Annotated in this window: 52 protein-coding genes (2 of these 52 only partly in view); 20 read left to right on the top strand and 32 right to left on the bottom strand. The window is 61.6% G+C overall.

The genetic code is table 11. From position 1 onward, the window contains the following. On the bottom strand, nt 1-1270 hold the 5' portion of the coding sequence (locus tag BFP93_RS23575; RefSeq protein WP_065895124.1) for an AmpG family muropeptide MFS transporter. It extends 263 nt beyond the left edge of the window; only the first 1270 of its 1533 coding nucleotides appear in the window; its start codon is at nt 1268-1270; the stop codon falls past the left edge of the window. 43 nt (nt 1271-1313) lie between these two features. Then, on the bottom strand, nt 1314-1628 hold the full coding sequence (locus tag BFP93_RS23570) for an MGMT family protein (RefSeq protein ID WP_256095237.1): 315 nt from the start codon (nt 1626-1628) through the stop codon (nt 1314-1316). A 192-nt stretch (nt 1629-1820) separates the two neighbouring features. Between BFP93_RS23570 and BFP93_RS23565 the strand changes: the two genes are divergently transcribed. The 5 genes from BFP93_RS23565 to groL all read left to right on the top strand — a co-directional run bounded on the left by BFP93_RS23565 (nt 1821) and on the right by groL (nt 6446). Continuing rightward, a complete protein-coding gene (locus tag BFP93_RS23565) occupies nt 1821-2828 on the top strand; it encodes a DUF481 domain-containing protein (RefSeq protein WP_065895122.1) in 1008 nt (335 codons plus the stop codon). A gap of 102 nt (nt 2829-2930) precedes the next feature. Further along, the gene (locus tag BFP93_RS23560) at nt 2931-3662 is read left to right on the top strand and encodes a HugZ family pyridoxamine 5'-phosphate oxidase (RefSeq protein ID WP_065895121.1); all 732 of its coding nucleotides are present in this window, start codon (nt 2931-2933) and stop codon (nt 3660-3662) included. Nucleotides 3663-3728: 66 nt separating this feature from the next. Beyond that, on the top strand, nt 3729-4205 hold the full coding sequence (locus tag BFP93_RS23555; protein ID WP_065895120.1) for an FxsA family protein: 477 nt from the start codon (nt 3729-3731) through the stop codon (nt 4203-4205). A gap of 248 nt (nt 4206-4453) precedes the next feature. Further along, nucleotides 4454-4750 (top strand): co-chaperone GroES, encoded by a 297-nt coding sequence (gene groES / locus BFP93_RS23550; protein WP_017846112.1) that lies wholly within the window; start codon nt 4454-4456, stop codon nt 4748-4750. A gap of 49 nt (nt 4751-4799) precedes the next feature. Beyond that, complete coding sequence (groL, locus tag BFP93_RS23545; protein ID WP_065887544.1) at nt 4800-6446, top strand: chaperonin GroEL; 1647 nt, start codon at nt 4800-4802, stop codon at nt 6444-6446. Nucleotides 6447-6523: 77 nt separating this feature from the next. Here groL and BFP93_RS23540 read toward each other — a convergent pair whose 3' ends face one another. The 4 genes from BFP93_RS23540 to BFP93_RS23525 all read right to left on the bottom strand — a co-directional run bounded on the left by BFP93_RS23540 (nt 6524) and on the right by BFP93_RS23525 (nt 11117). After that, nucleotides 6524-7024, bottom strand: coding sequence for a hypothetical protein (locus BFP93_RS23540; protein ID WP_122582700.1), 501 nt, complete (start codon nt 7022-7024; stop codon nt 6524-6526). Between the two features lie 81 nt (nt 7025-7105). Beyond that, nucleotides 7106-8404, bottom strand: coding sequence for a sensor histidine kinase (locus tag BFP93_RS23535; protein WP_065895118.1), 1299 nt, complete (start codon nt 8402-8404; stop codon nt 7106-7108). Next, the gene (locus BFP93_RS23530; protein WP_065887547.1) at nt 8394-9092 is read right to left on the bottom strand and encodes a response regulator transcription factor; all 699 of its coding nucleotides are present in this window, start codon (nt 9090-9092) and stop codon (nt 8394-8396) included. The genes BFP93_RS23535 and BFP93_RS23530 overlap by 11 nt, the downstream gene beginning before the upstream one ends. 75 nt (nt 9093-9167) lie before the next feature. Next, nucleotides 9168-11117, bottom strand: coding sequence for an LTA synthase family protein (locus tag BFP93_RS23525; RefSeq protein WP_065895117.1), 1950 nt, complete (start codon nt 11115-11117; stop codon nt 9168-9170). A gap of 199 nt (nt 11118-11316) precedes the next feature. Here BFP93_RS23525 and colR point away from each other — a divergent pair, with 199 nt between their 5' ends. The 5 genes from colR (at nt 11317) to BFP93_RS23500 (ending at nt 15086) form a co-directional block, all read left to right on the top strand. Further along, nucleotides 11317-12000, top strand: coding sequence for a two-component system response regulator ColR (colR, locus tag BFP93_RS23520; RefSeq protein ID WP_003208587.1), 684 nt, complete (start codon nt 11317-11319; stop codon nt 11998-12000). Continuing rightward, nucleotides 11990-13270 (top strand): sensor histidine kinase, encoded by a 1281-nt coding sequence (locus tag BFP93_RS23515; protein ID WP_065895116.1) that lies wholly within the window; start codon nt 11990-11992, stop codon nt 13268-13270. The genes colR and BFP93_RS23515 overlap by 11 nt, the downstream gene beginning before the upstream one ends. A gap of 187 nt (nt 13271-13457) precedes the next feature. Beyond that, nucleotides 13458-14138 (top strand): class I SAM-dependent methyltransferase, encoded by a 681-nt coding sequence (locus BFP93_RS23510; protein ID WP_065887550.1) that lies wholly within the window; start codon nt 13458-13460, stop codon nt 14136-14138. A gap of 4 nt (nt 14139-14142) precedes the next feature. Next, a complete protein-coding gene (locus tag BFP93_RS23505; RefSeq protein WP_065895115.1) occupies nt 14143-14862 on the top strand; it encodes a lipopolysaccharide kinase InaA family protein in 720 nt (239 codons plus the stop codon). After that, entirely contained in the window at nt 14859-15086 is a 228-nt protein-coding gene (locus BFP93_RS23500) for a hypothetical protein (RefSeq protein WP_065887552.1), read from the top strand. Before BFP93_RS23505 ends, BFP93_RS23500 begins: the two co-directional genes overlap by 4 nt. 231 nt (nt 15087-15317) lie before the next feature. Here BFP93_RS23500 and BFP93_RS23495 read toward each other — a convergent pair whose 3' ends face one another. The 5 genes from BFP93_RS23495 to BFP93_RS23475 form a co-directional block, all read right to left on the bottom strand. Further along, entirely contained in the window at nt 15318-18365 is a 3048-nt protein-coding gene (locus tag BFP93_RS23495; protein WP_065895114.1) for a multidrug efflux RND transporter permease subunit, read from the bottom strand. Then, nucleotides 18362-19519: an efflux RND transporter periplasmic adaptor subunit gene (locus BFP93_RS23490; RefSeq protein ID WP_065895146.1), complete on the bottom strand. Its 1158-nt coding sequence runs from the start codon at nt 19517-19519 to the stop codon at nt 18362-18364. The genes BFP93_RS23495 and BFP93_RS23490 overlap by 4 nt, the downstream gene beginning before the upstream one ends. 258 nt (nt 19520-19777) lie before the next feature. Continuing rightward, nucleotides 19778-20878, bottom strand: coding sequence for a DUF1513 domain-containing protein (locus BFP93_RS23485; RefSeq protein WP_065895113.1), 1101 nt, complete (start codon nt 20876-20878; stop codon nt 19778-19780). A gap of 2 nt (nt 20879-20880) precedes the next feature. Continuing rightward, nucleotides 20881-21945: an imelysin family protein gene (locus BFP93_RS23480; RefSeq protein ID WP_065895112.1), complete on the bottom strand. Its 1065-nt coding sequence runs from the start codon at nt 21943-21945 to the stop codon at nt 20881-20883. 31 nt (nt 21946-21976) lie between these two features. Continuing rightward, entirely contained in the window at nt 21977-23416 is a 1440-nt protein-coding gene (locus tag BFP93_RS23475; protein WP_065895111.1) for a di-heme oxidoreductase family protein, read from the bottom strand. Nucleotides 23417-23555: 139 nt separating this feature from the next. On the opposite strand from BFP93_RS23475, the gene BFP93_RS23470 reads away from it, so the two are divergent. After that, nucleotides 23556-24119 (top strand): NAD(P)H nitroreductase, encoded by a 564-nt coding sequence (locus tag BFP93_RS23470; RefSeq protein WP_065887556.1) that lies wholly within the window; start codon nt 23556-23558, stop codon nt 24117-24119. A gap of 123 nt (nt 24120-24242) precedes the next feature. On the opposite strand, the gene BFP93_RS29770 is transcribed toward BFP93_RS23470, so the two are convergent. From BFP93_RS29770 to gap, 9 genes are all read right to left on the bottom strand, one after another. Next, complete coding sequence (locus tag BFP93_RS29770) at nt 24243-24947, bottom strand: methyl-accepting chemotaxis protein (protein WP_370737813.1); 705 nt, start codon at nt 24945-24947, stop codon at nt 24243-24245. Nucleotides 24948-25025: 78 nt separating this feature from the next. Further along, a complete protein-coding gene (locus BFP93_RS29765) occupies nt 25026-25496 on the bottom strand; it encodes a HAMP domain-containing protein (protein WP_370737811.1) in 471 nt (156 codons plus the stop codon). Between the two features lie 39 nt (nt 25497-25535). Further along, nucleotides 25536-26372, bottom strand: a complete 837-nt coding sequence (locus BFP93_RS29760) for a cache domain-containing protein (RefSeq protein WP_370737810.1) — start codon at nt 26370-26372, stop codon at nt 25536-25538. Between the two features lie 144 nt (nt 26373-26516). Further along, entirely contained in the window at nt 26517-26921 is a 405-nt protein-coding gene (locus tag BFP93_RS23460; protein WP_065895110.1) for a YbaN family protein, read from the bottom strand. A 95-nt stretch (nt 26922-27016) separates the two neighbouring features. Continuing rightward, nucleotides 27017-27625: a biliverdin-producing heme oxygenase gene (locus tag BFP93_RS23455; protein WP_065895109.1), complete on the bottom strand. Its 609-nt coding sequence runs from the start codon at nt 27623-27625 to the stop codon at nt 27017-27019. A 136-nt stretch (nt 27626-27761) separates the two neighbouring features. Next, nucleotides 27762-30326, bottom strand: coding sequence for a TonB-dependent receptor (locus BFP93_RS23450; RefSeq protein WP_065895108.1), 2565 nt, complete (start codon nt 30324-30326; stop codon nt 27762-27764). Nucleotides 30327-30443: 117 nt separating this feature from the next. After that, a complete protein-coding gene (locus tag BFP93_RS23445; RefSeq protein WP_065895107.1) occupies nt 30444-31412 on the bottom strand; it encodes a FecR family protein in 969 nt (322 codons plus the stop codon). 75 nt (nt 31413-31487) lie between these two features. After that, complete coding sequence (locus BFP93_RS23440) at nt 31488-32006, bottom strand: RNA polymerase sigma factor (RefSeq protein WP_065895106.1); 519 nt, start codon at nt 32004-32006, stop codon at nt 31488-31490. 213 nt (nt 32007-32219) lie between these two features. Beyond that, nucleotides 32220-33221 (bottom strand): type I glyceraldehyde-3-phosphate dehydrogenase, encoded by a 1002-nt coding sequence (gene gap / locus BFP93_RS23435; protein WP_057723881.1) that lies wholly within the window; start codon nt 33219-33221, stop codon nt 32220-32222. Nucleotides 33222-33443: 222 nt separating this feature from the next. On the opposite strand from gap, the gene edd reads away from it, so the two are divergent. The 4 genes from edd (at nt 33444) to BFP93_RS23415 (ending at nt 38539) form a co-directional block, all read left to right on the top strand. Beyond that, nucleotides 33444-35270 (top strand): phosphogluconate dehydratase, encoded by a 1827-nt coding sequence (edd, locus tag BFP93_RS23430; protein ID WP_065887564.1) that lies wholly within the window; start codon nt 33444-33446, stop codon nt 35268-35270. Continuing rightward, on the top strand, nt 35267-36223 hold the full coding sequence (locus BFP93_RS23425; protein WP_065887565.1) for a glucokinase: 957 nt from the start codon (nt 35267-35269) through the stop codon (nt 36221-36223). The genes edd and BFP93_RS23425 overlap by 4 nt, the downstream gene beginning before the upstream one ends. A 122-nt stretch (nt 36224-36345) precedes the next feature. After that, nucleotides 36346-37080, top strand: coding sequence for a response regulator (locus BFP93_RS23420; protein ID WP_065895105.1), 735 nt, complete (start codon nt 36346-36348; stop codon nt 37078-37080). Continuing rightward, nucleotides 37070-38539, top strand: coding sequence for an ATP-binding protein (locus BFP93_RS23415; RefSeq protein ID WP_065895104.1), 1470 nt, complete (start codon nt 37070-37072; stop codon nt 38537-38539). Before BFP93_RS23420 ends, BFP93_RS23415 begins: the two co-directional genes overlap by 11 nt. A 121-nt stretch (nt 38540-38660) precedes the next feature. Here the strand turns inward: BFP93_RS23415 and BFP93_RS23410 are convergent, their stop codons facing one another. Next, a complete protein-coding gene (locus BFP93_RS23410) occupies nt 38661-39590 on the bottom strand; it encodes an AraC family transcriptional regulator (RefSeq protein WP_065895103.1) in 930 nt (309 codons plus the stop codon). A 327-nt stretch (nt 39591-39917) separates the two neighbouring features. Here BFP93_RS23410 and BFP93_RS23405 point away from each other — a divergent pair, with 327 nt between their 5' ends. Continuing rightward, nucleotides 39918-40259, top strand: coding sequence for a putative quinol monooxygenase (locus BFP93_RS23405; RefSeq protein ID WP_065887569.1), 342 nt, complete (start codon nt 39918-39920; stop codon nt 40257-40259). Between the two features lie 41 nt (nt 40260-40300). Beyond that, the gene (locus BFP93_RS23400) at nt 40301-40534 is read left to right on the top strand and encodes a hypothetical protein (protein ID WP_065895102.1); all 234 of its coding nucleotides are present in this window, start codon (nt 40301-40303) and stop codon (nt 40532-40534) included. A gap of 107 nt (nt 40535-40641) precedes the next feature. On the opposite strand, the gene BFP93_RS23395 is transcribed toward BFP93_RS23400, so the two are convergent. From BFP93_RS23395 to BFP93_RS23375, 5 genes are all read right to left on the bottom strand, one after another. Beyond that, the gene (locus BFP93_RS23395; protein ID WP_065895101.1) at nt 40642-41274 is read right to left on the bottom strand and encodes a flavin reductase family protein; all 633 of its coding nucleotides are present in this window, start codon (nt 41272-41274) and stop codon (nt 40642-40644) included. A gap of 150 nt (nt 41275-41424) precedes the next feature. After that, nucleotides 41425-42744: an MFS transporter gene (locus BFP93_RS23390; RefSeq protein ID WP_065895100.1), complete on the bottom strand. Its 1320-nt coding sequence runs from the start codon at nt 42742-42744 to the stop codon at nt 41425-41427. Nucleotides 42745-43016: 272 nt separating this feature from the next. Beyond that, nucleotides 43017-44342, bottom strand: coding sequence for a sigma-54-dependent transcriptional regulator (locus BFP93_RS23385; RefSeq protein ID WP_065895099.1), 1326 nt, complete (start codon nt 44340-44342; stop codon nt 43017-43019). Continuing rightward, nucleotides 44336-46102, bottom strand: coding sequence for an ATP-binding protein (locus tag BFP93_RS23380; RefSeq protein ID WP_065895098.1), 1767 nt, complete (start codon nt 46100-46102; stop codon nt 44336-44338). Before BFP93_RS23380 ends, BFP93_RS23385 begins: the two co-directional genes overlap by 7 nt. 176 nt (nt 46103-46278) lie before the next feature. Beyond that, entirely contained in the window at nt 46279-47802 is a 1524-nt protein-coding gene (locus tag BFP93_RS23375) for a fumarate hydratase (RefSeq protein WP_065887574.1), read from the bottom strand. 214 nt (nt 47803-48016) lie between these two features. Here BFP93_RS23375 and BFP93_RS23370 point away from each other — a divergent pair, with 214 nt between their 5' ends. Then, complete coding sequence (locus BFP93_RS23370) at nt 48017-48949, top strand: iron-sulfur-binding ferredoxin reductase (protein ID WP_065895097.1); 933 nt, start codon at nt 48017-48019, stop codon at nt 48947-48949. A 538-nt stretch (nt 48950-49487) separates the two neighbouring features. On the opposite strand, the gene pyk is transcribed toward BFP93_RS23370, so the two are convergent. Next, on the bottom strand, nt 49488-50939 hold the full coding sequence (gene pyk / locus BFP93_RS23365; RefSeq protein ID WP_065887576.1) for a pyruvate kinase: 1452 nt from the start codon (nt 50937-50939) through the stop codon (nt 49488-49490). Between the two features lie 175 nt (nt 50940-51114). Between pyk and BFP93_RS23360 the strand changes: the two genes are divergently transcribed. Together BFP93_RS23360 and BFP93_RS23355 are read left to right on the top strand one after the other, a co-directional pair. Continuing rightward, the gene (locus BFP93_RS23360) at nt 51115-51489 is read left to right on the top strand and encodes a tetratricopeptide repeat protein (RefSeq protein WP_065887577.1); all 375 of its coding nucleotides are present in this window, start codon (nt 51115-51117) and stop codon (nt 51487-51489) included. A 216-nt stretch (nt 51490-51705) separates the two neighbouring features. Continuing rightward, nucleotides 51706-52065: a PilZ domain-containing protein gene (locus BFP93_RS23355; RefSeq protein WP_065895096.1), complete on the top strand. Its 360-nt coding sequence runs from the start codon at nt 51706-51708 to the stop codon at nt 52063-52065. 55 nt (nt 52066-52120) lie between these two features. On the opposite strand, the gene BFP93_RS23350 is transcribed toward BFP93_RS23355, so the two are convergent. The 5 genes in view from BFP93_RS23350 to BFP93_RS23330 are tightly spaced (at most 7 nt apart) and all read right to left on the bottom strand, a layout consistent with a single transcriptional unit that may run on beyond the window. Then, the gene (locus tag BFP93_RS23350) at nt 52121-53452 is read right to left on the bottom strand and encodes a DUF58 domain-containing protein (RefSeq protein WP_065887579.1); all 1332 of its coding nucleotides are present in this window, start codon (nt 53450-53452) and stop codon (nt 52121-52123) included. A gap of 7 nt (nt 53453-53459) precedes the next feature. After that, the gene (locus BFP93_RS23345) at nt 53460-54458 is read right to left on the bottom strand and encodes an AAA family ATPase (RefSeq protein WP_065887580.1); all 999 of its coding nucleotides are present in this window, start codon (nt 54456-54458) and stop codon (nt 53460-53462) included. After that, complete coding sequence (locus BFP93_RS23340) at nt 54455-55612, bottom strand: DUF4350 domain-containing protein (protein WP_065895095.1); 1158 nt, start codon at nt 55610-55612, stop codon at nt 54455-54457. Before BFP93_RS23340 ends, BFP93_RS23345 begins: the two co-directional genes overlap by 4 nt. Next, nucleotides 55609-57138, bottom strand: a complete 1530-nt coding sequence (locus BFP93_RS23335; RefSeq protein WP_065895094.1) for a DUF4129 domain-containing protein — start codon at nt 57136-57138, stop codon at nt 55609-55611. Before BFP93_RS23335 ends, BFP93_RS23340 begins: the two co-directional genes overlap by 4 nt. After that, a protein-coding gene (locus BFP93_RS23330) for a stage II sporulation protein M (protein ID WP_065895093.1) crosses the window boundary here: on the bottom strand, nt 57125-57364 show its 3' portion. It continues 735 nt past the right edge of the window; the window shows 240 of its 975 coding nt (coding positions 736-975); the start codon falls outside the window, past its right edge; the stop codon is at nt 57125-57127. Before BFP93_RS23330 ends, BFP93_RS23335 begins: the two co-directional genes overlap by 14 nt.

Below are 57364 nucleotides of genomic sequence, written 5' to 3'. Positions count from 1 at the left end.
GGCCCGAGCTGAAGTTATCCAGGGAAATGGTGACGATCAGCATCTGCAGGTCGGGGCCCATGTCGGCGAGCATCACGAACAACAGATTGGTGCCGGCCGAGGCCACGCCGCCGATGAACAGGATCGGCAGGATCCCGAACCGTACGATCAACAGGCCACCCATGCCGGCGCCGACCAGGGTCATGATCAGGCCGAAGATCTTGCTGACTCCGGCGATCTGGTCCTTGGTAAAACCCTGGTCGATATAGAACACGTTGGCCATCACGCCCATGACCGTATCGGACATGCGGTAGGTGGCGATCAAGCCGAGCAGCAGCAACGCTTGCCAGCGGTAGCGCAGGATGAAGTCGTTGACCGGCGTCAGCACCGGCGCCAGGCCACGTCGGCCCATGGCCGAGAGACACATTGCAGTCAGCAGGATATAGAGGATGGCGCGCAGGAACGCGCGGTCTTCCATCAGTAATTCCCACAGGCTCACGCCCTGGAACAGCACGCTGGCGAAGTCAGTGTTGTAGAGCTGGGTAAACATCGCCGGCACCGACACCAGCAGCACGATCAGCACGAACACCGACACCAGCTGATGCGCGAAGCTGTAGCGCCCGGCCTGCAACTGGGTGCGCAGCGGCACGTTGGGTTCGCGCATGAACAGCGTGGTGAGCAGCGCCGGGACCATCAGCACGCCGAACAGCACATAGGTGCCGGTCCAGGCCGAATGTTTATAGTTGAAACCGGTGGAACCGAAGCCCTCGGCGAAGAACAGCGCACCGGCCGTGGCGAGCAGGGCGGCGATGCGATAACCGGACATATAACTGGCGGCCAGGGCCGCCTGGCGGCTGTCGTCGGCGATTTCCAGGCGATAGGCATCGACGGCGATGTCCTGGGTGGCCGACGCGAAGGCCACGACGACGGCAATGGCGATCAGCCAGGACAAGTGTTTTTGCGGGTCACAAAAGCCCATGCCGATCAATCCGAGGATCACCAGCGATTGGGCGAGCACCAGCCAGGAACGACGGCGCCCGAGTTTTCCGAGCAATGGCAGGCGCCATTGGTCGAGCAGCGGCGACCAGACCCATTTGAAGGCGTAGGCCAGCCCGATCAGGCTTGCATAACCGATGGTCTCGCGGGCAACGCCGGCTTCGCGCAGCCACACCGACAGCGTCGAGAACACCAACATATAAGGCAGGCCGGCAGCGAAACCGAGCAACAACAGCACTAACGTCGAGGGGCTGGCATAGGCGGCGAGCGCGGCGCGCCAGGTTTTACGGGGCATGGGCTGGAGTCTGCCTCAGATTTGCGGAAACAAAGCGCGCACTCTAACCGCTGTGCTCTACCGGACGCCAGCCATGGCGCTGAATATCAACACGATTGTTCAGGATAGTGACGCCTTCGCTGCGTAAACGCGCACGTTGCTCGTCACCGGATGCACTGCCCGGCGGCAGGCTTATCCGACCACCGGCGCCCAGCACACGGTGCCAGGGCAATCGGGTATCGGCGGGAAGCTGGCTCAAGGTGCGCCCGACCCAGCGCGCGGCGCGGCCCAGGCCTGCCAGGTGCGCCAACTCGCCATAACTGACCACGCAACCTGACGGTACTTGCGCCAGCGTCAGGTAAAGCGCGGTGCGGCGCATTTCGGCGGGGCTTTGCGGGGTGTCGGCGGGTTCATTCACTGTGAGGCTATCCGTTTGGAACGTCGGTGTTTTGTAAGAAACGTCTGTAAACTTGCCGTTGAGAATTGAACTCAATATAAATAGTTGAGTCAGTTCAGGCTATCTAACACGATAGCGTCTTCTTTTCGCCAACCCCGAGCCCCGTATCCGCTTATGTTGTCCAGAACCCTGCTGTGCCTTGCTGTCCTCAGTGCTTCCACGCCCTTGCTCGCCGATACCGTCTGGTTGAAGAACGGTGACCGCCTGACCGGCAAGATCAAAGTCTTCGACGGCGGCAAGCTGCTGATCCAGACCAGCTACGGCGGGGCGATCCCGGTGGACTGGAAGCAGGTGAAAACCCTGGAGAGTGATCAGGAGTTGCTGGTCAAGCAGGACGCCTATGACGGTGAAAAGGCCAAGTCCCTCAAGCCTGCAGAGGATGGCAAAGTCGTGCTGGCCAATGGCGAAGCGCCCAAGACCGTGGAGTTGGCCAGCATTCAGCAGATCCTCAAGCCCAAGCCTGTGATCGAAGACCTGGTCTGGAAGGGCAACGTCGACCTGGCGCTGGACTACAAGCGCGCCGACAAAGACACCAACGACTACGACATCGACTTCAAGACCTCGGCCCGTCACGGCCAGTGGCGCCACACGGGCAAGGGCGAATATAACCGCGAGTTCCAGGACGACGTCACCACCACCGACAACTGGGCCCTGGAATACGACCTCGACCGCTTCTTCACCGAGCACTGGTTCTGGCAGGGCCGCCTGACCTACAAGCGCGACAAGGTCGAAGACCTGGCACGCCAACGCACCGTCGGTACGGGCCCTGGTTATCAGTTCTGGGACGATGAACTGGGCGCGTTCTCCCTGGGCTCGCTGGTCAACCGCACCGATTACGAATATGCCGATGGCGGCAAGGACAACTTCTACTCCCTGGCCATGAAGTGGAACTACAACCGCTACCTGGTGGGCAAGACCGTCGAGTTCTTCACCAACGGCGAGGTGGGCAAGCCGCTGGACGGTCCGGCCGAGTATTCCCTGGATGCCGAGATGGGCCTGCGCTACAAAGTCACCGAATGGGCGTCGCTCAATCTCAAGGCTGAGCGCGATGTCATCAGCGGCGACTCCGACAGCAGCTTGAGCAAGACCCGCTACACCGCAGGCTTTGGCGTGGCCTGGTAAAGCGGCATCGAGCACTCTGGCAACCTGCGCGGATATTGATTACCTTGTGTTGAGATCCATTCCCATATGCCATGGGCGGCGGGACAACCCAGGAGTCATACATTGAGCGCGCACGTTGCCAGGAACGCCCGAGAGCTGTTGCTCAAGGAATACCGTGGGGCCTTGGCCACACTGTCCAAAGCCATGCCCGGTTTTCCCTTCGGTTCGGTCGTGCCGTACTGCCTCGACGCACACGGCCAGCCGCTGATCCTGATCAGTCGCATCGCCCAGCACACGCACAATTTGCAGAAGGACCCCAAGTGTTCGTTGCTGGTCGGGGAGCGCGAAGCCGACGATGTGCAGGCCGTCGGGCGCCTGACCTACCTGGCTGAAGCCCAGAAGCTGGAAGACGCCGCCGCCATCGAAGCCGCCGCCGAGCGCTACTACCGCTACTTCCCTGACTCGGCCAATTACCACCAGGCTCACGATTTCGATTTCTGGGTGCTCAAGCCGGTGCGTCACCGTTATATCGGTGGGTTTGGCGCGATCCACTGGGTCGATCAACTGACCCTGGCCAATCCGTTCGCGGGCAAGGCTGAACGCAGCATGATCGAACACATGAACAGCGATCACGCCAAGGCCATCGCCCACTACGTCGACCTCGCCGGTTTACCGACGACCGAGCCTGCGCAATTGGCCGGTATCGACAGCGAAGGCATGCACCTGCGCATTGGCCAGTCCCTGCACTGGCTGCCGTTTGCCGAGTCTTGCAACACGCCGACACAAGTACGCGAAGCCCTGGTTTCATTGGCTCACGCGCAGACCTGGCCGAAAAAATCAGACATTAGCGCTTGAATTCACGAAAAGGCGACGTCATCTAGGGTGAACTAGCAAGGCATTCTTGCGTTGAGGAACCATTTGATGCGCCCTTTTTTGTTGCTTTTTCTATTGTTCCCGGTGCTGGAGCTGTTCGTATTCGTTCAAGTCAGCGGTGCGATCGGATTTTTCCCGGCACTGTTACTGATCATTCTCGGCTCGATGCTCGGCGTCCTGGTGCTGCGCGTCGCCGGCCTGGCGACCGCCCTGCGCGCCCGTGAAAGCCTGAACCGCGGTGAGCTGCCCACCCAGACCATGCTCGAAGGCCTGATGATGGCCCTGGCCGGTGGCCTGTTGATCCTGCCGGGCTTTATCAGCGACGTGGTCGGTCTGGTGATGCTGCTGCCGGTTACGCGCAAACTGCTGGCCGGCAAGATGCGCCAGCGTGCCGAAGAAGCGGCCGTGCGCCAGCGCGCATTTGCCGACGACCTGCAACCCCGTGGCGGCCCGGCCCCGCGCCAGCCTCTGGGGCGAGAAGGTGATGTGATCGAAGGCGAGTTCGAACACCGCGACAGTAAATAACCGCTTCACCGGCACGGCATCTTCGGGTGCCGTGTTGCCTTCTTCCCTGAGCAAAACACAAAAAAATTCATTCGCTGCCCCTTGTAATAAGCCTGGCCGCCCTTATGTAACGGTCACCGCAAGGTTTCTGGTGGTGACACTAGACAGACTTCCGCGGTTCGCCCTGCGAGCCGCGACCGGCACCGCCGGAATTTAACCCGCCGGAATTGATACCGGCCGATGAAACATACAATTAGGAGAGATCGACAATGAGCAAGCTTCGTCCTCTGCACGACCGCGTCGTCATCCGTCGCAGCGAAGAAGAAAAGAAAACCGCCGGTGGGATCGTCCTGCCAGGTTCGGCTGCTGAAAAAGCCAACCACGGCGTGATCGTCGCTGCTGGCCCAGGCAAGACCCTGGAAAACGGTGAAGTACGTGCGCTGGCCGTGAAAGTGGGTGACAAGGTTGTTTTCGGCCCTTACTCCGGCAGCAACACTGTGAAAGTCGACGGCGAAGACCTGCTGGTAATGGCTGAGAACGAAATTCTCGCTGTACTGGAAGGCTGATTCCCCGCTCATTTTCCCGTTACTACAAAGTATTTAAGGAATATCGATCATGGCTGCTAAAGAAGTTAAATTCGGCGATTCCGCCCGCAAGAAAATGCTCACCGGTGTCAACGTCCTGGCTGATGCAGTAAAAGCGACCCTGGGCCCGAAAGGCCGTAACGTGATCATCGAGAAGAGCTTCGGCGCTCCGACCATCACCAAGGACGGCGTTTCCGTAGCCAAGGAAATCGAGCTCGAAGATCGTTTCGAAAACATGGGCGCGCAGCTGGTCAAAGACGTTGCCTCCCGTGCCAACGATGACGCCGGCGACGGCACCACCACCGCGACCGTGCTGGCCCAGGCCATCGTCAACGAAGGCTACAAAGCCGTCGCTGCCGGCATGAACCCGATGGACCTCAAGCGCGGCATCGACAAGGCGACCATCGCCATCGTTGCCGAGCTGAAAAACCTGTCCAAGCCATGCGCTGACACCAAGGCTATCGCTCAGGTAGGCACCATCTCCGCCAACTCCGACAGCTCCATCGGCGACATCATTGCCGAAGCCATGGAAAAAGTCGGTAAAGAAGGCGTGATCACCGTTGAAGAAGGCTCGGGCCTGGAAAACGAACTGTCGGTTGTAGAAGGCATGCAGTTCGACCGTGGCTACCTGTCCCCGTACTTCGTCAACAAGCCGGACACCATGGTTGCCGAGCTGGACAGCCCGCTGATCCTGCTGGTCGACAAAAAGATCTCCAACATCCGCGAAATGCTGCCAGTGCTGGAAGCCGTCGCCAAAGCCGGCCGCCCACTTCTGATCGTTTCCGAAGACGTTGAAGGCGAAGCCCTGGCGACCCTGGTTGTGAACAACATGCGTGGCATCGTCAAAGTCGCAGCCGTCAAGGCTCCAGGCTTCGGCGACCGTCGCAAGGCCATGCTGCAGGACATCGCCGTATTGACCGGCGGTACCGTTATCTCCGAAGAGATCGGCCTGAGCCTGGAAAGCGCCACCCTGGAAAACCTGGGTAGCGCCAAGCGCGTGACCATCTCCAAGGAAAACACCATCATCGTTGACGGTGCTGGCGTTGAAGGCGACATCGAATCGCGTATCGCCCAGATCCGTGCCCAGGTGGCCGAGACGTCCTCGGACTACGACCGTGAAAAACTGCAAGAGCGTCTGGCCAAGCTGTCCGGCGGCGTTGCAGTGATCAAGGTTGGCGCCGGTTCCGAAGTTGAAATGAAAGAGAAGAAGGCCCGCGTTGAAGACGCCCTGCACGCAACCCGTGCAGCCGTTGAAGAAGGCGTGGTACCTGGCGGTGGCGTTGCGCTGATCCGTGCTCTGGAAGCCCTGACCAATCTGACCGGCGACAACGCTGACCAGAACGTCGGTATCGCTGTACTGCGCCGTGCCGTTGAAGCACCGCTGCGCCAGATCGCTGCCAACTCCGGCGACGAGCCAAGCGTTGTGGTCAACGAAGTCAAGAACGGCAAGGGTAACTACGGTTACAACGCTGCGACTGGCGTCTACGGCGACATGATCGAAATGGGCATCCTGGATCCAACCAAGGTGACTCGTTCCGCGCTGCAGGCAGCTGCTTCCATCGGCGGTCTGATCCTGACCACCGAAGCGGCCATCGCCGACAAGCCAAAGGCTGAAGGCGCAGGTGGCGGCGGTATGCCAGACATGGGCGGTATGGGTGGCATGGGCGGCATGATGTAAGCCAGCCTTACCCGGCTACTGAAAAACCCCGCCAGCAGTGATGCTGGCGGGGTTTTTTATGGCGCCGGTTTTATCATTCAGCCCATGGCACGCCGTCGCAGCAGCTTCTTGAGTATCATCCCCCGCGCGAACATAAACGGCGCGCGCAGCACATAGGCCATGGTGCCCTGCGCAGCAGCTTCAGACAGTGGCTGATATTCAGACAGGTGCGTGGGCTTTTTCTGAAGCGCCGGGCTGGGCCGCTCCCAATGCCCGGACATGACGACCATGCCCGGCAGCTTGAGGGTATTGGCATAATAATCATGGGACCTCAACGAGCGGCGTTGCAGGTTGTCCCAGATGTTATTCAACCAAGGCGGATTATCAGGGCTGATCATCGCGCTGACGCCCGGTGCGGCGATGAACACTGGATCGTCAGGGGCTTCGTCAAGCGGTCTGCCATCTACCCGGTAGCCGCTGTTGAACGCCGCCGGTGGCGTCACCGCAGTCATGGCAGGAGAGCAACGGGGTAAAACCGCGCCCGTCACGAGGCACAGCGACAGCATCAGGGCAAGCGCGGATTTCTTGGTGAAACACATGAAAGGGCTCTCCGACCTGGTTCAGGCGCAGAGGTTACAAGCTATCGCAAAGCTCTACTGTCACCGGCTGTAACGCCCCGGTCATTGCGGGCGCAGCGGCAGGACCAGGCTCACGCGTGCGCCGCCCAGCGGGCTGCGAGTCACTGACAGTTCACCACGCAGCCACTGGGTGGCGCGTTTTGCCAGCGCAAGACCGAGGCCGAAGCCGCCGGGTTCATCGCCGCCCATGGCCAGCCGGACAAAGGGTTCGAAGATTTTTTCGCGGTTCTCCGCGACCACGCCCGGGCCGTCATCGTCGACATGCAGTACCAGATGATGCGGGTCATGGTACGCCGCACTGACACGCACCTGATCGCGAGCGTAGGTGACGGCATTGCTCAACAGGTTGCGCACAATCAGATGCAACAAGGCGCGGTCACCGATCAGCTCCAGGTGCAATGGCTCGATTTCCAGGCTCAGCCGACGATGGTGCCCGTCAAGCAGGGCAAACTCCTGATGCAACCAGTCACGGATGGGGATCGGCTCATAGTGCAGGTCGCTCGGCGCGCCGGCCATCCGCGCAAAGGCGAGGCTGGCGCGAACCAGGGCTTCGAGTTCCTCGACATCAATTTGCAGGCGTTTCTCCAGGCGGTTGCGTGTGGCGGCGTCTTCACTCTTGCCGAGCAACGTCAAGGCGAAGCGCATGCGCGCCAGTGGCGTGCGCAGTTCGTGGGACACGGCCTGGGAGACTTCGCGATGGCGCTCGCCCATGGCGGTAATGTGTTGCGCATGTTGTTGCAGGGTGTGCAGCAACGGCGTCCATTCCTTGCCCATGGCCGGCAGCAGGGCATTGGGTGTATGGGCCAGTTCACTCAGGCAGCCATTGAGCGTATCAAGGTCGAGGCTGCGCTGGCGGCGTGTGCGCAGGCTGATCCAGAGCAGCAACACTAAAGGCAGGGCGGCGACGCAGGCCGTCACCCAATATACCGGAAATGTCAGCAGGTCCTTGACCTCGGCGGTGCCCCATAGCGGGCCGAATTGGATGGCTGTTTCGTCGTCGAAGGGGAAGTAAGTCATGTCTTCATCGCTGTTTTGCGCGGGTTGCTGATGCTTCAACATGATCAACGCTTCCGGTGGCATCTCGACATCCTTCAGCTTTATCAGGGCCACCGGGTATTGGAAGCGTTCGCGCAGCGTCTGCATGCGCGCCTCGCGTTGATCGGCAGGCAAGGTTTTGAGTTGTTCCGCCACCAGGTAGCCTGGCCCCGCCATCAAGCGCAAAAAGCTGTACTCACCCACATACACGGCGGTATTGGCACACAGCCATAACAGATAAAAGGTCAAGCCGGCCCAGCCTGCTCCGGCCACCAGTGCCATCCAGGGTTTGAATTTACTCGACATGTCGACCGCCCTGAGGAATTTCGACAAACAGATAGCCTTGTGCGGTGATGGTTTGGATAGTCACGGGGCACGCCAGGCTCATGAGCTTTTTACGCAAGCGCGAAACGCGCATATCGACAGAGCGATTGAGCCCGTCGTACTCCAGGCCGCGCAGGCTTTGAAGCAGTTTCTCCCGTGTGAGCAACACGCCGCTGTGCCGGGCGAAAATCGCGAGCAGTTCGAACTCGGCGACCGAGAACTGCAAGGGCTGCTCGTCGAGCCAGGCGAAATGGCTATTGAGCTCCAGCCGAAAGCTGTGCCACTGGTAAAACGCCCGTGGCGCCTGCGGGTGGCGGCGCAGTAGCGAGCGGATTCTGGCCAGCAGCAGCAGCGGGTCGACCGGCTTGACCACATAGTCGTCCGCCCCGGCATTGAATCCGGTCAATTGCTCGGCGTTTTCATCCAGCGAGGTCATCATCAGGATCAAGCCGCAATACTGGGCGCGGATCTGCCGGCACAGGGAGAAACCGTCAAGGCCGGGCAACATCACGTCCAGAATCAATAATGCGGGCTGCTCGTCGACAATGCGTTGCGCCGCGCGGTCACCACGGTGTTCCACCGCAACGGTAAAACCTTCCGCACGCAGGAACTCGGCCGTCAATGCGGCCAATGGGCGATCATCTTCGATCAACAGGAGAGTGTCGGACATGAGCGGGCGTCGTTGCAGGAAAGGACGCAAGTGTTACGCCCTTGCCTGGCGTCAGGCAAGGGCTGCGTAGGGCCGTCAGCGTGTGCTGATGGCCGGTGTCGTGTCCTTGGGCGCTTTCCAGCTCAGCAGTTGCTGCTTGTACCCATAACTGGCCGCTTGGTAGTAGGTGATCGCCCGTTGGATCAACGGGTCGTCGCTGCCGACGCGCAATTCCTGGCTCTCGCCCAGCGCCTGGTCATGGCGACGCAGGCCCTTGCGTGGGCTGAGGATGGCGAGGTTGGTGCCGTCAAACAGACCCAGGTGTTGGTAATTGCCGAGCACTACGCGCGGTGGCAGCGGGTTGTCCTGCAACAGATTGCGGCCGAAGAAGGTCGATTCGTAGCTCAGGTTGATCAATCCCAGCAGTGTGGGCGCCAGGTCGATCTGGCTGGCCAGTTGCGCAGTTTCCCGGGCCTCGATCAGCTTCGGCGCATAGATAAACAGGGGGATCTGGTAGTTGGCGATGGGCAGGTCTTCCTTGCCTGCGCTGCCGGCCGTGTGGTCGGCGACGAACACGAAGATGGTGTTATCGAACCAGGGCTTCTGGCGCGCAGCGTCGAGGAATTGACCGATGGCGTAATCGGTGTACTTCACAGCGCCGTCGCGGCCGTTGCCGGATTTGATATCGATACGCCCGTCCGGGTAGGTGTAGGGGCGATGGTTGGAGGTGGTCATCAACTGCAACAGGAACGGCTGCTGCCGGGCGTAATCGGCATCGGCCAGGTTCAGGGTTTGTCGGTAGAGATCTTCGTCGGCCATGCCCCAGGCGTTTTTAAACGAAATTTGCGACTCGGGCACGCTGCTCTGGTCCACCACGCGATAACCGTTGCCACTGAAAAACGCGTTCATGTTGTCGAAGTAACCGCGTCCGCCGTAGACAAACACGCTGTCGTAGCCAACGGCGCCGAGCTGCTGCCCCAGGCTGGCGAAACCGCTTTCGCGGCCGATGCGCTTGACGATAGAGCGCCCGGGCGTAGGTGGAATCGCCAGGGTAATGGCCTCCAGGCCACGGTCGGTACGGGTGCCGGTGGCGTAGAAGTTATTGAAGTACAGGCTCTGTTGGCGCAGCGCATCGAGGTTGGGCGTGAGATTGCGCTCGTCACCATTGCTGCCCATGTATTTGGCACTGAAGCTCTCGATGGTGACCAGCACGATATTGGGTTTGCGCAGCGTGCCGGGGTGGGTGATAGCGCGACGGATATCGAGTGGGTCCTGGCCGATGAAGCGCGCGTTGGGTTCACTGAGTTCGGCGCGCAATTGCTTGGCGACAACGTCAGTTGGCAGGCTTTTGTAGAACTGGGTGTAGTCCAGTTCGTTGTTACGAAATGCGGCAAAGAACTGATAGGGACCATTGCTGGCCAGTTCGTTGTTGTAGGCGTTGCCGCCCTGGGTGCGCGGGTGGTCCTGGCTGATCAATTGCAGGCTGATGCCGGCGACTGCCAGCAAGGCCAGGGCATTGACCAGGCGGCCACGCATTGCCGGTAACGGCGCGGCCATCGCGGCGTTGAAGGGCCTGCGCAGGACCACGCTCAGGATCAGTGCGAGCATTGCCAGCAGACTGAGCAGCTTGCCGATCGGGTAGGACTCCAGCAGGTTGTTCAAGACCTCGTCGGAGTACACCAGGTAATCAACGGCGATGAAGTTGAAGCGCACGCCGAACTCATCCCAGAACAGCCATTCAGCCACCGCAGTGAACAGCATCGCAAACAGGCTTGCGCTGAAGAGCACTTGCAGGAGCCAGCGATGCCCACGGCGACGCCACAGCGCGGGTGGGCACAGCAACACGTACAGCCCCAGCGGCAATGCCGCATAAGCCAGGAACCCCAGGTCGTAGAGCAAACCCACGCCAAATACCGGCAGCAGGTTGCCGCCGACTTCATCCAGGTGAGTCACCAGCAGCACGCTGCGGGTGAGCAGGAAAATAACCAGCCAGGTACCGGTTACCAACAACAGATAGCGCATAGGCGCTGTTTTGGGGAATCCCATGTGCAACTTCCTTTTATCGATGGGCGCGATGTTCACGCTGACGCTGTCGTCAGTGTGTGAAGCGATAGTGAAAAACTCGTTCAGCTGGCTAATCAGTTGAAAAGCTTTATCGACCGGCCCGGCAGGCCTATCCCTGAACTGCACTTGGCCTTAAGCTGCGCGAGCCAACACGGCTGTTACCGCGTACGGAGCACTGCCCATGCGAATTTTATTGGTTGAAGACAACCGCGATATTCTGGCCAATCTGGCCGATTACCTGGGGCTCAAAGGCTACACAGTGGATTGTGCCCAGGACGGCCTGTCGGGCCTGCACCTGGCGGCTACCGAGCATTACGACTTGATCGTGCTCGACATCATGCTGCCGGGCATCGATGGCTACACCCTGTGCAAACGCCTGCGCGAAGATGCACGCCGCGACACACCGGTGATCATGTTGACCGCCCGTGACCAGTTGGACGACCGGCTGCAGGGCTTCAAGTCCGGCGCCGATGACTACCTGCTCAAGCCGTTCGCCTTGTCGGAGTTGGCCGCTCGCATCGAAGCGGTGCTGCGCCGTGCCCAGGGGGGTGGGCGTCGTGCCCTGCAAGTGGGCGACCTCAATTATGACCTGGATACGCTGGAGGTGACCCGGGAAGGGCGCCTGCTCAAACTCAACCCGGTCGGCCTGAAGTTGCTGGCGGTATTGATGCAGAAAAGCCCCCACGTATTGCGTCGGGAAATCCTCGAAGAAGCCTTGTGGGGCGATGATTGCCCGGACAGCGACAGCCTGCGCAGCCACGTCCACCAATTGCGTCAAGTGATCGACAAACCCTTCGCCAAGCCGTTGCTGCAAACGGTACACGGTGTAGGTTATCGCCTGGCCGAGGGCCGTGATGGAGTTTAAGCAAAGCCTTGCCCAACGGATCATCATCGCCTTTGCCTTGATGAGTGCGTTGGTCGCGGGGGCCTTCGCCATGGGCATTGTCGCGACCGTGCACCTGGTGGAAGAGAAGTTGATTTCAGCGGGCCTGGGCGGCGACCTGCAACGTCTGCTGTTGATGGACAGCATGGAAGACTGGCGACATCGGCCTGAGCCTGACCAGTTGTTCTATTTCAGCGGCGGCCCCGGCGATTTCGAGTTGCCCAAGGATTTGCGGCATCTGGACCCGGGCTTTCATGAAGTATTTCGCGAGTCGCTGTCCTACCACGCCATGGTCGAAGTGATCGACGGCCGACGTTACGTGCTGCTGCAGGACCAAAGCGATTTCGAAGAGCGCGAGCGGGTGCTGTTTGCCGTGGTGCTGGTGGGTTTCGTACTCAGCCTGGCACTGGCGGTGTTCCTGGGTTGGGTGCTGGCGCGCAAGGTGATGGCGCCGGTGGTGCGCCTGGCCCGCCAGGTGCGCCATCGCGACCAGTTGCTGGGGCTTGCGCCACCGTTGGCACCGGACTACGCGGCCGACGAAGTGGGCGAATTGGCCGTGGCGTTCGACGCCACCCTGGGCCGCTTGCGCCAGGCGCTGTCTCGCGAACAGTTGTTTACCAGCGATGTCAGCCATGAATTGCGTACACCCTTGATGGTGTTGGCCAGTTCCTGCGAGTTGCTGCTGGAGAATCCGGCCATCGATCAACGCGGGCGCAACCAGGTCCAGCGCATCGCCCGGGCCTGTGAAGAGATGCGCGAACTGGTGCAGACCTTCCTGATGCTGGCCCGCGCCAAGCATGACGATGCCGCCATGTCGGCCCAGGTGAATCTGACCCAGGTTGCCGAGGACCTGCTCGGTATCTGGCGCGGGCCCATCGAGCAAAAGGGCCTTGAGTTGATCTACTGCCCCGGCGACCCGCTGGATACACGCTACAACACGACGTTCCTGCATGCGGTGATGGGCAATCTGTTGCGCAATGCACTGCATTACACCGAGCAAGGGTTTATCCGCCTGACCCTGGAACCGAGCGGCTTTGTGGTGGAGGACACGGGTGTGGGCATCCCGGAAGACAAGCGTGAAGCGATGTTCGAGCCGTTCGTGCGTGGCAGCGAGAAGCGCGGCGAGGGTCTGGGGTTGGGCTTGTCGCTGGTGCAGCGTATCTGTGAGAGCCAGGGCTGGAGCGTGACCCTGAGCACCATGGAGCCCAACGGCTGCCGTTTTCATGTCGAACTGGGTCAAGTCAAAACCTGACCGAACAGTCTGTCATTTTGCTGCTGCACGACGCCTGCTTTTCGGCGAAGATGGCCCCATGCTACTGAATGTTTCTGTAAAGTCTTGAAATGTATGGGATTGGACAGGACAAGTTTTTCACAACGAGTTGACCTGTTGATCACAGTTCGCTGCTTAGGGTGTAGGCATCAGTTACCGGAGACGTAAGATGCCTTCCCCGATCAAGTTGGAATTCTCAGAAAAGTACGACGATCAACACGCGCGGCAATATTTGCTCAAGCACCAGGACAATCTGGCTCGCCGGTTGTCCCACAAGCGCGATGAGCAACTGGCGCGCGGTGCGCTGGCCATGGCCGGTGAACCGGGCCTGGTGCTGGACCTGCCGTGTGGTGCCGGGCGCTTTTGGCCATTGCTGGCCGAGAAACCCAATCGTGTGATCATCGGGGCCGACAATTCGGCGTCGATGTTGAAGGTCGCCACGGTGGCCCAACCGGCGGAAGTCGTCAAACGGGTACGCCCTTTGCAGACATCTGCCTTTGATATCGATTTGCCAGATAACTCGGTCGACAGTATTTTCTGCATGCGCTTGATGCACCACATCGGTGACCCGGCGCACAGGATGACAATACTTCGGGAGTTTCAGCGGGTTAGCCGTGACAGCGTGATTATCTCGCTGTGGGTCGATGGCAATTTCAAGGCCTGGAAACGCAGGCGCGCCGAGGTACGGCGTCGTAAGAAAGGTGAGCAGGAAGGTTACCAAAACCGGTTTGTGTTACCGGCTGCTACTGTCGAGGCAGAATTCGAGCAGGCCGGTTTCCGGGTTCAGGAATCCCTGGACTTCATGCCGCTCTACGCCATGTGGCGAGTCTATGTATTGCGCAAGAGGTAACAGGATGGCAGTTGAGTGCGTAGTCGGCAGTCATATAGCTCCCGAAGAACGATTTGATTTTTTCTGGCGTCAGCAGGGCGAGTGGGTGGAAGAACCCAATCGTCGGCGTGGCGGTGAAAGTGGCGTACAGCGGGTGATCAGTCCCAATGGGCGATTGCTCTATTGCAAACGCCAGACTGGCCATATCTACCGCAGTTGGTTGCATCCGTTTGGACGTCCGACCGTACTGCGCGAGCGTGATGCCCTCAAGGGCCTGCGCCTGCTGGATGTACGCGTGCCGGAGTTGGTGTTCTGCGAGGCGCGACGCGACCCGCAGCATCAGTGGAAAGCGTTGCTGGTCACCGCGTCGCTGGACGGTTTCGACGAGATCGAAAACTGGTACGCCGCCGGTGGCCGTGAGCAATACGGCGAGGCGGTCCACGAGCGCTTGCTCGAGGAATTGGCTGGTACCCTGGCGCGCATGCACAAAGGCCGCTGGCAGCACGGTTGCCTGTATATCAAGCACATCTTCGTTCGGGTAACCGGCGAGGGCGATGGGGTGAAGGTTGAAGTGGCGCTGCTGGACTTTGAAAAATGCCGCCAGCGTTTGACCGCTTATCGGGCCGCCTCCCATGACATGCTGCAATTGCGCCGCCATTCGTCGTGGAACGATACCGACTGGAAAAAACTCAGCTACTTTTACGAGACGGCGTTTGGCAGCGCTATCAAGGGTTTAACCAGATGAAGCTAGAAATAGCACGAGGTTTGTTCCTGGTCGGGGCGTTGGCGGTTACGGCCCTGGCCCTGGCGGCATGGGAACAGCCTCGCACACAGGTACTCAGTGCGACGCAAGGCGGCGGGCAATGCCTGCTGCCACGTGTGGCCAAGGTCAGTGTGGCGGCCAAACCCGATCATGAGTTGCTGTTATTCATGTTCGGGATGTCTCAAGCGATGAGGCCGCAGAGTTGAAACGATTAAAACCCGCAAAAGGCCTCGCAGTGCGAGGCCTTTTTTTGTGCGCTATCGGGTCAGATGATCGTTCCCTCGCTCCGCGTGGGAATGCATCCCGTGACGCTCCGAGTCACCATTACGAAAGTGCCGGATTTTGTGCTGAAAGCAAAACGCGGAGCGTCCAGGGCGGCATTCCCACGCAGAGCGTGGGAACGATCATGTGGTGCCCTGTTTCAGGACTAGGCAGCGCTATCGGGTCAGTGCCCTGGCTGTGTTGTCCGCTTTGGTCAGCGTCGTATACACCGTGGGCAGGACGAATAGGGTAAACAGGGTGCCGATCGACATGCCGGTGGCGATCACCATGCCGATATCGAACCGACTGACCGAGCCCGCGCCGCTGGAGAAAATCAGCGGTACGACGCCCATTACGGTGGCCAGCGTGGTCATCAGAATCGGCCGCAGACGGGTCGCGGCAGCTTGTTCGACCGCAGCCCGCGCGGACAGGCCTTGTTGCTTGCGCAGTTGATTGGCGAACTCGACGATCAGGATGCCGTGTTTGCTGATCAGGCCGATTAACGTGACCAGGCCGATCTGCGTGTAGATATTCAGGGTGGACCAACCCAGAAACAGCGCGATCAATGCGCCGCACACCGACAGCGGCACGGTCAGCAGTATTACCAGTGAATCACGCAGGCTTTCAAACTGCGCCGCCAGCACCAGGCCGATGATGGCCAGTGCCAGGCCGAACGTGCCCCATAGCGCATTGCCCTCCTGCACGAACTGGCGCGTAGCGTTGCTGTAATCGAAGCTGTAATCCGCTGGCGCCTCTTCCTGGGCAATGGTTTGCAAGGTCTGCAATGCGTCGCTCATGCCGACAATCGGAAAGGCCGACACGGTGACCGAATTGAGTTGCTGGAACTGATTCAACCGCTGGGGACGAACCTGTGGGCTGGAGACGGTGATCAGCGTCGACAAGGGCAGCAATTGGCCCTTGGCGTTCTTTACCGCGTACTGGCTCAGCCATTGGGGGTTGTCCCGGTAGTTGCGCTCGACCTGGGCTATCACTTTGTAGAGATGCCCGTCGATACTGAATCGGTTGATTTGCGCCTCAGCCAGAAGGGTGGTGAGGGTCAGGTCCAGGTCCTCCATGGATACGCCCATCTGGGCGGCCTTGGTCCGGTCAATGTCGACCATGACTTCCGGGCGGTCGAAGGCCAGGTCGATATCCACATAGGCAAACTTCCCCGAGTCGATCGCTCGTTGCTTGATGCGCTCGGCCACGTTCATCATCGAACTGTGGTCCTGCTGGGAACTGATGACAAAGCCGAAGGGCAGCCCTTCACCGGTCCCCGGCAGGGAGGGCAAATTGAATGCGAAGACTTGCAGGCCGGGGTTGCTGTCGAGTTTTTCACGTACGTCTGTCAGGACTTGCATTTGTGTGCGCTCACGTTCCTCCCAGGGTTTGAGCAGGAAGCCGCCGACGCCTGAATGTAATCCGTCCAGGCCGTTGATCTGGAAGGATGAATGATATTCGGGCACGGTGTTGAACGGTTCGATAAAGTCCTGGGTGTAGCGATTCAGGTAGGCCAGGTTCGTTGCCTGGGGCGCGCTGGACAGGATGAAAATCAGGCCTTTGTCCTCGTCGGGCGCCAATTCCGAGAGGGTGAACGTGAGCATGGCGGGTATCAGGCAGAGCACGAGCGCGGCGAAAACCAATACCACCGACCGCGCTCGCATGATCTGGCGCAGGCGCCGTCGATAGCGTTTTTTCAGGGCATTGAAAAAACGCTCCAGAGCCAGCGACAGGCCCGTTGGCTGTTCTTCAGGCCGCAGTAAAATGGCGCACATCATCGGTGACAGCGTCAACGCCACGATCCCGGAAATCACCACAGCGCCGGCCAGGGTCAGGGCAAACTCCTTGAACAGCGCCCCGGTCAAACCCTGCATGAAGCCGATAGGCGCAAAGACCGCAGCCAGCGTGATGGTCATGGACACCACCGGAACGCATACCTCTCTTGCCCCCTTGATGGCGGCCTCAAGTGGCGATTTGCCTTTTTCGATGTGCCGGTGGATGTTTTCCATCATCACGATGGCGTCGTCGACCACCAGGCCGATAGCCAGGACCATGGCCAGCAGCGTCAGCACGTTGATGGAATAGCCCAGCAGTTGCATGAGGAACAAAGTGCCAAGCAGCGACAGTGGAATGGTGATGACGGGAATGATCACTGAGCGCAACGAACCCAGGAACAAAAACACCACCAACACCACAATCAGCAAGGCTTCCGTCAGGCTGGACAGCACCTGTTCGATCGAAGCGTTGATATACAGCGTCGAATCGTAGGCGATATCCGAGTGCAGGTCAGGTGGCGCCTGCGCCTGCAATTGGGGCATCAGTTCGCGAACACGCTTGCCCAACTCCAGGGGGTTGGCATCGGGTGTGGCTTGAATGCTGATATAGACCGCCGGGGTGCCATTGAAGGTGCTGAAACTGTCGTAGTTTTGCGAGCCCAGCTCAACGCGCGCCACGTCCCCCAGGCGCACCTGGTTGTCGCCCTCGGTTTTCACTGGAATGGCACTGAACCCCTCGACCGATTGGAGTTCGGTGTGGGTGGTCGCGCTGGTGACGACATATTCGCCGGTAAGGTCCCCCGCGACAGGTTGTACGTTGTAGCGTTTGATTGCCTGGGTTATGTCACTGGCACCCAGACCAAACCCGGCGAGTTTTATCGGGTCGAGCCACAGGCGCATGGCGAAGCTCTGGCTGCCGATAATCTGCGCTTGCGCCATGCCCGGCAGTGTCACCAACCGAGGCTGGACCACCCGCTGCAGATAGTCGGTGATCTGCGCGTTGTTCATGGTTTTGCTGGAAAAGCTCAGGTACATCAGCGCGGTACTGTCCACTGCAACTTTGCTCAATACCGGATCTTCGATGCCGCTGGGCAACTGGTTCCTGACTTCATTGGACTTGGCCAGCAGTTCGGTGAACAGGCGGTCGCTGTCGGCGCCGACCCGACTGTAGATGGAGATGAACGAAATATTCTGACGGCTGGACGAGGTCATATAGTCGATGCCTTGTGCGCTGGCCAGGCTCTGTTGCAAGGGCTGGGTGACGTAACTCTGGATGGTTTGCGCACTCAGTCCCGGTGCGACCGTGGTGACCGTAACCAGTGCGTTTTCCATCTGTGGAAACTGGCGCAGTTGCAGTTTTTCGTAGGCCTGGCATCCAAGCAGCACGATCAGCAGGCTGACGACCACGGCCAGCACCGGGCGACGAATGAACAGGTCGGTGAAGGTCATTGCGCACCCTCCTGATGAGGCATCGGCAGCGTCCCCTCCGGCTGGCTTCGGTCGATACTGATACGCACAGGAGTGCCGTGTTTGAGTTTGAGCTGGCCGGCAGTGACCACCTGTTCGCCCTTGTGCAGCCCCTTGGAAACCACCACCAGGCCATTGCGCCGTTCGCCTGTTTCGACCAGGCGCTGCTCGGCGATCAGTTGCGGCGTATCGCCGGCATCGGAGGCGTGCGGCTCGCCGTGGTTACTGGGTGTTATTACGAAAATGTACTGGCCATAAGGACTGAAGGCGATCGCACTTTCCTGGATCACGGTGTGTGCAGTCGGTTCGTCCAGCAGCACCCGCAGATGGGCGAACATTCCCGGCAACAGCTCATCGCGCGGGTTGGGCAGCGTTGCGCGCACCAACACGTTTCGCGTGCTGTCATCGACGAGCGGGTTGATGGCACTCACCTTGGCGAGGCTGAAGATGCCGGGGCGTGCCGAGATTTCAACCTGAACCGACTGCCCCTTCCTGATCAGTTGAACGGCTTGCTCGGGCACATAAAAGTCAACGTAAAGCTGGCGTGTGTCCTGCAGACTGGCGATAACCTGGGTACTTTGCAGGTAATCGCCCGCATTGACCTGGCCAATGCCAATGGTGCCGGTGAAGGGCGCGACGATGCGCTTTTTTTCCAGCGCCGCAGTACGCTGTGCCACGACGGCGGTGTTGCGATTGAGTTCAGCGCCGAGCCGGTCGAACTCGCCTTTGGAGATGGCGCTGATTTCCACCAGTTTGCGGCCGCGCTCAAAGTTCTGAAGGGCCAGGCGCTGGTCGGCCTTTGCCACGTCCAATTCGGCCTGCTCGGTCTGGTACTCAAGCTGCAGCAGGGGCTGCCCGGCCTCGACCCTTTGCCCTGACTCAAAGTGCAGCTGTGTCACAACACCGGGCACCTCAGCCCTCAGGTCGATACCTTGCAATGCCTTGAGCGTGCCCGCCGCCGGCATCTGGCGCTGCCAGGGTATTTCAAAGGCATTGGACGTCGCCACGCTGACCGGTGGTTTTGGCCCATGCAAAAGCTGCAACTGTTGATAAATCCAGTGCGCCTTGTAGCCGGCGAGCATCAGGACGACGGACAGAACGAGGCTGAGCATGATAATCATCCGGCGGCCCGGCATGGTCATAGTGGGGGTCCTTGTGAAACCTGTGCAGGTTGAACGAAGCGCGAGCACGCAAGAGCAGGCGGCGCTGCACTGAGCGCCGCAGTCTTGATCAGGACGGGGACGGGGATAAGGAGTGGTTTCGCAAGTTATTGTGAGAACACTGTTCCCCGGGTGAGAGACAGTTCCACAGGTTGCGTAGGAGATGTGCCAAACGGCTGTCGGCGGATAGGCTCCCGGGCGTCAGCGCAGGAGCGTTGCGATCAAGAAGGGGGGTTACGTCATGAGATGCAGGTGGTTGTCCCACAACCCTGCCGGCAGGGTCAGCGGGGTCGCCACCGGCTGTTTCTGACGGCAATCGTAGAAGCGGCAGCGCCCCTGGCCCGAGGTCACGACAAAGCCGTCCGCCACCGCACCCACGCCGGCACAGTCCGGCAATGGCCCGTCCAGGCGCAACTCGCCGCTGTCCATGTCCCAGATAAAGAAGCGATTACCGCGTGGCGCCGTCAGCGCTACCAGGCGCAGCTCGCTGTGCACCGCGACGCTGGCGGTGTAGTGCCCCATGGCCTGCCACTGCGCATCATCCACCGGGAACGCCATGAACGGCTGCCCCGGGCGCTTGATCGCGAGTAATTCGGAACGCTCCTGGGACGGTCCCATGAACTGTTGCCCGGTGAGGATGGTGCCATCGCTGGCGATCCCCATATGGCGCACGCTGTTCATCTGCTGGCCCAGGGTTTCCTTGCTGATCAGGCCGCCGTCGCGGTGCATCAGCACCAGGCTCGGCTCCATGGCATTGAGGTTCATCTCCACGCGGCTTTCGGCTTCGGTGCGGATGCCGCCGTTGGCCACCACCAGGGTTTCGCCATCGGGCATCCAGGACACCTGGTGCGGGCCGATGCCGTGGGTGGAGATCTCGCCGCTGTGCACCAGCCGCTCGCCTTCGAACTTGTACACACCCAACAGGCCACGGCCGGGGTCGGAGGTGTCGTTTTCGGTGGCATACAGCCAGTCGCCGCTCTTGTGGATCACCGCGTGGCCATAGAAGTGGCGATTGGCGTTCGAGGTGATGGTTTGCAGCAACGCGCCGTCACGCAGGTCGATAAGGTAGCTCTCGGTACCCGGGCGGCGGGCGACAAACAGCGCAATCGGCAGCGTCGGGTGGTTGATGATGTCGTGGCAGCGCTGGCCGACCTGGGTGGCGAACACCTGCTTGCCGTCCAGGCGATAACCGACGGCGTAGTGCCTGCCGTCCGCATCATCGCGCGCCGACAGCAGCAGCGGGTGCTTGTCCTTGTGCTTGAACAGCGTCCAGCCGCCCAAGGTGAGGGCGCTGAGCAGTACGCTGCCAACCGCCAAAGCCTGTCGCCTGAGCATCATCAGTCACCGTCGTTGGCGTTGAAGCCCAGTTGGATGCCCAGCGCCTTGGCCAGCTCGCCTTCGTGCAGGCGATGGACCACGTTGAGGCTGTCGTAGAGGTCGTTGAGCTGCTGGCGCCCGGCGTCGTCGTTCAACAGTTCGTTGAGGGTGCGCTGGTTGCTGGCGAACAGTTTGAGGGACGCGGCATAGGCGGTGTCGATCTTGTCGGCGAGGGCTTTCTGATCGGCCGGCAACAGCCCGCGCAGGCCTTTGTTGTCGACGCCCACCCAGACGGTCTGGGCCGCCGCGAGGCTGGCTTCCAGGCTCTGCAGGGACGACTGGCTGCGCCATGCATCGGCCTGGAACGGTTGCGGGATGCCCTTGGTCTGGCGGCCCATCGGCGTGCCGAGTTTTTTCTTCAGGGTATCCAGGGCGGTGACTTGCACGCGCAGCAGATCCGCGATGGCTTCGTGGGAATCGGCGTAGCGCTGGTTGGGGAACTTGGTCATCTGCGCAAGCATGCCGTCGGTGCTGTTCCAGCTGGCCAGGATTTCTTCGGCCAGGGCTTTCTGGCGTTCGCCGATGGCCATCAGCAGCGGGCAATAGCGGGCTTTCTGGGCCGGGTCGGCGACGTCGGGCTTGGCGTCGTAGAGGATATATTCATAGGCCGACAGGCCTTGCACCACCACGCTGGATTTGGCGAGGGCGGCCGCATCGATCTGCGGCTGGGCGCTGACCAGTTGCTCGACCTGGCGACCCACCAGGTTCTTCTTGTCCGGCCAGAACTGGATCTGCCAGGCGCGGTTGCCTTCGGCCAGCGGGCCGATCAGCAGCGGTTGCAACTCGGCCCAGGCTTTTTGCGCGTGGAGGAAGTCGGCGCGGGCGGTGTCCAGGCTCTCTTGATCCTGGCAATAGGCCAGGGCGCTGACCGCCAGTTGGCGGTCGGCTTCAACCCAACGGCTGTAAGTCGGCAGGATGACTTGCTTGGCGATGGCTGCCGAGGTTACCGCTTGCGGGTCCTGGGGCGAGCAGGCGCCGAGGGCAAGGGCGGCCAGGCTGGTGAACAACAACTTGGGACGGAACATGTCGAGCTCCCTTCTGTAATTGGGGCAAAGCTTATAGAGAATTCAGGAACGCCAGCAACGCGGCGCGCTGCTCGGCGTTGAATGACAACACATGCTGCTGCGCCGCTTGCGCCTCGCCGCCATGCCAGAGCACGGCTTCAAGCAGGTTGCGGGCGCGGCCGTCATGCAGAAACTGGGTGTGACCACTCACGGTTTGCGTCAGGCCGATGCCCCACAACGGCGGGGTACGCCAGTCGCGGCCACCGGCCTTGAATTCGGTACGGTTATCGGCGAGGCCTTCGCCCATGTCGTGCAGCAGCAAGTCGCTGTAGGGGCGGATCAGCTGATTGGCCAGTTCGGGTTCGGAGGCGTTGGCCGCCGTTGTGAACGTCGGCTTGTGACAGCCCTGGCAGCCGGCCTGGAAGAACAGGTTCTTGCCGGCCAGCACCTGCGGCGCATCGACGTCGCGGCGCAGCGGCACGGCGAGGTTACGCGTATAGAACAGCACCAGGCGCAGAATGTTGTCGCTGACTTCCGGCTCGCCCTCGGGGCCGTTGCCGTTGGGTGCCTGTTTGCAGGCCACCTGGGCGCCGGTGCAGTCATCGAAGGGTCTCAGGGACGTGGTGAGGCCCATATCACCGGAAAATGCGTGAACATTTTGTTGATTGAGGTTGGGTTGCCCGGCTTTCCAGCCAAAGCGCCCTAAAACGGTCTTTTGCTCGGCGTCATCCCACACCTGATTCGCCCGGCCGACGATGGCTTCACGGTCGGCGGTTTTCGGGTTGGTGTTGCGCAGGATGTCGGCGTCGCTGATGGCTTCGAGCAAACCCAGGCCAATCATCGGCGGCGCGATGCGCGCAGAAAAGCGCGTGTCGGGGTGCATCGGGCCGTAGCCAAGCTGGGTGATCTGCAGCTCGGGCTTGCGCAGCTCGACCACCGTGCCGTCCTTGAATCTGACGTTGACCGGTGTGTAATCGACGCGCACCTTGCCCTCCGGCGCCACACCCGGCACGGCCATGTCCTGCAGTTGGCCGCCGTAGACCGGCTCGGGCACCACGCCAAGCTGTTCGATGAGTTTGGCGTAAGGCGCCAGCTCTGTAGCAGGCGGGGAGATGGACAGGCGCACCAGCATCGACACGGCATTGGGCGCATCGGCCAGCGGTGGGTGGCCCCGGCCGTCCTTGATATGACAGTTCTGGCAGGCGTTGGTATTGAACAGCGGGCCCAGGCCGTCACGCGCAGTGGTGGTCGAGGGCGCGATCACCCAAGGGCTGCGAAAGAAACTGTTGCCGACGCTGAAGTCCAGGCGGCGGGTAGGCGCCAGGTTGGCCGAGGGCAGGGAGAACGCGTTCTGGTCGCGCTTGTTCACGGTCGCCGCGCCGCCGGCCCGTGCTTCACCCGGCTCAGCCTGGGTGAACCTTGGGGCGTCGTCGCAGGCAGTCAGGCCCAGGGCCATCAATGCTGCGCACAGGCGTAGTAGCGAACGGAACATCGAGTTTCCTGAACGAAGGCGAAAAATCCGGTGGCAAAGTCTAACAGGGCAGGGCAGTTTGAATAAGAGCAATTATCGTTTGGTGGCGGCCCGATGCATTCCGCTAGAATGACCGTACATTTTTTTCTGGAGGTGGCCAATGCAGGCTCTCGACGCTTTGCTCAACCGTGTTTCCGTGCCGCGTTTGCTGGAACCGGCACCGACCCAGGAGCAGCGCGATGTGCTGTTCGCCGCCGCCATGCGCGCGCCCGACCACGGCCAGTTGCGCCCGTGGCGTTTCCTCACCGTGGAAGGCCCGGCCCGTGAGCGCATGGGCACGTTGCTGGCCGAAGCCGCGCGTTTGCAGGATGCCGACGCCCCGCAAGCCGCCATCGACAAGGCCCAGAACGGCCCGTTGCGGGCGCCGCTGGTGGTGGTGGTGATTGCGCGCCTGCAGGAGCATTTCAAAGTGCCGAAGTCCGAACAATTGCTGGCCGCCGCCTGCGCCGCTCACGGCATTCTGCTGGCGGCGTATGCGCAAGGGATTGGCGCGGTGTGGCGCACCGGTGAGTTGTCCTATTCGGCCCATGTGGCCAAAGGGCTGGGGCTGAGCGCAGATGAAGAAGTGATCGGCTTCCTGTACCTGGGCACGCCGCAAAACCCGCCGCGCACCGCGCCAAAGGAGGATGTGGCGGCGTTCGTCCAGGCCTGGACCGGTCTTTAAGCGGCGCGCGGTCAACATGTGGGAGGGGGCTTGCCCCCGATGCGGTGTGTCAGCCACGCATTTATTGACTGATACACCGCTATCGGGGGCAAGCCCCCTCCCACATTTGACCTGCTCTGTTGTTTAAACCCTGAACTGATCCATCAACTTCATCTGCTGGCTGGCCAGGGCGTTGAGCTGGCTGCTGATGGCCGCCGACTCGGTGGCCTGGCCGGTGAGGGTTTCGGTCACGGTGCGGATCGCCGAGACGTTGCGATTGACCTCTTCGGCCACCGCGCTCTGCTCTTCGGCGGCACTGGCGATCTGCAGGTTCATGTCGCTGATCACGGTCACGGCGTCACTGATCTTGCCCAGTGCCTGCACGGCTTGATGGATCTGCCCGGCATTGCTCTGGGCCTGATGCTGGCTGGAATGCATGGTCGCCACCACGCCGCGGGTGCCGGTCTGAATGCGCTCGATCACCAGGCGAATCTGTTCCACCGAATCCTGGGTACGTTTGGCCAGGTTGCGCACCTCGTCGGCCACGACTGCAAAGCCTCGCCCGCTTTCCCCTGCGCGTGCGGCTTCAATCGCGGCGTTCAAGGCCAGCAGATTGGTCTGCTCGGCAATGCTGCGGATCACTTCCAGCACGGAGCCGATCTGCTCGCTGTTCACCGCCAGGGCTTCCACTTCCGCCACGGCCTTGCTGACTTCTTCGGCGAGGGTGGTGATGTCGTGGGTGCTTTGCTCAATGATCGACGTGCCTTCACGGGCTGCCTGGTCCGCCTCGCGTGCCGCGTTGGCGGCGCTGGATGCGCTGTTGGCCACCTCATGGGCGGTGGCGCTCATTTCATTGGACGCGGTGGCCACCTGATCGATTTCGCGGAACTGCACCTGCATGCCTTCACTGGTCTGACGGGCGATCGCCTAAGACTGATCGGCCGTGACCCGCGCTTCGGTGATGCTTTGCTTGATCTGGGCGATGGTCGGTTGCAGCTTGTCGAGGAAGCGGTTGAACCAACTGACCAGTTCGCCCAGTTCATCTTTCTTCGTGTAGGTCAGGCGCTGTGTCAGGTCGCCGTCACCACTGGCGATGTCCTTGAGCATGGCCGCCACCCCATTGATGGGCCGGGTCACGCCGGTGGCGGTCAGCCAGATCAGCAGCAAACCGAACAGCGCGGCGGCGGCTCCGACGAGCAGGGCCTTGAGGGTGCCGCTGGCCTGGGCCTTGTCGAGAAAGTCCTGCAGCTTGATCGAGTCGGCAAGCAGCACCTTTTTGGGCAGGTCGATGACCACACCCCACGTTGCGGCCTCGGCAATCGGTTTGACCGGGTAGACGGCCCGGATCACATCATCCTGTTGAAGAATCTCACGGCGGCCACTGGCCAACAGTTGCATGACCTCCTTACCCTCGACGCTCAACACATCGCCGATGTTCTAGCCGATCTTGTCCGGCTGGCCGCTGTAGGCTGCCAGCAAGCCGCTGCTGGCGACCATCTGCAGGTGCCCCGCGCCGTCGAACAGCTCGTGCTGGGCGGCGTCGGCCGAGGCTTGCAGGGCGTTGAGCGCAATATCGATACCGACAATGCCGAGCACCTTGCCGTCTATCAGCAAGGGCAGGGAAATGCTGGTCATCAACATGGGTTTGCCCGCCACGTTGTCTTCATACGGGTCCAGCAGGCAGGTGCCTCGTCTTTCCCGCTGGCAGATATCGCCGGCTGTACCGCTGAGGGTGGTAGAGGTCTTGACCAGGTCCGCTTCCGCCATCACCGAGTTCGCGCCTGCACCGCCGGTGCGGGTCCAGTAAATGGAGAAGCGTCCGGCGTCGTTGGACCCGCGGGCGGTGTCGTTGATGAAGTCGCTGTCCTTGCCGTCCAGGGCGTTGGGGTCGAAGGATAGCCACACGCCCAGGACCTTGGTATTGCGTTCGAAGGTGGTCTTGGTGCTCTGGTTGAGCGCTTCGCGCAAGGTCGCTGCGTCGATCGAGTGCCGGGTGCCCATGGTGTGCAGGTCCTTGACCTGGTCGGCGAGGGCGGTGACGGCCATCAGGCTTTCGCTGAAGGTTTTTTGCACGTACGCGGCCTGTTCGGCGGCCTTGGTCTGCAGCAGGTCCTGCACGCTGGCAGTGAGCGTCCGCGAGCTCGACGCGCTGATCAGCTTGTGGTTCTGGTTGGTTTCGTAGAGGTTGATACCGACTATCAGCGCAATTACGCCCAATAGGCAAAGACCGGACAACAGCACGATTTTCAATCGGATGGAGACTGCGTTGAACATGGCGTTTACTCGCGTTTTTACTTATTAGAATGCAAGCGGACAAGCAGAGCCGATTACTCACTCGTATGGCCAAGTCCATTTGACGCTACCTGCACTATCGGCACAGGTGGGGTATTCATGAGATAAATCGAAGAGCGGTGGCGTTTACGGGGGCGTGGAGGCCAAGCGTTCGGGGCGCGACCAGATCCACAGATTGCCCAGGCTCATCCCGGCAATCGCCAGATAGATTGGCCAGCCATGGTCGAGCATCACCAGCATCAGGACGGCGCACAGCAGCATGCTCACGGTGGCGCTGACTTTGGCCCGGCGCGCAATGATCTTGCCATTGCGCCAGTTGAACAGGATCGGTCCGAACAGACGGTGGTTTTCCAGCCAGGCGCTCAGGCGCGGTGAGCTTTTGGTCGCGGCCCAGGCGGCCAGCAGGATGAATTCGGTGGTGGGCAAACCCGGTATGACAATCGCCACCAGGCCGATCCCCAGGCTGACGTAGGCCAGCAGGCCGTAGAGTATCTGCGCGATCCTGGAGGTGGATTGGGTTTTGCCGGTCATAGGTAGGGTTATCACAGAAAAACAATGTGAAATGCGTTCCAACTGTGGGAGGGGGCTTGCCCCCTCCCACAGTTGATTGCACTTCAATCAGTAGGTCAGGCCAGTTCAGGGGCCGTAGCGTACGCCTGTTCCAGCAATACGGTGAAGCGTACAAACGCATCGATGGCGCCTTTTTCTACCGCGGCTTCTTCTTCGGCGCTGAACTGCAGGCCGTCGAGGATGCGAGTAAAGCGTTTCCAGCCCTCGGCGCGACCGCCCGCCGGTTCGCCCAGGTGGCGGGCGCCGAAGGTCTCGCTCAGGCCCAGGCCCACGGCCCGTTTGATCAGGAACGCGGCGCCCAGTTTGGAGCCCTCGGAGACGAACAGCCAGCCCAGGGCTTGGGCCTTGCCCGGGTTGCTCACGGCACCGGCAACCGGCGCCGGTACGTCGGTGTCGAGGTCGCCCAGATCAAGCCTGGCCGCTTCGGCGCGGCAGCGCTCGGCCAGGTCCGGGATGATCCGGTTCAATTCGGCATCGTTGTACAGCGCGACCAGCTCCGATTGGAACAGGTACTGCGCCACCACGAAGCGGGCAAAGTTGGCCTGGGTCTCAAACGGGGCGTGCGCCTTGACCAGTGCGTCGAGCTTGGCGTGCGGCTCATGGGTGATCTGGTTCAGGCGCTGGGAGCGCAGGGCTGGACGTTCTGCGGTAGGAGATGCGGTCATGAAAAAATCCTTGAGGGGGGTAGCGCCTTGTGGCTCTAAAGAGAGCGGTTATCAACTAGACGAACAGGGAGACGCGGCACAGTAAAAAATCCTCACCTCGCCGCACGATCATTGCGGCGAGGTGCGGCAGGTTTCGTCAGATGTCCCAGATCAGGTTGATCGCAAAGTTGCGTCCCGGCTGGGTCAGCCGATCAAGGTTGGCCGGGCCGGTCACTGCGGCTTCGCCGACGCTGTCGTAGCTGCGCACGTCATCCCAGTTCCAGTACTTCTTGTCGGTGAGGTTGTAGATGCCGCCGTTGACGGTCACGTCGTTGGTGACCTTGTAGTAGGCGGTCAGATCAAGAATGCCGAAGCCCGGCGTCTTGAACGGGCCGCTGGTGTCACCGTCGGGGGCGTGGAAGGTGCTGCTGTCGACACGATCCTGTTTCTTGACCAGGGTCCAGCTCACCAGGCCGCCGTAGTTGTCCTGGTCGTAGCCCAGGCCGAAGACGCCCTTGAGCGGGTTGACGCTGTTGAGCGGCTCGCCGTTGTCGTTGTTGCGGCCATGGGCGTAGGAGATCGCGCCTTGGGTGTACAGGCCTTGCGGCGCGCCGAATGCATCCAGGTTCAGGCGGCCCTTGGCTTCGGCGCCCTTGACGGTGGCGCGTTTGATATTCACGGCCTTGAACTGTTCGACGGTACCGCCGAACACTGCGTTGTCTTCGTCGATGAAGTCGCGGTACTTGTTGTAGAACACGGCGATCTCGAACGAGCCTTCGTCGAACTTGCCGCGCAGCCCGGTCTCGATGCCCTTGCTGGTTTCCGGCTTGAGGTCGGGGTTGGGCTGCACGGTGTAGCCCAGGTTGAGGTTTTCGAAGCGGCCATACAGCGCTTTGGCGGACGGGGTGCGGAAACCCTCGGCGTACTGGCCGAACCAGGTGTATTGATCGGTCAGGGCATAGGTCAGGCCGAACTTGGGCGTGACGCGGTGCCAGGTTTTGTCCTTGCCGTCGACCGTGTCCGCTCCGGTGGGGTTCACGGTGCTGAGGAATTCCTCGGTCAGCTTGGGTTTGAGCCGGGTGTAGTCGTAGCGCACGGCGGGCAGGAAGGTCCACTTGTCCCAGGTGATCTGGTCCTGGGCGAACAGCGAATAGGTGTTGATGGTCGGGTCGGGGAAGTCGCTGGCTTTCTTCACGCTGTCGCTGGCCGAAGGACTCGGCGCGCCGATGGCGGTGCAGCCGCTGCCGACCGCCAGGCAGGTGGCGCCGCCTTCACGGGAGCCTGTGACTTTCTGCTGCTTGAGGGTGGTGCCGTAGGTCACCTGGTGATCGGTGTCGCCGAGGCTGAAGGCCTTGTCCAGCTGTGCATCGAAGACCCACTGCTTTTCTTCGTACAGCGTGTCGCGGGTGCGCAAGACACGGCGGCCGGACTGATAGATTTCGGCGGTCGTCTGGTCGGTCTTGGCGATCTGGTAATTGAGGCTGGTCTTGATGCGGTCGGCGACCGGCGACTCAAGGGCAAAGCTGTTTTCCAGGCCGAAGCGTTCGCGGGTAATGGTGTCGTTGCCGCGACGGTCACGGTACAGATTGAAACCACGGCCACCAATGAACGGGCCGCCTACCGCATTCTTGAGGTTGACGTCGCGATCATCCTTGTATTTTTCGTAGGTCAGGCCCAGGCGGTTGTCGTCGCCATAATTCCAGCCCAGTTTGGCCAGCACGTTGGTGGTGCGCGCGTCTTCCGGGTTGGCGCCGGTGCGGGCGAGGCCGGTGGCGTTGTTGCCATCATAGGATTCGGTTTCGTGGCCGTTGCGCTGGCTCAGGTGCAGCAAACCGTCGACATCCTGCACGCGGCCGGCGACGGTGGCGGAGGTCAGCAAGCTTTCGTCGGCGGAGCTGTAGCCGGTTTTCAGGCGCGCGCCGACGTCCTGGCCGGGCTTGATGATGTCATCCGGGTCGAGGGTGAAATAACTCACTGCGCCACCGATGGCGCTGCTGCCGTACAGGGCCGACGCCGGGCCGCGCAGGATCTCCACGCGCTTGACGATTTCCGGGTCGACGTAGTTGCGCCGGGTCTTGGCGTAAGGGCCGTTGAAGAAGCTGTCCGGCACTTCCACGCCATCGACCTGGGTCAGAATGCGGTCGCCGTCGATACCGCGAATGTTATAGCCCGCGTTGCCCGAGCGGGTGCCGGCGCCGCCCACGGACACGCCCGGTTCGTAGCGCACCAGCTCCCGGCTGTTGTTGACGTTCTGGCGGTCCAGTTCCTGGCGATCGTGCACGCTGACCATGCTCGGTACGCTGTCGACAGCCTGCTCGGTACGGGTGGCGCTGATGGTCACTTGCTGCAGGTTGAGGGCGCTGCCGGCGGCGCGTTTTTCCAGGACGATGTTGTTGTTGCCCAGTTTGCGGTAGCTCAGGTTGGTCCCCACCAACAGCCGCTCCAGCGCTTTCTCCGGCGACAACGCACCGCGCACGCCCGGGGACGACACACCCTGGCCCAACTCGGCCGGTAGGCCCACTTGCCAACCGGTCACGCCGGTAAACGCGTTCAGCGCCGCCACCAGCGGCTGCTGTTCGATGCTGAAGTGGTAGTTGCCGTGGCTGCGCGGCGCAGGTTCGGCGGCAGTGGCGGCCATTGCCGGCACGCCGGCCATCAGGATGGCGGCGGTCAGCAAGGACAGAACGGGGGAACAAGACCGGCGGTTGAAACGAGAGGACATCGAGAGCGCTCCGCAAATACGAATCTTATAGTTGCGAACAGAAACCAAATAGGAATCAGTTGCATTGGCTATAACGAGACGTATCGCCGGTTAACATCGAGTAAAAATATTTCTCATTCAGTTCAAAATCACCAGCGCCGGGTATTCCGACAGCTTGGCCGAGGTGATGTGGGCCAGGGAACGCACCACGTCCAACGGTTGGTCAAGGCGATAGTTTCCGGTGACGGCGACGCTGGCGAGCTTGTCGTTGGTGTTGACGATCCAGCCCGGGTAATAGCGGCGCAACTCCGCCAGCACTTCGCTCATCGGGCAGTTTTCGAACACCAGTCGGCCCTGGACCCAGGCCAGGTCCTTGCCGGCGTCCAGCTTGGCCGGCTGACTAAAGCCCTTGGGGCCGACGCGAATGCTTTGGCCGGCACTCAGGCGCACCCGGGCGTCGTCGAAGGTATTGCTCAGGTCGACATCACCGCGTTGCACTTGCACCTGGGCTTCGCCGTCCAGATAGCGCACGGCAAAGGCGGTGTCGCGTACGCTGGCGCGCACCGGGCCGGCGTCGATTTCCAGCGGCAGGCCACGGGCGGGGGCGATGTCGAAAAACGCTTCACCCTGGTAGAGGCGGGCGATGCGCTGGTGATCCTGGATGCGACTGGAAAACGCCGAATTGGTGTTCAGCAGTACGTTGGAGCCGTCATCCAGCTGCAGACGCTGACGCTCACCGACCACGGTGAGGTGGTCGGCCTGCAGGCGTACCGGCAGGTTGCTGAAGCTGAACAGGCCGAGCAGCAGCACGGCAGCGGTGGCCAGGGGTTTCCAATGCGGTTTGATCCGGCGCCAGGCGCTTGGTCTGCGCGGCGCGGCCAACGCCACGGCGGCGCTGTGCACCGGCGCGCCACCCCAGGCGGACTGGGCCTTGCTGAACGCATGGGCATGCGCCGCGTCCTGCGCCAGCCAGGCCTGGAAAGCGGCTTGCTGGCCGGGTTGCGGGCACTGCAAGGCGATCAGCCAATCGAGCGCTTGGTCCATGGCCGTGTCTTGCAGCACCTCATGAGCCAGCTCATGGGGGCGCAGTTTATTCGGGTCCGTCACGGTGTTCCTCGGGTCTTCGCCACGTTTTATTCGTTATTTCCTACAGCCTGGATCGATACCTCTGTCGGATGAAGCTTAAGGCTGATCCAACCGTTCGGCCACACCTACACAGATGGCCATGATCAATTTCAGTTCCTTTTGCACGGTGCTCAAGGACACCTGCAACTGATCGGCAATTTCCTGGTAGCTGCAACCGTGCAGGCGGCTGAGGATGAAGATGCGTTGCTGGCGCGCGCTCAACTGGCCCAGGCTGACGCTCAGGTGCTCAAGCAATTGCTCGGCCTGGGTGGCGTCTTCGGGCGTGCTGATGGGGGCGGCGACGCTTTGCAGGATATCCAGCGGGACATCTTCCTGCAGCGTGCGGGCCTGGATCCTGCGCGAACGCAGATGATCCAGCGCCAGGTTGCGCGCGGTCTGGTAGACGAAGGGTTCAAGGTGGTCGATCGGCCGTTCACTCAAGGCCCGAGTCACGCGCAGGTAGGTTTCCTGCAACAGGTCCTCGGCGGTGCTGTGGTTATTCACCATGCGCTGCAGCGTGCGCAGCAGGATCACCCGTTGGGCGAGAAAGACGTGGTTGAAGCGAGATTGGCTCACAGTGATACCAGACTGACATGCAGTGAATGATAATGCTTATCATCAACTGAAATGGCAAGTGGCACTTTGCGCTTGATCGTTCCCACGCTCTGCGTGGGAATTCATCCTGTGACGCTCCGCGTCACGACCTCCATAGCGGGACGCGGAGCGTCCGGGGCGGCATTCCCACGCGGAGCGTGGGAACGAGCAGGCACAAGCGAGATCCCAGAGGGATTATTCGGCGTTACACAGCGCCAGGCAGTTATCCAGCATCCGGTTGGAGAAGCCCCATTCGTTGTCGTACCACGCCAGCACCTTGAGCAGCTTGCCGCTGACCTTGGTGTGGTTGGCATCGAAGATCGACGACAGCGGGTTATGGTTGAAGTCACTGGAAACCAGCGGCAGTGTGTTGTAGCCGAGGATCTTCGAGTGCTGGCTGGCCTGTTTCAACAGCGCGTTGACTTCGTCGGCCGTGGCTTCTTTTTTCAGCTGTACGGTGAGGTCCACCAGCGACACGTTGATCACCGGCACGCGCACGGCCATGCCGGTCAGCTTGCCCGCCAGTTCCGGCAATACCAGGCCGACGGCTTCGGCGGCGCCGGTCTTGCTCGGGATCATGTTCTGGGTGGCCGAACGCGCGCGGTACGGGTCGGTGTGGTAGACATCGGTCAGGTTCTGGTCGTTGGTGTAGGCGTGAATGGTGGTCATCAAGCCGCTTTCGATGCCCAGCTCGCGGTGCAGCACCTGGGCGACCGGTGCCAGGCAGTTGGTGGTGCACGAAGCGTTGGAGATGATCTGGTGCGATTGACGCAGAATGTCATGGTTTACGCCATAGACCACGGTCGCGTCCGCGCCCTTGGCCGGTGCGGAGATGATCACCTTGCGCGCGCCGGCGCTGATATGGGCGGCAGCCTTGTCACGGTCGGTGAACAGGCCGGTGCATTCGAACACCACGTCGATCTTGTGCGCGGCCCACGGCAGGTCGGCCGGGTTGCGAATGGCACTCACGGCAATCCGGTCACCGTTGACGGTCAGGCCTTCCTGATCGTGGGTGACCTCTGCGTCGAATGTGCCATGTACGGTGTCGTATTTGAGCAGGTGGGCGTTGATCGAACTGTCGCCCAGGTCGTTGATGGCGACGATCTGCAAATCCTGGCGATAGCCTTGGGTATACAGTGCGCGCAGGACATTACGGCCGATACGGCCAAAACCATTGATTGCGATACGTAGAGTCATTGGAAAAGTGCCTGTCGTCGATTTGTTGTAAGAATTACAAGATTATTCGCATAAAAATAGAAAACAAGCCTTTTTAGTGGCAATATTTTGTTCAATCTACAACGAGTGACCTGAATCAACTGGTCCGATGATCCAAACGACCCCCTGCCATCCCATGAGCCGTGGGCGTTTGATCAGCATAGACTCTCAGGTCGCCACATCCGTTAGCCTGGAGTTCTATACATGCATCCCCGCGTTCTTGAGGTCACCGAACGGCTTATCGCCCGCAGCCGCGCCACCCGCCAGGCCTACCTTGCGCTCATTCGCGGCGCCGCCAGCGACGGTCCGATGCGCGGCAAGCTGCAATGCGCCAACTTTGCCCATGGCGTGGCCGGTTGCGGCACCGAGGACAAAAACAGCCTGCGCATGATGAATGCCGCCAACGTGGCAATTGTTTCTTCATATAACGACATGCTCTCGGCGCATCAGCCGTACGAACATTTCCCCGAACAGATCAAAAAAGCCCTGCGCGAAGTCGGCTCGGTCGGCCAGTTCGCCGGCGGCACGCCCGCCATGTGCGACGGCGTCACCCAGGGCGAGCCGGGCATGGAGCTGAGCCTGCTCAGCCGTGAAGTCATCGCCATGTCCACGGCGGTAGCGCTGTCCCATAACATGTTCGATGCCGCGCTGATGCTGGGCATCTGCGACAAGATCGTCCCCGGCCTGATGATGGGCGCGCTGCGCTACGGTCACCTGCCGATGATCTTCGTGCCCGGCGGGCCGATGCCGTCGGGTATCTCCAACAAGCAGAAGGCCGATGTGCGTCAGCGCTACGCCGAAGGCAAGGCCAGCCGCGAAGAGCTGCTGGAGTCGGAGATGAAGTCCTACCACAGCCCCGGCACCTGCACCTTCTACGGCACCGCCAACACCAACCAACTGTTGATGGAAGTCATGGGCCTGCACCTGCCGGGCGCCTCGTTCGTCAACCCGTACACGCCGCTGCGTGATGCATTGACCCGCGAGGCCGCGCACCAGGTCACGCGCCTGACCAAGGCCAACGGCAACTTCACACCGATCGGCGAGATCGTCGACGAAAAATCCATCGTCAACTCCATCGTCGCCCTCAACGCCACGGGCGGGTCCACCAACCACACCCTGCACATGCCGGCCATCGCCATGTCGGCGGGCATCATCCTGACCTGGCAGGACATGGCCGACCTCTCCGAGGTGGTGCCGACCCTGTCCCACGTGTATCCGAACGGCAAGGCTGACATCAACCACTTCCAGGCGGCGGGCGGCATGTCGTTCCTGATCCGTGAACTGCTCGAAGCCGGCCTGCTCCACGAAGACGTCAACACCGTGGCGGGCAAGGGCTTGAGCCGTTACACCCAGGAGCCGTTCCTGGTCGACGGCGAACTGATCTGGCGCGACGGCCCCATCGAAAGCCTCGACGAAACCATCCTGCGCCCCGTGGCCCGTGCGTTTTCGCCCGAAGGCGGCTTGCGTGTGATGGAAGGCAACCTTGGCCGTGGGGTGATGAAAGTGTCTGCGGTCGCACCGGAGCATCAGGTGGTCGAAGCCCCGGCGGTGGTGTTCCAGGATCAACAGGACCTGGCCGATGCCTTCAAGGCGGGCCAACTGGAAAAAGACTTCGTTGCGGTGATGCGCTTCCAGGGCCCGCGCTCCAACGGCATGCCCGAATTGCACAAGATGACCCCGTTCCTCGGCGTGTTGCAGGACCGTGGTTTCAAAGTGGCGTTGGTAACAGACGGGCGTATGTCCGGCGCCTCGGGTAAGATTCCCGCCGCGATCCACGTCAACCCCGAAGCCCAGAGCGGCGGGCCGCTGGCGCGGGTCCAGGATGGCGATATCATTCGCGTCGATGGCGTCACCGGCACCCTGGAGCTTAAGGTGGACGCCGACGTATTTGCAGCGCGTACGCCTGCCACTGGCCTGTTGGGCAATAACGTGGGCGCCGGTCGCGAGTTGTTTGCATTCATGCGCTTGGCCGCAAGCTCCGCAGAGCAGGGCGCCAGCGCCTTTACCTCTGCCTTGGAGACGCTTAAGTGAAGTTAGCGCTGGTCGGTGATATCGGGGGTACCAACGCCCGTTTTGCGTTGTGGCGGGATCAGGCATTGCATTCGATTCGTGTGCATGCAACGGCGGACTACGCCAGCCCTGAAGACGCGATCAGGTTCTATCTGGCGGAAGAAGGCTTGAATATCGGCGATATCGGCGCAGTTTGCCTGTCGGTGGCCGGGCCGGTGAGCGGCGATGAATTCAAGTTCACCAACAATCACTGGCGCCTGAGCAAGACCGCGTTTTGCCAGGCGTTGCAGGTGGATGAATTGCTGCTGGTCAATGACTTCTCGGCCATGGCCCTGGGCATGACCCGCCTGCAGCCCGACGAATTCCGCGTGGTGTGCGAAGGCACCCCGGAGCCGTTGCGCCCGGCGGTGGTGATCGGCCCGGGCACCGGCCTGGGCGTCGGCACCCTGCTGGACCTTGGCGCAGGGCGCTTTGCGGCATTGCCGGGGGAGGGCGGCCATGTCGACCTGCCCCTGAGCAGTGCGCGCGAAACCCAGTTGTGGCAGCACATCCACAGCGAGATCGGCCATGTCAGCGCCGAAACCGCCTTGAGCGGCGGCGGTTTGCCGCGCCTGTACCGGGCGATCTGTGCGGTGGACGGGCACACACCGGTGCTGGACACACCCGAAGCCATCACGGCGGCGGGCCTGGCTGGCGATCCGGTGGCGATGGAAGTCCTGGACCAATTCAGCATCTGGCTGGGCCGGGTGGCGGGCAACAACGTGCTCACCACCGGCGGGCGTGGTGGCGTGTACATCGTGGGCGGGGTGATACCGAGGTTTGCCGACTTCTTTATCAACAGCGGTTTTGCCAGGAGCTTCGCCGATAAAGGCTGCATGAGCGACTACTTCAAGGGCATTCCGGTATGGTTGGTGACGGCACCGTATTCCGGGTTGACCGGGGCGGGTGTGGCGCTTGAGCAGGCATTTGCTTAGGCTGTGATGGCCTATCGAGGGCAAGCCCCCTCCCACATTTGAAGGTATTCACAAATCGATAGGTGGGAGGGGGCCTGCCCCCGATGAGGCCCTCAAGAACACCCCATAACAAGGAGGACCCCGTGAGCGCAATCAGTAAATCCATTCTCCTCGTCGACGACGACCAGGAAATCCGCGAATTGCTGCAGACCTACCTCAGTCGCGCCGGCTTCCAGGTCCGTGGCGTGGCCGATGGCGCGGGGTTTCGCCAGGCGATGAGCGAGGCGCCGTGCGACCTGGTGATCCTCGATGTGATGTTGCCGGATGAAGACGGTTTCAGCCTCTGCCGCTGGGTTCGTCAGCACCCGCGCCAGGCGCAGGTGCCGATCATCATGCTCACCGCCAGTTCCGACGAAGCTGACCGCGTGATCGGCCTGGAGCTGGGCGCCGATGACTATATCGGCAAGCCGTTCAGCCCCCGCGAGTTGCAGGCGCGGATCAAGGCGCTGCTGCGTCGCTGCCAGTTCGGCCAGGAGCGCAGCAGCGGTGGCGAAGTGCTGGTGTTCGACGAATGGCGCCTCGATACGGTCAGCCACCGCCTGTTTCACGTGGACGGCGAAGAGGTGATCCTCTCCGGCGCCGACTTTGCCTTGCTCAAGCTGTTTCTCGACCACCCGCAACAGATCCTCGACCGCGACACCATCGGCAACGCTACCCGTGGCCGCGACCTGATGCCGTTGGACCGTATCGTCGACATGGCCGTCAGCCGCCTGCGCCAACGCCTGCGCGATACCGAGAAACCTCCGCGGCTGATCCGCACCGTGCGCGGCAGCGGCTATCAACTGGCAGCCAGCGTGGTTGCCGGCAATGCCCACTGAACACCTGAGCGAACGCCGCCGCCGTTTTCCCGTGCCGCGCTCGCTGCTGGGGCGCATGTTGCTGCTGACCTTGCTCGCCGTGTTGTTCGCCCAGGCGCTGTCCAGCGTGATCTGGGTCTCGCAGCTGCGCGCCACGCAGTTGGAAGGCCTGGTCACCAGCGCCCGTAGCCTGGCGCATTCGATGACCGCCAGCGTGAGTTACTTCCGTTCATTGCCGGTGGCCTATCGCCCGCTGGTGCTCGACCAGTTGCGCAGCATGGGCGGCACGCGTTTTGTGGTGACCCTCAATGATCGTCCGCTGGACATGCAGGTATTGCCCGAAACCCCGCGCAAGCAGGCGGTGCTGGTGGCTGTGGACGACGTGTTGCGCCAGACCCTCGGCGCCGATGTGCATATCTCGGTGGAGTTCGTCAGCGCCGAAGACCTGCGCATCTTCAATGCCGGCCTCAAACTCGACGAACTGCCGCGCTCCTGGGCCCACTACGCGCTGACCCTGGAGCCGGTCAACCCGCCGGTGCTGGTCACCCAGATTCAGCTGGCGCAGGGTGAATGGCTGTACATCGCCTCGCTGTTGCCCGAACCCTACACCAGCCTTGAAGAGCAGGGCCTGCCCGCCCAGCAGGTGTGGTTTATCGTGTTGACCAGCGGCTTCCTGCTGCTGTTTATCGGCCTGCTGGTGCATTGGCAAAGCCGACCGCTCAAGCGCCTGGCGCGGGCGGCGCGGGACATGTCCCTGGGCGCGGACGTGGAGCCGGTGGCCGAAGGCGGCGGCAGTGAAGTGGTGGAAGTGGGGCGTGCGTTCAATGCCATGCGTGAGCGCATCAGCCGCTACCTGACCGAGCGCAGCCAGTTGTTCAGCGCAATCTCCCACGACCTGCGCACCCCCATCACGCGCCTGCGCCTGCGCGTGGAACTGCTCGACGATGAGAACCTGCAGACCAAGTTCGGGCGTGACCTGGATGAGCTGGAATTGCTGGTCAAGGGCGCGCTGCAATGCGTGAAAGACACCGATATCCACGAGAACATCCAGCCGGTGGACCTCAACCACGTCCTCGAATGCCTGGTGGAGCCCTACCTTGCGCCCAATGGCAACGGGCGAGTGACCCAGCATGGGCAGGCCCTGGCCACCTACCCGGGCAAGCCGCTGGCGCTCAAGCGCTGTATCGGCAACCTGATCGACAATGCGCTGAAATACGGACAAAACGCCCATTTGCACATCGAGGACGATGGCGCCGAGTTCATCCTGCACGTGGACGACGAAGGCCCCGGCGTGCCGGAACAGCGCCTGGAACAAGTGTTCGAGCCCCACTTTCGCCTGGCCGGGCAGCAGCAGGGCTATGGGCTGGGGTTGGGCATTGCGCGCAATATTGCCCACAGCCATGGGGGCGAAGTGAGTTTGCAGAACCTGCGCGAAGGCGGCCTGCGCGTCACTCTGAAGCTACCCCGCGGATTAGACTGACTGCGCCCGGACCCAATGTGGGAGGGGGCTTGCCCCCGATTGCGGTGGGTCAGTTGCAAATGAGCTGACTGATACACCGCTATCGGGGGCAAGCCCCCTCCCACATTAGGTCCGCGCGCGGTCAGATGCTTTGGCGCAGTCTGGCCAGATCCCGCAAGGGCGGCGCACCAAACAACCGGCTGTACTCCCGGCTGAACTGCGACGGGCTTTCATACCCCACTCGATACCCCGCCGCCGACGCCTCCAGCCCTTCGGCAATCATCAGTCGCCGAGCTTCCTGCAGGCGCAGCTGTTTCTGGTATTGCAGCGGGCTCATGGCGGTGATCGCCTTGAAACGGTGGTGCAGGGTCGAGACGCTCAGGTTCACTTCCCGGGCCAGGTCATCGATGCGCAGCGGCTGTTCGTAGTTGCCGTTCAACCACTTGATCGCCTGGCTCACCCGGTGGCTCTGGCTGTTGGCGACGGCAATTTCATACAGGCGATAGCCCTGGGGCCCACGTAACAAACGGTAGAGAATTTCGCGGTTGATCAGCGGCGCAAGCATCGCGATATCTTTGGGCGTGTCCAGCAGGCGGGTCAGGCGCAGCACGGCGTCGAGCAGTTGATTGTCGATGCGGTCGACGTACATGCCACGGGACGTAGGACGCGACGGCACGCCCATCGGCCCGGCTTCGGCAATCAATGCGGTGAGCTGGGCCGGGTCGATATTGATGCGCACCGACAGGTTGGGGTCTTCCGGCGTGGCCTCGATAATCCGCCCGGCCACCGGCATGGCCACCGAGAACACCAGATAGTTGAGCGGGTCATAGGCGAAGATTTCGTCGGCCAGGCGCACTTCCTTGCTGCCACTGGCGAGGATGCACAGTGCCGGCTCCACCAGCACCGGCATGAAGTCGCGCGGCGTGTTGTGGCGGTTCAGGTACAGCGAGGTGATCGCCGTGCCGTAGGAACCGTCTTCCCAGGTATGGCGGTGCACGATGCTGGCCAGTTCGGCACGCTGCTTTTCCATCTCGGCATCGAGGGGAGTGGGCTTGAGGTCGGGCGACGGCATGAGACGTCCTCTACACGCGAATTTGATGGGGCTCAGCTTAGCGGTGGGTTTTCAAAAGTGTTACGTCGATTCTGCACAATCCTTGCCTGATCCTGCGGCCTTTCGTGAATCAGGCAAGCAAAGCGCCTGTCATGTCCCTGAAACAAGCCGCTCGGGCGTGGAATAAAACGGCTGCGCAAACGTCCTGCCTACGCTTCTCGCAGGATTGTGCAATAAGCCTGCAGGAATTGACTAACCGCGCCCAACCCTGCGCCGCTATCTTTGATCCTGTGGCAACACGCCCTCACAGTGCTTGCCGAGCATCACTTCTCAACGGGAGAGTCGAACATGTCCACCCCCATTCCCGCGAGCCATATGGCCTTTATCCGTGCCCGTAACGGGTGCAGCACCGAGCTGGGTGCACGCTTGAGCAGTTTGATCGAACCGGGCCGACAAGCTCAGGGTTGCCTGCAATTTTCGTTGCAGCATTCCCAGGTCGACCCCGATGTGTGGTTGGTCACAGGTTTATGGAGCAGCGAGCAGGCGATGAGCGCCTACTTCAATTCCCCGGCCCTGATGATCTTCACCGAGTTGTTGAACGACATGGTCGTGCGCAGCATGGACTTCCAGACCTTCACCGACGCATCCGCCGTCAACGCCTACGGCGAGTACCTGCAACTGGCCGGTTAGGGGTTAGAATGGCCGACTTTTCATTGGCCAGGAACTGCAACATGGCACGTAAACAGTTTGCCCACCACGAAGCCGTTTCCGCCGTCGTACCGGGAGAGAGTGGCTACAGCGCCGCCGTTGCCGTCAAGGCACTCGATGGCATGGGCGCTCCGAGGTTTCACAAGATCCTGGACGGTCAGACCTTCAAGACCGCGTCCGATGCCGATGATGCGGCGGCGGTGGAGCTTGAGCGCCTGGTCGATGTGGATGCGGAAGGCCAGCTGATTTGGGACTAAATGTGGGAGGGGGCTTGCCCCCGATAGCGGTTTGTCAGCCAGCAAATGTGCAGCTGATACCTAGTCATCGGGGGCAAGCCCCCTCCCACAGTTTGACTGCATTTCAGTCAGGGTTTTGTGGCGCCTGGCCGGTACATTTTGAAGAGCGCTTCAGGGCCTAACTGGAAATAATCCGCCGGGCCGCCACCGCGCAGAATCGGCTCGGCGGCCGCCGTGTCGTAGATCCCATCCTTGAGCAGCCATTTGGCGATGTGCACCGCGACCACTTCGCCCAGCACCAGCCAGCTGGGGACCAATTGCTGGTCGGCGCGTTGCAGCTGGATAATCTGCGTCACCTTGCATTCGAACGACACCGGACTTTCGCCCACCCGCGGTACGCCGACGACTTTCGAAGCCACCGGCGTCAGGCCGGCCAGTTCGAATTCATCCACGTCCGACGCAACGGCCGCGCAACTCTGGTTCATCTGCTCGGCCAGCGGGCGGGTCGCCAGGTTCCACACAAACTCGCCGGTCTGCTCGATATTGTTCAGGCTGTCTTTACGCCCGACGCTGGAAAACCCAATGATCGGCGGGATGTAGTTGAACGCGTTGAAGAAACTGTAAGGCGCCAGGTTCAGGCGACCTTCGCGGTCGTGTGACGAGATCCAGCCGATCGGACGTGGGCCGACGATGGCGTTGAACGGATCATGGGGCAGGCCGTGGCCGTTGGCGGGTTCGTAGAAATGGATATCGTCGGACATAACCTGTCTGCTCTCAATTCTGGAGCCCACATCATACCCAATGTGGGAGGGGGCTTGCCCCCGATAGCGGTGGGTCAGTCTATACATTACTGACTGACCCACCGCTATCGGGAGCAAGCCCCCTCCCACAGGTTTTATCTCATCATGCAGTTAGTCGGTGGTGATCCGCGAATGCTTGCGGGTGTCTTTCATGGTCACATAGACCAGCAACGACACCGCGATACACGCGGTCACGTACCAGTAGTAGCCGGTCTCCATGCCGATGCTCTTGAACCACAAGGCGATGTATTCAGCGGTACCGCCGAAGATTGACACGGTCAGGGCATACGGCAGGCCCACACCGAGGGCGCGGATTTCGGTCGGGAACAGCTCGGCCTTGACCACCGCATTGATCGAGGTATAGCCGCTGACGATGATCAGCGCGGCCATGATCAGGAAGAACGCGCCCCACCAGGTCTGGATGGTGTGCAGGGTGGTGAGGATAGGCACGGTGAACAGGGTGCCGAGGACGCCGAAGGCGATCAGGATCGGGCGCCGGCCAATCTTGTCCGACAGCCCGCCCACCAGGGGTTGCAGGCACATGAACAGAAACAGCGTCGCCGCCGAAATGGTGGTGGAGTCGGAGATGCTCATGCCGACAGTGTTCACCAGGTATTTCTGCATGTAGGTGGTGTAGGTGTAGAACGCCAGGGTGCCGCCCATGGTCAGGCCGACCACGGTGAGCAGTTCCTTGGGGTGGCGCATCAAGGTGCGCATGGCGCTTTCCTTGGCTTTTTCCTTCTTGGTGAACGACTCGGTCTCTTCCATGCCGCGACGCAGGTACAGCGCGACCACTGCGCACAGGGCGCCGATGGCGAACGGAATGCGCCAGCCCCAGGCATACAGCTGTTCGGTGGTCAGGGTTTGCTGCAGCACGATCAGCACACCCAGCGCGATGAGCTGGCCGGAGATCAGGGTCACGTACTGGAAGCTGGAATAGAAACCGCGGCGTTCCCGGGTCGCCATCTCGCTGAGGTACGTGGCAGAGGTGCCGTACTCGCCACCTACCGACAACCCCTGCAGCAAGCGGGCGAATACCAGCAGGATGGGTGCGCCGATACCGATGAGTTCATAGCTTGGGCTCAGGGCAATCAGCAGCGAGCCGAAACACATCAGGTAGACCGAGGCCATCAAGGCTTTTTTACGCCCGACTTTGTCGGCGTAAAGGCCCATCAGCCAGCCGCCGATAGGGCGCATCAGAAAGCCCACGGCGAAGATCGCGGCGGTGTTGAGCAATTGGGCGGTGGTGTCGCCTTTGGGGAAGAAGGTCTTGGCGAAGTACAGCGAGAAGGCGGCATAGACGTACCAGTCATACCACTCGACCATGTTGCCCACGGAGCCGCTGAAGATTGATTTGATCCGGCTGGAGGTCGTGCGTTCTTTCGCCGGCGCAGTTGCCGACCCCAGAGGCAAGGTATTGGAGTTATCCATTGAAGGATCCTTCATCTAGTTTTTTTTATGAAGCGTGCTTGAGCACTGCCTGGCTTGGGCTATAGCAGAAGCTGTGCCAGGTGGATGAAGGCCCGGGATAGAAGGGTTGCGAGGTTTTTTTGAGCGGAAAGTCGCTGATGGTTTTGGGGTGATGAGCGGAAATCCGCTTATGGCTGCGGGCGCAATCGGGGGCAAGCCCCCTCCCACACTTGGATGTGTTCACAAATCAAAATGTGGGAGGGGGCTTGCCCCCGATTGCGATCGGAAGGCTGCTAAAGAAACATCTCCCTTACCAATCCATGCCGCTGCATCTTTTCATTGAAGGTGCGGCGCGGCAGTTGCAGCTCAGCCAGCACCGCCTTGATATCGCCTTTATGCCGGGCCAGCGCAGCTTTCAGGCAATGCGCCTCGAAGGCTTCCTGTTGCGCCGCCAACGATTGCCCGGCCTCGACACCTTCAGGTTCCGGCTCTCCAAGCCCCAGCACCTGGCGCTCGGCAACGTTCGCCAGTTCACGTACGTTGCCCGGCCAGTCATGGCTGAGCAGGCGTCCCAACTGCGGCCCGCTCAAGGGCTCGACCTGGCGGCCCAAGCGCTCGGCAGCGCTTTGCGCAAAATGTTCATACAGCAACGGGATGTCTTCGCGCCGCTCGCGCAGCGCCGGCAGGCGCAGTTGCGCGACGTTCAGGCGATACGCCAGGTCTTCGCGAAAACGCCCGGCACGGGCCTCTTCCAGCAGGTCCGGCTTGGTGGCGGCAATGATGCGCAAATCCACCTGGATGCTTTGATTGGAGCCCAACCGCTCCAGCTTCTGCTCCTGCAGTACCCGCAACAATTTCACCTGTTGGGCCAGAGGCATGCTTTCGATTTCATCGAGGAACAGCGTGCCGCCGTGGGCATACTCCAGCTTGCCGATACGCTTGCCCTGGGCGCCGGTGAACGCGCCGCTTTCATGGCCGAACAACTCGGCCTCGAACAGTTGCTCGGGAATGGCCGCGCAATTGAGCGCGACAAACGGCTTCTTCGCCCGTGGGCCGAAATCATGCAGGCAGCGGGCGACCAATTCCTTGCCGCTGCCGGTCTCGCCACGGATCAACACATTGACCGGCAGCGTGGCCAGGTCCAGCACCTGACGGCGCAGGTTCTGCAGACTGCGGGACACCCCCAGCAGGCTGGATTCGAGCTGGGCGCGGTGGTCGGCCTGCTGATGCAGGCGGCGGTTTTCCAGGACCAGGCCGCGTTTGTCGAGTGCTCGACGCAGGCTATTGAGCAGGGTATCCGGGCTGAAGGGTTTTTCCAGGAAGTCGTAGGCACCGTCGCGCATGGCGTCGACGGCCATGGGGACATCGCCATGGCCGGTGAGCAGGATGACCGGCAGGTCGGCATCGCGCCGCTGTACTTCAGCCAGCAACTCCAGGCCGCTGAGACCGGGCATGCGCACATCGCTCAGGATCACGCCGGGGAAGTCCCTGGGCAACTGCGCCAGGCATTCTTCGGCACGGCTGAACAACTGCACCTCGAAACCCGACAGGCTCAACCATTGTTCGACGGCCGTACGAATGCTGGCTTCGTCATCAACCACAATCACCGCGTTCAACATAGATCGGGCGTCTCCAGGGCGACAGGCAAGGTCAAGGTAAACACTGCGCCGTCGCCCCGGTTGCCGGCGATCAGGCGTCCGCCCAGTTCGTGCACGATAGCGTAGGACACCGCCAACCCCAAGCCGAGCCCGTCGCCCACTGGTTTGGTGGTGAAGAAGGGGTCGAAGACGTTGTTCAAGTGCTCTTCGGCAATCCCGCCACCGCTGTCGCTGACGCTTAACTGCCAGAGCTGCTGGTCGGCGTGCAAACGAATCTCCAGACGTTTGCGCGGTTTGTCGGCCATGGCATCCAAGGCGTTGCGCAGCAGGTTGATCAACACCTGTTCGAGGCGAATCGCGTCGCCGCGTACCCAGGCAGGGCGGGTCAGGTCCAGCGCTACGCCGATATGTTCATCGCGCAGGCGCGCGTCGAGCAGGTGCAGGGACTGGTCGACCACGGTGGCCAGGTCCAGGCGTTCGCGCAGGCCGCTGGGGCTTTTGCGGGCGAAGGTCTTGAGGTGGCCCGTCAGCGCCGCCATGCGCGTGAGCATGTCATCCAGCGGTGTGAGTGCCTTATAGGCATCGTCCACGCGGCCGTGGTCGAGCAACAGCCGCAGCGTCGCCAATTGCATGCGTTGCGCGGTCAGCGGTTGGTTGATTTCGTGGGCAAGGGCGGCGGACATCTGCCCCAGCGCCGCCAGTTTGGCCGACTGCACCAGGCCATCCTGGGCGGTGCGCAGGGCCTGGGTGCGCTCCTCGACCAATTGCTCAAGCTCTTCGCGGCTGCGTTGACGCAGGCGCGCCAGGCGCCAACGCTGGCTCAGGAACAGCACAAGAAACACCAGGGCCAGCCACGAACCGGCGGCGGCAAGGCCGGCGTTGCGCTGGTCTTCCAGCGGGAACTGGGGTTTGCGCAGCAGGTGCAGGGTCCAGCCTTCGGCTTTGAGCGGTAGCGACTCCCAGATGTAGTTGGCACTGCCGTCGGGGCTGTTGACGCGCATCAAGTGGCTGTTGTCGTCGAAGCGTTGCAGGGTGCGGGCCTCCAGCGGCTGCAATTGCTTCTTGTCGTATTGACGGGTGGCCTTGAGTTCAGCCAAGTCGCTCTCTGACAACGGCCGCAGGTTGCGATAGCGCCAGCCCGGTTGGTTGGCGATAAACACAATGCCGCGTGCATCGCTGACCAGCAGCAAGTCATTGCCCTGGGCCCATTCGCGTTCCAGTTCGGGAAACTCCAGCTTGACCACCATGGCGCCAAGGAACTGCTCGTGCTCATCGACCACCGCGCTGGAAAGGAAGTAGCCCGGGATGCCGGTGGTCACCCCCACGGCATAAAAGCGCCCGGTGCCCTGGCTCAGGGTCTGGCTGAAATAAGGCCGAAATGCGTAGTTGTGTCCCACATAACTGCTGGGCAGCTTCCAGTTGCTGGCGGCCACGGCCAGGCCGGTGCGGTCCATCAATTCCAGGGTGGACGACTGCGCGGCGCTGTTGATGCGTTCCAGTTTGCGGTTGAGCAGGTCCTGGGTGTCGACAGTCAGCGGGCCTTTCAAGGCGTTGATCATCTCCGAGTCCAGGGCCAGCACGGCGGGCAGGGCGCGGTAGCGTTCGATCAGGGTGTGCAGCGAGTTGGCATACAGCGCGAGCTGCTGGTTGGCGCGAGCGGCATCGTCCACCAGGGCCTGGCGTTCGGCATGGCGCGTGGCCAGGGCGGCAGCCAGCACGGCACCGGCGATGATCAGCAGGGAATAGAACGTCAGGCGCAGGGGGCGAGGGATCGCGATCATACGATGATGAACAGGCCGGTAAGGGGCGAGCACCATACCATGAGCCATTGGGTAGTGCAGTGAGGGGGGCTTGTGTGGGAGGGAGCAAGCCCCCTCCCACATTTGACTGCACTCATCAAAAAAAAAGGCGACTGGGCCTTGGGGCCGCAGTCGCCTTTATCCTTGGAGGGAGGTGCTTACTGCACTTCCACCGCCAGGCTCTCACTGATCTTCTTCTGCCAGATGGCAGGACCGGTGATGTGTACCGACTCGCCGTTGCTGTCCACCGCAACGGTGACCGGCATGTCCTTCACGTCGAACTCGTAGATCGCTTCCATGCCCAGTTCGGCGAAAGCGACGACGCGCGATTTTTTGATGGCTTGGGCCACCAAGTAAGCGGCGCCGCCTACGGCCATCAGGTAGACGGCCTTGTGGTCCTTGATCGCTTCGATAGCGGTCGGGCCGCGCTCGGATTTGCCGATCATGCCCAACAGGCCGGTCTGTTCGAGGATCTGACGGGTGAACTTGTCCATCCGCGTCGCGGTGGTCGGGCCTGCCGGGCCAACCACTTCTTCGCGCACCGGATCAACCGGGCCGACGTAGTAGATGAAGCGACCCTTGAGGTCCACCGGCAGGGTCTCACCCTTGTTCAGCATCTCGACCATGCGCTTGTGCGCGGCGTCGCGACCGGTGAGCATCTTGCCGTTGAGCAACACGGTTTCGCCCGGCTTCCAGCTCTGCACTTCTTCCGGGGTCAGGGTGTCGAGGTTGACGCGACGGGCCGATGGGCCGGCCTCCCAGACGATCTCCGGGTAGGCGTCCAGCGGTGGCGCTTCCAGCGATGCCGGGCCCGAACCGTCGAGCACGAAATGCGCATGGCGGGTGGCGGCGCAGTTGGGGATCATGCACACCGGCAGGGAAGCGGCGTGAGTCGGGTAGTCCATGATCTTCACGTCGAGCACGGTGGTCAGGCCACCCAGGCCCTGGGCGCCGATGCCCAGTTGGTTGACCTTCTCGAACAGCTCCAGGCGCATCTCTTCGATACGGTTCTGCGGGCCGCGCTTCTTCAGTTCATGGATGTCGATGGATTCCATCAACACTTCCTTGGCCATCACCGCGGCTTTCTCGGCGGTGCCGCCGATGCCGATGCCGAGCATGCCCGGTGGGCACCAGCCGGCGCCCATGGTCGGAACGGTCTTGAGCACCCAGTCGACGATCGAGTCGGACGGGTTGAGCATGGCCATTTTCGACTTGTTTTCGGAACCACCGCCCTTGGCGGCCACGTCCACTTCCACGGTGTTACCCGGGACGATGGAGTAGTGGATCACCGCCGGGGTGTTGTCCTTGGTGTTTTTGCGCGCGCCTGCCGGGTCGGCGAGGATGGACGCGCGCAGGACGTTTTCCGGCAGGTTGTAGGCGCGACGCACGCCTTCGTTGATCATGTCGTCCAGGCCCATGGTGGCGCCATCCCAACGTACGTCCATGCCCACGCGCACGAACACGGTGACGATGCCGGTGTCCTGGCAGATCGGGCGATGGCCGGTGGCGCACATGCGCGAGTTGATCAGAATCTGGGCGATAGAGTCACGGGCCGCCGGCGATTCTTCGCGCAGGTAGGCCTCGTGCATCGCCTGGATGAAATCAACCGGGTGGTAGTAGGAAATGAATTGCAGGGCGTCGGCAACGCTCTGAATCAGGTCGTCTTGCTTGATCACGGTCATGAGTCGCGCTCCTCTATAAGGGAACATTCAATAAAGGTGGCTTCAGTGTTGCATCGGTCGGCTGAAGCCACCTTCCACAGGCACGCCATTGGTGCAGGCGCGACGCTAAAAAGGCGCGGCAGTATAACCCGTGGCGGTGGCCGATACACCCGACTATGGTCAAACTGTCGCAGGCATGATTCCCTGTGCGCGTCCCTTCTGATAGAGCCTTTATATGCCTGAACTGCACGTCGGCGAACGCCACTGGTCGGTCGCCACCGGCAGCAACCTGCTGGATGCCTTGAACCAGGCAGGTGTGGCCGTGCCCTACAGTTGCCGCGCCGGCAGTTGCCATGCCTGCCTGGTACGTTGCCAGGGCGAGGTTCAGGACCGCCAACCTGACGCGTTGAGCCTGGAGCAACGCCAGCACGGTTGGCGCCTGGCCTGCCAGTGCCAGGTGGTTGGCGATCTGCAGGTCGAAGCCTTTGATCCTGTGCGCGACGGTGTGGCGGCGCAGGTGGTGGGTGCCGATTGGCTGACGGCGTCGGTGCTGCGTCTGCGCCTGCAACCGCAGCGCGGCCTGCGTTACAGCGCTGGGCAGCACCTGGTGTTATGGGCGGGGCAGGTGGCGCGGCCGTATTCCCTGGCGAGTTTGCCGCAGGAGGACCCGTACCTGGAGTTTCATCTGGATTGCCGTTTACCCGGCGAATTCAGCGATGCGGCGCGACAGTTGAACCTGGGGGATTGTCTGCGCCTGGGCGAGTTGCGCGGCGGGGCGCTGCATTACGATCCGGACTGGCAGGCGCGACCGCTGTGGCTGCTCGCCTCCGGTACCGGGCTGGGGCCTTTGTGGGGGGTGTTGCGTGAGGCGTTGCGCCAGGATCACCAAGGTGCCATTCGCGTGGTTCATCTGGCGCATGATGCTGATGGGCATTATCTGGCCGGGCCCCTGATGGCGCTGGCCGCGCAGCATCAGAACCTTACAGTGGAGTTGTGGACCGCACATGAGTTGGCCCAGGCATTGGGGCAACTGCGGCTCATATCGCGGCAGACGCTGGCCTTAGTCTGCGGGCATCCTGACAGCGTCGAAGCCTTTTCCAAACGCTTGTTCCTGGCGGGGCTGCCGCGTAATCAACTGCTGGCCGATGTATTCCTGCCCCGTGGTTGAACGCTGGCTGTCGAGCACAGGCGTTGCGGGTGTACGCGGTTAACTGTGGGAGGGGGCTTGCCCCCGATGGCGGCCTCTGGGCCGACCAGGATGTTGGATTGGACCGAGTACATATCCATTACTTAGGTAACGGCTGCTTAGGGTTCCGCCCTTACGGCGGCTCACTTTTGAAAAGCGCAAAAGTAAGCAAAACGCTCTTGCCCCACCACTCGGCACCTCGCTTAGGCTCGGTGTGCCCGTAATCCGCCATGGATTTGGGGGGCCGCCGCCACGCGCCATCCATGGCGCGGGGCGGCTAAACCGGCATCCCTGCCGGTTTGCCCCCCAAATCCATGGCGAATTCCGGCCAGCGTGGTTTGACGGGGCGCCTAAGATCAAAAGCAGATCAAGATCAAGATCAAGGGCGGCTCGCTTCGCATCGTGGTTACCGTAGGGGCTGCGAACGACAGTTGTGTAGATACCACGCCGGGATGGCGCCTTAAAATGCAAAAAGCCCCGCCATTCTCATGGCGGGGCTTTTGTTTTTTTTGCGTGTCACTCAGTACTGCGGGTCGCCCACGTGCAGGATCTTCATGCCATTGGTGCCACCGGTGGTGTGGTAGCTGTCGCCTTTGGTCAGGATGACCCAGTCGCCTTTCTCTACGACGCCGCGTTTGACCAGTTCGTCGATGGCTTTCTGGCTGACTTCGTTGGGTGCCAGCGAGGCCGGATCGAAGGGAATGGTGTACACGCCGCGGAACATCGCCGCGCGGGCCTGGGCTTCGCGGTGAGGGGTGAACGCGTAGATCGGCACCGAGGAGCGGATGCGCGACATGATCAACGGCGTATAGCCACTTTCGGTTAGGGCGATGATTGCCTTGACGCCCGGGAAGTGGTTGGCGGTGTACATGGCCGCCAGGGCGATGCTCTGGTCGCAGCTTTCGAAAACCTTGCCGATGCGATGGCTGGAGGTCTTGCTGGTGGGGTGCTTTTCAGCGCCGACGCAGATGCGCGCCATGGCCTGGACGGCCTCCAACGGGTACGGGCCGGCGGCGCTTTCAGCCGAGAGCATCACGGCGTCGGTGTAGTCGAGCACGGCGTTGGCCACGTCGGACACTTCGGCGCGGGTCGGCATCGGGTTCTGGATCATCGACTCCATCATCTGGGTCGCAACGATCACCGCTTTGTTGTGGCGGCGCGCGTGCAGGATGATTTTCTTCTGGATGCCGATCAGCTCGGCGTCGCCGATTTCCACGCCCAGGTCGCCACGGGCAACCATCACGGCGTCCGACGCCTTGATCAGGCCATCGAGGGTTTCGTCATCGGCCACGGCTTCGGCGCGTTCGATCTTCGCCACGAGCCAAGCGGTGCCACCGGCTTCGTCGCGCAGTTTACGGGCGTATTCCATGTCGGCGGCGTCGCGCGGGAAGGACACGGCGAGGTAGTCCACTTCCATCTCGGCGGCGAGCTTGATGTCGGCCTTGTCTTTTTCAGTCAGGGCCGGTGCGGTCAGGCCACCGCCGCGACGGTTGATGCCTTTGTGGTCGGACAGCGGGCCGCCGATGATCACGGTGCAATGCAGTTCGGTCGGGGTCGCGGTGTCGACGCGCATGACCACGCGGCCGTCATCGAGCAGCAGTTCGTCGCCGACGCCGCAGTCCTTGACCAGGTCCGGGTAGTCGATGCCGACGATGTCCTGGGTGCCTTCAGTCAGCGGATGGCTGGTAGAGAAGGTGAATTTGTCACCGATCTTCAGCTCGATCCGCTTGTTGGCGAATTTGGCGATACGGATCTTCGGGCCTTGCAGGTCACCCAGCAGCGCCACGAAACGACCGTGTTTGGCGGCCAGGTCACGCACCAGCTTGGCGCGAGCCTTGTGCTCGTCCGGGGTGCCGTGGGAGAAGTTCAGACGGGCAACGTCCAAACCAGCCAGAATCAGCTGTTCGAGGACTTCCGGCGAGTTGCTGGCCGGGCCAAGGGTGGCGACGATTTTGGTACGACGGACGGACATGCACAGACTCCTGAGTTCAAGCGCTGGGGAAGGCTACTATGCTCTTTCGTTGTAGTCATTGTTCGTTTGCACTACTTATTGACGAACGGCTTGTTTTTGCTGAGGTTGAAAAGACGAACAGTCTTGAAGATTTTCGGCGCGGGGTCGATACACTGCACAAGACAGGAGAACCCCCATGCGAATTTTGCTCGTTGCTGCCCTGGCCGTCAGTGTTGTCGGCTGCACCCGCTGGTCAATGGACCACCATTTGAACAACGCTTACCGTGCCTATGGGGTGGGCGATTGCGCGCGGGTCACGCTGGAGTTGTCCCAGGTCGACCGCGAGAGCCGCACCCGTCGTTATGTGCAACCCGAGGTTTCGATGCTGCGCGGGCAGTGCCTGGAGCGGCAGAAGCTGTTCGTCGATGCCGCGCAAACCTATCAATTCATCATCAGCCAATACCCGTCCAGCGAGTACGCTTATCGCGCCCGTGCCCGGCTCGATACCTTGCGCCAGTTGGGGCATGACTCCGGCGCAAGTGTGGCGCAACCACGGCCGACCTCGCTGTAGTGCTATTTGTCGCTTGAGAACTTTGTCGCTTGAGAACTGGCCTGGTGCCAGTCTTGGGCTATTCTTTGAATATCAGTTTGTACAACTTTCTATTCAAAACAGTGCAACGCCCGGATTCGGCAGCGGTCGCGTGACAACGCGCGCTTTTCACACCGATATCAGGGAGAGCGATGGGCTCGTTTCGAATCACTGGCTTTATGGGATGGCAACCTCACCATGTTTATCGAACGACGGATCGAACGGCATCAGCTGCCTTATTTCTTGCAGGTGTTCAATCGGCTTACGGACAAGCCAATCGGTTTTCTGGGCGACGTTTCCGAGGGCGGGCTGATGCTGATCAGCCAGTTACCGATGATGATCGGTGCAGACTTCGAGCTGCGCTTGAAAATTCCCGGGCTGCACGGCGAATTCCAGGCTGTTGATCTTACCGCGACTTGTCTGTGGAGCCGGGAAGACGTCAACCCGCAACATTACGATTCGGGGTTCCGCGTGCTTCAGGCATGCGAAGAATACGCACAGCTGATCAGCGCCTTGTTGCATTACTTCAGTTTCGATCCGCTGCAGGCATCCGCCTGAACGGCGGGTGCAGTCGGCTACGGGGGCCGTGTCCACCGTGGCCGTGCGCGTGCGTTCAGAACACGCCGGCTTTTTTCCAGCGCAGGTAACGCGTCACCAGCGCGGCGCCCAATGTTGACGGCAAGCTATCCAGCACGGTCAGCCCATGGGCACCCAGGCGGTCATGCAACTGGTTACGCATGTTGAGGTAGTCAATTGCGCCGCTGTAGGCCAATGCTTCGGGCAGGGTTTGTACCGGGGCCTGGCGCAGTTGATCGAGCACTTCCTCTCGCAAACTCGCGATCAGCACCCGATGGTGCCGACCAATGCGCTTGATCGCACTCACCAGTGCTTCATCGTCTTCATCACGCAGGTTGGTGACCACGATCACTAATGCGCGCCGTGTTTGCCGAGCCAGCAATTGGCTGGCGGCGGCCTCGTAGTCGGCTGTCTTGCGTGTGCTGTGCAAGTCATAGACGGCATTGAGCAAGACGTTCAACTGACCGCTGCCCTTGACCGGCGCCAGGTAACGCGGCTGGTCGCTGGCAAAGGTACACAGCCCGACTGCATCGCCTTGGCGCAAGGCGACGTAACTCAGTAACAGACAGGCATCCAGAGCGTGGTCGAAGTGGGACAACTCGTCGTCCTGGCTGCGCATGCGCCGGCCGCAATCGAGCATGAACACAATCTGTTGGTCACGTTCATCCTCATATTCCCGGGCAATCGGCGTGCGTTGTCGTGCCGTGGCTTTCCAGTCGATCTGACGCAGGCTGTCACCGTCGCGAAACTCGCGTAATTGATGAAACTCCAGGCCCGGTCCACGCCGCTGATGCTGGCGCACACCCAGTTGGCTCAGCCAGTTATCCACCCCCTGCAACTGCGCACCCGATAAGCGTGCGAAGTCCGGGTACACGCGAGTGGCGTCCGTGACGTCGAGCCAGCGCCGCGCCGACCACAACCCCAGGGGGCTGGGCAGATGGATTTCGCAGCGGCTGAAGCTGAAATGTCCACGTCGTACGGGGCGCACACGATAGCCCAACTCACCACGCTCGCCCGGGCGCAGCAAAATGGATTGCGGCAGGTTATCCACAACCAGCCCGTCGGGCACGTGATCGAATACCTGCACGGTCAGCGGCTGTGGATAGTCGTGTTCCAGTGACAGGCGCACTTCTCCCCAGCGCCCCAATGCCAGGCTGCCGGGCAGTGTCCTGCGCACACGTACCGAAGGGCGGCGGCGTAACCGTATGGCATCGAGCATCGCCAGCACCAACAGGGCCAGGAGCAGGCCCCAGGCGATTGCGTGCAAGGTCTCGGGCACCTTGACCTGCAAGGCCATCGACGCGCCCAGCAGGATACTGAGGGCCAACAGGACACCCAGCCAGGTCAGGAACAGACGGGTCGGTTTCATGCCGGCGTTACTGCCTGGGGGCCGCAATCTGGTCGAGCAACTGCTTGATCACCTGGTCCACCTCCAGGCCATCGATGTCCAGTTCGGGCGCGAGCCGTACGCGGTGACGCAGCACCGCCAGAGCGCATCCCTTGACGTCATCCGGGGTCACGAAGTCGCCGCCGCGCAACAGCGCACGGGCACGGGCGCCGCGAATCAGGGCGATAGAGGCCCGTGGGCCTGCGCCGATGGTCAAGCCCGGCCAACTGCGCGTGGCCCGCGCCAGGCGTACGGCATAGTCGAGCACCTGTTCATCCAGAGGCATGCCGCTGGCGATCTGCTGCATCTGTACCACGTCTTCGGCCTGCAGCACGGTACGCAACGGTTGTACATCGAGCATGTCGGCCCTGGACGAGCGGGTCACTTCGCGCACCATGTCCACTTCCTGCTGCGCGTCGGGATAGTCCATGCGCACCTTGAGCATGAAGCGGTCCAACTCGGCTTCAGGTAACGGATAGGTGCCTTCCTGCTCGATCGGGTTCTGGGTGGCAAGCACCATGAACGGCGCGCCGATGGGCAATGCCTCGCCCTCCAGGGTGACTTGGCGCTCCTGCATGGCTTCGAGCAGTGCCGCCTGGGTCTTGGCCGGAGCGCGGTTGATTTCGTCGGCCAGTAACAAGTGGGTGAACAACGGCCCCTTGCGCAGCTTGAACTGTTCGGTCTGCAGGTCGTACACCGCGTGGCCGGTGACATCGCTGGGCATCAGGTCCGGCGTGAACTGGATGCGCGCGAAATCGCCGCCGAAACAACGGGCCAGCGCACGCACCAGCAACGTTTTGCCAAGGCCGGGTACACCCTCCAGCAGCACATGGCCACCTGCAATCAACGCGGTAAGCACGTCATCGATCACCGCGTCCTGGCCAATCACTGCCTTGCGTAATTCAATGCGCAGGGCCTGGGCCTGTTGCGTGGCGTTTTGGACAGTCTGTTCTGCGGTCAGGGTTGTAGCCGTTGGAGAGTCGCTCATAGGGCATTCCTGAGGGTTTGCAGGCACGCCACCCGTTGGCTGAAATCGGCGCTGGAGAGCCGTTTCAGCGCAGGTGCGCCGAGTGCCTGGCGGATGATAGGGGAGGGTTGTTGCGTCAGGTGTTCCAGCACCTGACATTGTTCTGCCATGTCGAGGTGTTCAAAGCCGGGGTGACGGCGGCGGGCGGTGCGCAGTAAATCCTGCTGCAAGGCTTGCAGCAAGGCGCCCTGGCCGCTGCGGCGTAGCAGGAAGTCGGCGCTGGCGCGCAAATGCTCCTGTAGCTGTCGACGCGCCTTGGGCGCGGGTGCCTGGATCGGGCCCTGGCGCATGCCGGCGTGCCAGAGTGCCAGGGCAAGCAGTGCGACCAGCGCGACGAGGGCCTGGGGGAAGTAACGAACCAGCAGGGTCAGCAGGTTGTCCGCGCCGCTGTTGAACAGCAGGGTGACGTCGGTGCCCTGGTTCAGGTACCACAGCAGCCAGGCATTGTCGTGCTTGCCGATGCTCGGGGTTTTCCACAGGTCGCTGTCGGTGAGCACCGTGACGCGGCCTGACCCGAGGTCAAGTTGCATCAGATGGCTGGACTTGGCGCTGTTGGCTGAAAACTGCGCCAGGTGCCCGGGGTCGGTAAGGTTGAAGTCGGTGTCAAAACTGAAATACGCCGGTGCGGTTTCATTGTCGACATACAGTTTAGTGAGGTCCGGCGCGATCTTTTTGCGCGGCACCGCCGGCTCGTCGAAGTCATCGCTAAGGGTTTGGTGAAGATTGAGACGATCGAGCAGCAGGTCGCCGCTTTTACCGGTATCTTCATCCCATAACGCCTCGGCCACCAGTAACAGGTGCCCCCCGGCTTTTGCCCACGTCAGCAGTTGTTCGACCTGGCCTGGGGTCATGTTGCCACGCTCCCCCAGCAACAGCAGGCTATGGCCTGGGGCGGGCAGATCGGCAAGCCGCTCGAGCCCGTTGGCATGTGTTACCGCCAGGCCTTGCTGGCGCAGGAAATCCTCCGCCGCGAGGTAGGGGTTGGCCAGTGCGTCCGGCGATGGGCCACGATCCACAACCTCCTCATAGGGAATTGCCTTGTGCCAGGCATACAGGCCGCCCGCTCCCAACAGGCAGGCCAGCAGCGCGGCAATCCACAGTAATGGCCGTTTCATTGGCTGGCTCCGCTACTGAAGAGTGCGCGCCAATCGCTGCACAGTTTTTGCTGGGCGGTGCCGGGAGGCAGTCGATGGCCATAGGCAAGGTTTTGCCAGTGAGCGGTCAATTCGCGGCTGAATGCCAGCAACTGCGGTTGCTGCAACTGATGAACGCGCTCCAGTACCTGGCCCTCGGTATCGGCACTTTTGAGTGGCAGGTCGAACTCATGCAGCAGCCGGCTGAGCAGGCCGCGATACAGCAGGCCGAGGGCTTCCCGCGGGCGGGTGGGCCATAGCTGTTCGGCGGCGCTGGCGATATCGTCGGGCAATGTCTCGACCCCCAGTTCCAGGCCGAACAATTGGGCAGGCGCAGGCCTTGCGGTGATGGGCTGAGGTCGCCGCCTGCGGCTGACAAATGTGCGCAGCCATTCACGGTAGCGCCACACCACCAGGGCCAGCCCGCCAATCACCACGCTCCATAGCAGTATCTCCAAGCCTTGGGCCACGTGCCTGAAGGTGTTGCTGTTGAGGTTGTCGAGCAATTGCTGGAGCCAGGCAGGTAATTTACCGTCCCCATGGGCTTTGCGGGGCGTGGCGGGTTTTTCCTCGCCAAAACGATAACGGGTGACGGTTTGCGGATTCTTGAACGGCGGTTTTTCCAACAGCGCCTTGATCGATTGGCTGGCCGCCTGGGTGCCGAGGGGCTTGGGCTCAGCTGTCTGATCGGCCAGCGCCGATGGGCTCAGTTGCACCAGCGTGAGCCCGACGACCAGCAGCAACAGCGGCGCGACACCGCTCAGGCGTTGGCGCAACCGGCGAAACACCAGTTCCAGGTCCCAGGCTTCCAGAACGGTGCGACGGTTGAGGTACAGGCTGAAACCGCAGGCGACGTAGATGGGTTCCCAGAACACCAGGACCAGCGCATAGAACGCGTTGCTCAGGTGTTCCAGCCATAGCCCCTGCGGGCCTGTCGCCAGTACCAGCCGCTGCCAGTCCCACTGCAGTTCAACCTGCTCGGGGATGAACAGATAGAACAGCGCCATGCACCCGAACCATAGGCCGATCTCCATATGCACCCCGATGATTGTCAGCCAGCGCGCGGCGCCTGCATTACGCTGTTGCAGTATGCCCAGGCGCTGTTGACGCACCGGCCCATCCAGGCCTTCAAGCTGGCTCACCGGCAGCATGAAGCTGCGGCTCAGGCTCAGCCGGCGCCAGGTCAGGCTGGCGAACAGTTGCCCCCTGAGCAGGCGTGGCCACTGGCGAGCGGCCTGTTTCAGGCTCGGGGTTTCACCAAACAGGGCCTTGGAAAGAATGTACAACGGCAAGCGTTCGAAGGCGGGCTTGAGCCACCAGAACAGGAATAGGGCGTAAGACGGGTACTGCCACAGCAGCGAGGTGAGTAGCAGGAACACAGGCAGGCTGACCAGGGCCCAACTGCCCATCAGCACTGCACGATGTTCACGGGCCAGCAGTACGCCGAGGTCCATGGCTTCCCAGGAGGTACGCGGGCGGATGACCACGCTGGCGTCAGTCAGGCGCATGGCGAGTCCGGCCGGCGAAGATCAGGTAGGCGGCCACCAGCAGCCATAGTGCGCTGCCCACCAGGTATTTGATCCAGGGCGCAATGCTTGTGGTGGATGACCAGTAGGCTTCGATGAACGCTGCGATCAGCAGGAACACTATGACTCCGCAGAGCATCTGCACGCTTTTGCGGGCCGCCAGGCGCAGGGATTCGCTACGTGCCAACGGCCCTGGCGCGATCAGTGA

Origin of the sequence: Pseudomonas sp. 44 R 15 (genome assembly GCF_900004965.1) — a bacterium.
Lineage (GTDB): Bacteria > Pseudomonadota > Gammaproteobacteria > Pseudomonadales > Pseudomonadaceae > Aquipseudomonas > Aquipseudomonas orientalis_A.
The sequence above is the reverse complement of the archived record's forward strand: the minus strand, read 5'-3'. Positions and strand labels throughout refer to the sequence as shown.

Coding starts and splice junctions, on each gene's coding strand:
- groES (WP_017846112.1), top strand. CDS start 4,454: ATGAGCAAGCTTCGTCCTCTGCACGACCGCGTCGTCATCCGTCGCAGC.
- BFP93_RS23470 (WP_065887556.1), top strand. CDS start 23,556: ATGCAGGCTCTCGACGCTTTGCTCAACCGTGTTTCCGTGCCGCGTTTG.
- BFP93_RS23410 (WP_065895103.1), bottom strand. CDS start 39,590: ATGCCGTCGCCCGACCTCAAGCCCACTCCCCTCGATGCCGAGATGGAA.
- BFP93_RS23555 (WP_065895120.1), top strand. CDS start 3,729: ATGCGCCCTTTTTTGTTGCTTTTTCTATTGTTCCCGGTGCTGGAGCTG.
- BFP93_RS29770 (WP_370737813.1), bottom strand. CDS start 24,947: ATGAGCGCCACCGCCCATGAGGTGGCCAACAGCGCATCCAGCGCCGCC.
- BFP93_RS23385 (WP_065895099.1), bottom strand. CDS start 44,342: ATGTTGAACGCGGTGATTGTGGTTGATGACGAAGCCAGCATTCGTACG.
- BFP93_RS23400 (WP_065895102.1), top strand. CDS start 40,301: ATGGCACGTAAACAGTTTGCCCACCACGAAGCCGTTTCCGCCGTCGTA.
- BFP93_RS23505 (WP_065895115.1), top strand. CDS start 14,143: ATGGCAGTTGAGTGCGTAGTCGGCAGTCATATAGCTCCCGAAGAACGA.
- BFP93_RS23355 (WP_065895096.1), top strand. CDS start 51,706: ATGTTTATCGAACGACGGATCGAACGGCATCAGCTGCCTTATTTCTTG.
- BFP93_RS23475 (WP_065895111.1), bottom strand. CDS start 23,416: ATGTTCCGTTCGCTACTACGCCTGTGCGCAGCATTGATGGCCCTGGGC.
- groL (WP_065887544.1), top strand. CDS start 4,800: ATGGCTGCTAAAGAAGTTAAATTCGGCGATTCCGCCCGCAAGAAAATG.
- BFP93_RS23360 (WP_065887577.1), top strand. CDS start 51,115: ATGCGAATTTTGCTCGTTGCTGCCCTGGCCGTCAGTGTTGTCGGCTGC.
- BFP93_RS23525 (WP_065895117.1), bottom strand. CDS start 11,117: ATGGGATTCCCCAAAACAGCGCCTATGCGCTATCTGTTGTTGGTAACC.
- BFP93_RS23370 (WP_065895097.1), top strand. CDS start 48,017: ATGCCTGAACTGCACGTCGGCGAACGCCACTGGTCGGTCGCCACCGGC.
- BFP93_RS23495 (WP_065895114.1), bottom strand. CDS start 18,365: ATGACCTTCACCGACCTGTTCATTCGTCGCCCGGTGCTGGCCGTGGTC.
- BFP93_RS23540 (WP_122582700.1), bottom strand. CDS start 7,024: ATGTGTTTCACCAAGAAATCCGCGCTTGCCCTGATGCTGTCGCTGTGC.
- BFP93_RS23455 (WP_065895109.1), bottom strand. CDS start 27,625: ATGACCGCATCTCCTACCGCAGAACGTCCAGCCCTGCGCTCCCAGCGC.
- BFP93_RS23340 (WP_065895095.1), bottom strand. CDS start 55,612: ATGAAACGGCCATTACTGTGGATTGCCGCGCTGCTGGCCTGCCTGTTG.
- BFP93_RS23395 (WP_065895101.1), bottom strand. CDS start 41,274: ATGTCCGACGATATCCATTTCTACGAACCCGCCAACGGCCACGGCCTG.
- BFP93_RS23530 (WP_065887547.1), bottom strand. CDS start 9,092: ATGTCCGACACTCTCCTGTTGATCGAAGATGATCGCCCATTGGCCGCA.
- BFP93_RS23565 (WP_065895122.1), top strand. CDS start 1,821: ATGTTGTCCAGAACCCTGCTGTGCCTTGCTGTCCTCAGTGCTTCCACG.
- BFP93_RS29765 (WP_370737811.1), bottom strand. CDS start 25,496: ATGCAACTGTTGGCCAGTGGCCGCCGTGAGATTCTTCAACAGGATGAT.
- BFP93_RS23500 (WP_065887552.1), top strand. CDS start 14,859: ATGAAGCTAGAAATAGCACGAGGTTTGTTCCTGGTCGGGGCGTTGGCG.
- BFP93_RS23480 (WP_065895112.1), bottom strand. CDS start 21,945: ATGTTCCGTCCCAAGTTGTTGTTCACCAGCCTGGCCGCCCTTGCCCTC.
- BFP93_RS23570 (WP_256095237.1), bottom strand. CDS start 1,628: ATGCGCCGCACCGCGCTTTACCTGACGCTGGCGCAAGTACCGTCAGGT.
- BFP93_RS23375 (WP_065887574.1), bottom strand. CDS start 47,802: ATGACCGTGATCAAGCAAGACGACCTGATTCAGAGCGTTGCCGACGCC.
- BFP93_RS23450 (WP_065895108.1), bottom strand. CDS start 30,326: ATGTCCTCTCGTTTCAACCGCCGGTCTTGTTCCCCCGTTCTGTCCTTG.
- BFP93_RS23345 (WP_065887580.1), bottom strand. CDS start 54,458: ATGAGCGACTCTCCAACGGCTACAACCCTGACCGCAGAACAGACTGTC.
- BFP93_RS23510 (WP_065887550.1), top strand. CDS start 13,458: ATGCCTTCCCCGATCAAGTTGGAATTCTCAGAAAAGTACGACGATCAA.
- BFP93_RS23390 (WP_065895100.1), bottom strand. CDS start 42,744: ATGGATAACTCCAATACCTTGCCTCTGGGGTCGGCAACTGCGCCGGCG.
- BFP93_RS23460 (WP_065895110.1), bottom strand. CDS start 26,921: ATGACCGGCAAAACCCAATCCACCTCCAGGATCGCGCAGATACTCTAC.
- gap (WP_057723881.1), bottom strand. CDS start 33,221: ATGACTCTACGTATCGCAATCAATGGTTTTGGCCGTATCGGCCGTAAT.
- BFP93_RS23380 (WP_065895098.1), bottom strand. CDS start 46,102: ATGATCGCGATCCCTCGCCCCCTGCGCCTGACGTTCTATTCCCTGCTG.
- BFP93_RS23485 (WP_065895113.1), bottom strand. CDS start 20,878: ATGCTCAGGCGACAGGCTTTGGCGGTTGGCAGCGTACTGCTCAGCGCC.
- edd (WP_065887564.1), top strand. CDS start 33,444: ATGCATCCCCGCGTTCTTGAGGTCACCGAACGGCTTATCGCCCGCAGC.
- BFP93_RS23415 (WP_065895104.1), top strand. CDS start 37,070: ATGCCCACTGAACACCTGAGCGAACGCCGCCGCCGTTTTCCCGTGCCG.
- BFP93_RS23405 (WP_065887569.1), top strand. CDS start 39,918: ATGTCCACCCCCATTCCCGCGAGCCATATGGCCTTTATCCGTGCCCGT.
- BFP93_RS23335 (WP_065895094.1), bottom strand. CDS start 57,138: ATGCGCCTGACTGACGCCAGCGTGGTCATCCGCCCGCGTACCTCCTGG.
- BFP93_RS23350 (WP_065887579.1), bottom strand. CDS start 53,452: ATGAAACCGACCCGTCTGTTCCTGACCTGGCTGGGTGTCCTGTTGGCC.
- pyk (WP_065887576.1), bottom strand. CDS start 50,939: ATGTCCGTCCGTCGTACCAAAATCGTCGCCACCCTTGGCCCGGCCAGC.
- BFP93_RS23490 (WP_065895146.1), bottom strand. CDS start 19,519: ATGCCGGGCCGCCGGATGATTATCATGCTCAGCCTCGTTCTGTCCGTC.
- colR (WP_003208587.1), top strand. CDS start 11,317: ATGCGAATTTTATTGGTTGAAGACAACCGCGATATTCTGGCCAATCTG.
- BFP93_RS23535 (WP_065895118.1), bottom strand. CDS start 8,404: ATGTCGAGTAAATTCAAACCCTGGATGGCACTGGTGGCCGGAGCAGGC.
- BFP93_RS23515 (WP_065895116.1), top strand. CDS start 11,990: ATGGAGTTTAAGCAAAGCCTTGCCCAACGGATCATCATCGCCTTTGCC.
- BFP93_RS29760 (WP_370737810.1), bottom strand. CDS start 26,372: ATGTTCAACGCAGTCTCCATCCGATTGAAAATCGTGCTGTTGTCCGGT.